Source organism: Capnocytophaga stomatis, assembly GCF_002302635.1.
Lineage (GTDB): Bacteria > Bacteroidota > Bacteroidia > Flavobacteriales > Flavobacteriaceae > Capnocytophaga > Capnocytophaga stomatis.
The window spans coordinates 1,153,429-1,207,292 of the sequence record NZ_CP022387.1 but is presented as its reverse complement, the minus strand read 5'-3'; the positions used below and the strand labels follow the sequence as shown (position 1 = coordinate 1,207,292).

78 protein-coding genes (2 of these 78 only partly in view) are annotated in these 53,864 nt (G+C 33.4%); 4 read left to right on the top strand and 74 right to left on the bottom strand.

Annotation, left to right across the window (positions count from 1 at the left end):
* A protein-coding gene (locus tag CGC58_RS05445; RefSeq protein WP_095895656.1) for a phospholipase A crosses the window boundary here: on the top strand, positions 1-748 show its 3' portion. Its footprint begins 179 nt before the window's first position; 748 of the gene's 927 nt are visible here — the last part of the coding sequence; its start codon lies off the left edge, out of view; its stop codon occupies positions 746-748.
* Between the two features lie 365 nt (positions 749-1,113).
* Positions 1,114-2,607 (top strand): YfcC family protein, encoded by a 1,494-nt coding sequence (locus CGC58_RS05440; RefSeq protein WP_095895655.1) that lies wholly within the window; start codon positions 1,114-1,116, stop codon positions 2,605-2,607.
* A gap of 586 nt (positions 2,608-3,193) precedes the next feature.
* On the opposite strand, the gene CGC58_RS05435 is transcribed toward CGC58_RS05440, so the two are convergent.
* A complete protein-coding gene (locus tag CGC58_RS05435) occupies positions 3,194-3,664 on the bottom strand; it encodes a DUF302 domain-containing protein (protein ID WP_198540762.1) in 471 nt (156 codons plus the stop codon).
* 632 nt (positions 3,665-4,296) lie between these two features.
* Between CGC58_RS05435 and CGC58_RS05430 the strand changes: the two genes are divergently transcribed.
* Positions 4,297-5,040: a DUF6261 family protein gene (locus tag CGC58_RS05430; RefSeq protein WP_095895654.1), complete on the top strand. Its 744-nt coding sequence runs from the start codon at positions 4,297-4,299 to the stop codon at positions 5,038-5,040.
* A 48-nt stretch (positions 5,041-5,088) separates the two neighbouring features.
* On the opposite strand, the gene CGC58_RS05425 is transcribed toward CGC58_RS05430, so the two are convergent.
* The 5 genes from CGC58_RS05425 to CGC58_RS05400 all read right to left on the bottom strand — a co-directional run bounded on the left by CGC58_RS05425 (position 5,089) and on the right by CGC58_RS05400 (position 10,303).
* Positions 5,089-6,258 (bottom strand): hypothetical protein, encoded by a 1,170-nt coding sequence (locus CGC58_RS05425; RefSeq protein WP_157909202.1) that lies wholly within the window; start codon positions 6,256-6,258, stop codon positions 5,089-5,091.
* 269 nt (positions 6,259-6,527) lie between these two features.
* Positions 6,528-7,655 carry a DUF6620 family protein gene (locus CGC58_RS12810; RefSeq protein WP_198540761.1) on the bottom strand — a complete coding sequence of 376 codons (1,128 nt, stop codon included), beginning with the start codon at positions 7,653-7,655 and terminating at the stop codon, positions 6,528-6,530.
* Positions 7,656-7,700: 45 nt separating this feature from the next.
* The gene (locus CGC58_RS05410; protein ID WP_095895652.1) at positions 7,701-8,432 is read right to left on the bottom strand and encodes an SMI1/KNR4 family protein; all 732 of its coding nucleotides are present in this window, start codon (positions 8,430-8,432) and stop codon (positions 7,701-7,703) included.
* A gap of 12 nt (positions 8,433-8,444) precedes the next feature.
* Positions 8,445-8,870, bottom strand: coding sequence for a hypothetical protein (locus CGC58_RS05405; RefSeq protein ID WP_095895651.1), 426 nt, complete (start codon positions 8,868-8,870; stop codon positions 8,445-8,447).
* Between the two features lie 83 nt (positions 8,871-8,953).
* Positions 8,954-10,303 (bottom strand): SMI1/KNR4 family protein, encoded by a 1,350-nt coding sequence (locus CGC58_RS05400; RefSeq protein WP_095895650.1) that lies wholly within the window; start codon positions 10,301-10,303, stop codon positions 8,954-8,956.
* Positions 10,304-10,434: 131 nt separating this feature from the next.
* Between CGC58_RS05400 and CGC58_RS12675 the strand changes: the two genes are divergently transcribed.
* Entirely contained in the window at positions 10,435-10,638 is a 204-nt protein-coding gene (locus CGC58_RS12675; protein WP_157909201.1) for a hypothetical protein, read from the top strand.
* A 219-nt stretch (positions 10,639-10,857) separates the two neighbouring features.
* Here CGC58_RS12675 and CGC58_RS05395 read toward each other — a convergent pair whose 3' ends face one another.
* The 68 genes from CGC58_RS05395 to CGC58_RS05065 all read right to left on the bottom strand — a co-directional run.
* A complete protein-coding gene (locus CGC58_RS05395; protein ID WP_095895649.1) occupies positions 10,858-11,406 on the bottom strand; it encodes an LIC11966 family surface protein in 549 nt (182 codons plus the stop codon).
* Positions 11,407-11,540: 134 nt separating this feature from the next.
* Positions 11,541-12,488 carry a hypothetical protein gene (locus CGC58_RS05390; RefSeq protein WP_095895648.1) on the bottom strand — a complete coding sequence of 316 codons (948 nt, stop codon included), beginning with the start codon at positions 12,486-12,488 and terminating at the stop codon, positions 11,541-11,543.
* A 44-nt stretch (positions 12,489-12,532) separates the two neighbouring features.
* Entirely contained in the window at positions 12,533-12,778 is a 246-nt protein-coding gene (locus CGC58_RS05385; protein WP_095895647.1) for a hypothetical protein, read from the bottom strand.
* Between the two features lie 66 nt (positions 12,779-12,844).
* Complete coding sequence (locus tag CGC58_RS05380; RefSeq protein ID WP_095895646.1) at positions 12,845-13,216, bottom strand: hypothetical protein; 372 nt, start codon at positions 13,214-13,216, stop codon at positions 12,845-12,847.
* Between the two features lie 42 nt (positions 13,217-13,258).
* Complete coding sequence (locus tag CGC58_RS05375) at positions 13,259-14,140, bottom strand: hypothetical protein (protein ID WP_095895645.1); 882 nt, start codon at positions 14,138-14,140, stop codon at positions 13,259-13,261.
* 2 nt (positions 14,141-14,142) lie between these two features.
* The gene (locus CGC58_RS05370; RefSeq protein ID WP_095895644.1) at positions 14,143-14,847 is read right to left on the bottom strand and encodes a hypothetical protein; all 705 of its coding nucleotides are present in this window, start codon (positions 14,845-14,847) and stop codon (positions 14,143-14,145) included.
* 14 nt (positions 14,848-14,861) lie between these two features.
* Positions 14,862-15,647: a hypothetical protein gene (locus CGC58_RS05365; RefSeq protein WP_095895643.1), complete on the bottom strand. Its 786-nt coding sequence runs from the start codon at positions 15,645-15,647 to the stop codon at positions 14,862-14,864.
* A 96-nt stretch (positions 15,648-15,743) separates the two neighbouring features.
* Positions 15,744-16,487 (bottom strand): hypothetical protein, encoded by a 744-nt coding sequence (locus tag CGC58_RS05360; RefSeq protein ID WP_095895642.1) that lies wholly within the window; start codon positions 16,485-16,487, stop codon positions 15,744-15,746.
* A gap of 10 nt (positions 16,488-16,497) precedes the next feature.
* A complete protein-coding gene (locus CGC58_RS05355; RefSeq protein ID WP_095895641.1) occupies positions 16,498-17,082 on the bottom strand; it encodes a DUF4303 domain-containing protein in 585 nt (194 codons plus the stop codon).
* A 68-nt stretch (positions 17,083-17,150) separates the two neighbouring features.
* Positions 17,151-17,693, bottom strand: coding sequence for an imm11 family protein (locus tag CGC58_RS05350; protein ID WP_095895640.1), 543 nt, complete (start codon positions 17,691-17,693; stop codon positions 17,151-17,153).
* Between the two features lie 4 nt (positions 17,694-17,697).
* Positions 17,698-18,819: a hypothetical protein gene (locus CGC58_RS05345; protein WP_095895639.1), complete on the bottom strand. Its 1,122-nt coding sequence runs from the start codon at positions 18,817-18,819 to the stop codon at positions 17,698-17,700.
* A gap of 5 nt (positions 18,820-18,824) precedes the next feature.
* A complete protein-coding gene (locus CGC58_RS05340) occupies positions 18,825-19,469 on the bottom strand; it encodes a hypothetical protein (protein WP_095895638.1) in 645 nt (214 codons plus the stop codon).
* A 15-nt stretch (positions 19,470-19,484) separates the two neighbouring features.
* The gene (locus tag CGC58_RS05335; protein WP_157909200.1) at positions 19,485-19,736 is read right to left on the bottom strand and encodes a hypothetical protein; all 252 of its coding nucleotides are present in this window, start codon (positions 19,734-19,736) and stop codon (positions 19,485-19,487) included.
* Positions 19,736-19,930, bottom strand: coding sequence for a hypothetical protein (locus tag CGC58_RS12670; RefSeq protein WP_157909199.1), 195 nt, complete (start codon positions 19,928-19,930; stop codon positions 19,736-19,738). Before CGC58_RS12670 ends, CGC58_RS05335 begins: the two co-directional genes overlap by 1 nt.
* Before the next feature lie 75 nt (positions 19,931-20,005).
* Complete coding sequence (locus tag CGC58_RS05330; RefSeq protein ID WP_095895636.1) at positions 20,006-20,380, bottom strand: hypothetical protein; 375 nt, start codon at positions 20,378-20,380, stop codon at positions 20,006-20,008.
* A gap of 2 nt (positions 20,381-20,382) precedes the next feature.
* Positions 20,383-21,285: a hypothetical protein gene (locus CGC58_RS05325; RefSeq protein ID WP_095895635.1), complete on the bottom strand. Its 903-nt coding sequence runs from the start codon at positions 21,283-21,285 to the stop codon at positions 20,383-20,385.
* Positions 21,286-21,529: 244 nt separating this feature from the next.
* Positions 21,530-21,967 (bottom strand): hypothetical protein, encoded by a 438-nt coding sequence (locus CGC58_RS05320; RefSeq protein WP_157909198.1) that lies wholly within the window; start codon positions 21,965-21,967, stop codon positions 21,530-21,532.
* Positions 21,968-21,989: 22 nt separating this feature from the next.
* Entirely contained in the window at positions 21,990-22,361 is a 372-nt protein-coding gene (locus CGC58_RS05315; RefSeq protein ID WP_095895633.1) for an NTF2 fold immunity protein, read from the bottom strand.
* 23 nt (positions 22,362-22,384) lie between these two features.
* Complete coding sequence (locus tag CGC58_RS05310) at positions 22,385-23,035, bottom strand: SMI1/KNR4 family protein (RefSeq protein WP_157909197.1); 651 nt, start codon at positions 23,033-23,035, stop codon at positions 22,385-22,387.
* Positions 23,036-23,103: 68 nt separating this feature from the next.
* Positions 23,104-23,754, bottom strand: a complete 651-nt coding sequence (locus tag CGC58_RS05305) for a hypothetical protein (protein ID WP_095895631.1) — start codon at positions 23,752-23,754, stop codon at positions 23,104-23,106.
* Between the two features lie 29 nt (positions 23,755-23,783).
* Positions 23,784-24,863, bottom strand: coding sequence for a leucine-rich repeat domain-containing protein (locus CGC58_RS05300; protein ID WP_095895630.1), 1,080 nt, complete (start codon positions 24,861-24,863; stop codon positions 23,784-23,786).
* 18 nt (positions 24,864-24,881) lie between these two features.
* Positions 24,882-25,697: an SMI1/KNR4 family protein gene (locus tag CGC58_RS05295; protein ID WP_095895629.1), complete on the bottom strand. Its 816-nt coding sequence runs from the start codon at positions 25,695-25,697 to the stop codon at positions 24,882-24,884.
* 13 nt (positions 25,698-25,710) lie between these two features.
* The gene (locus CGC58_RS05290; RefSeq protein ID WP_095895628.1) at positions 25,711-26,409 is read right to left on the bottom strand and encodes a hypothetical protein; all 699 of its coding nucleotides are present in this window, start codon (positions 26,407-26,409) and stop codon (positions 25,711-25,713) included.
* Between the two features lie 12 nt (positions 26,410-26,421).
* Positions 26,422-26,817, bottom strand: a complete 396-nt coding sequence (locus CGC58_RS05285; RefSeq protein WP_095895627.1) for a hypothetical protein — start codon at positions 26,815-26,817, stop codon at positions 26,422-26,424.
* Positions 26,818-26,835: 18 nt separating this feature from the next.
* Complete coding sequence (locus tag CGC58_RS05280; RefSeq protein WP_095895626.1) at positions 26,836-27,264, bottom strand: NTF2 fold immunity protein; 429 nt, start codon at positions 27,262-27,264, stop codon at positions 26,836-26,838.
* Between the two features lie 22 nt (positions 27,265-27,286).
* The gene (locus tag CGC58_RS05275) at positions 27,287-28,210 is read right to left on the bottom strand and encodes a hypothetical protein (protein ID WP_095895625.1); all 924 of its coding nucleotides are present in this window, start codon (positions 28,208-28,210) and stop codon (positions 27,287-27,289) included.
* Between the two features lie 31 nt (positions 28,211-28,241).
* Entirely contained in the window at positions 28,242-28,721 is a 480-nt protein-coding gene (locus CGC58_RS05270; RefSeq protein ID WP_157909196.1) for a hypothetical protein, read from the bottom strand.
* Positions 28,722-28,740: 19 nt separating this feature from the next.
* Positions 28,741-29,184 carry an SMI1/KNR4 family protein gene (locus tag CGC58_RS05265; RefSeq protein WP_095895623.1) on the bottom strand — a complete coding sequence of 148 codons (444 nt, stop codon included), beginning with the start codon at positions 29,182-29,184 and terminating at the stop codon, positions 28,741-28,743.
* Between the two features lie 12 nt (positions 29,185-29,196).
* On the bottom strand, positions 29,197-29,655 hold the full coding sequence (locus CGC58_RS05260; RefSeq protein ID WP_095895622.1) for a hypothetical protein: 459 nt from the start codon (positions 29,653-29,655) through the stop codon (positions 29,197-29,199).
* Between the two features lie 26 nt (positions 29,656-29,681).
* Positions 29,682-30,020, bottom strand: a complete 339-nt coding sequence (locus tag CGC58_RS05255) for a hypothetical protein (protein ID WP_095895621.1) — start codon at positions 30,018-30,020, stop codon at positions 29,682-29,684.
* A 17-nt stretch (positions 30,021-30,037) separates the two neighbouring features.
* Positions 30,038-30,457: a hypothetical protein gene (locus tag CGC58_RS05250; RefSeq protein WP_095897123.1), complete on the bottom strand. Its 420-nt coding sequence runs from the start codon at positions 30,455-30,457 to the stop codon at positions 30,038-30,040.
* 14 nt (positions 30,458-30,471) lie between these two features.
* On the bottom strand, positions 30,472-30,996 hold the full coding sequence (locus tag CGC58_RS05245; RefSeq protein WP_095895620.1) for a hypothetical protein: 525 nt from the start codon (positions 30,994-30,996) through the stop codon (positions 30,472-30,474).
* A 10-nt stretch (positions 30,997-31,006) separates the two neighbouring features.
* The gene (locus tag CGC58_RS05240) at positions 31,007-31,462 is read right to left on the bottom strand and encodes an SUKH-3 domain-containing protein (RefSeq protein WP_095895619.1); all 456 of its coding nucleotides are present in this window, start codon (positions 31,460-31,462) and stop codon (positions 31,007-31,009) included.
* Between the two features lie 17 nt (positions 31,463-31,479).
* Complete coding sequence (locus CGC58_RS05235) at positions 31,480-32,187, bottom strand: SMI1/KNR4 family protein (protein ID WP_095895618.1); 708 nt, start codon at positions 32,185-32,187, stop codon at positions 31,480-31,482.
* Positions 32,188-32,203: 16 nt separating this feature from the next.
* Complete coding sequence (locus CGC58_RS05230; protein WP_095895617.1) at positions 32,204-32,683, bottom strand: SMI1/KNR4 family protein; 480 nt, start codon at positions 32,681-32,683, stop codon at positions 32,204-32,206.
* Positions 32,684-32,708: 25 nt separating this feature from the next.
* On the bottom strand, positions 32,709-33,188 hold the full coding sequence (locus CGC58_RS05225; protein ID WP_095895615.1) for an SMI1/KNR4 family protein: 480 nt from the start codon (positions 33,186-33,188) through the stop codon (positions 32,709-32,711).
* A gap of 106 nt (positions 33,189-33,294) precedes the next feature.
* Positions 33,295-34,179, bottom strand: a complete 885-nt coding sequence (locus CGC58_RS05220; RefSeq protein ID WP_095895613.1) for an NTF2 fold immunity protein — start codon at positions 34,177-34,179, stop codon at positions 33,295-33,297.
* 19 nt (positions 34,180-34,198) lie between these two features.
* The gene (locus CGC58_RS05215) at positions 34,199-34,672 is read right to left on the bottom strand and encodes a hypothetical protein (protein WP_095895611.1); all 474 of its coding nucleotides are present in this window, start codon (positions 34,670-34,672) and stop codon (positions 34,199-34,201) included.
* Between the two features lie 117 nt (positions 34,673-34,789).
* Entirely contained in the window at positions 34,790-35,599 is an 810-nt protein-coding gene (locus CGC58_RS05210) for a hypothetical protein (RefSeq protein ID WP_095895604.1), read from the bottom strand.
* 66 nt (positions 35,600-35,665) lie between these two features.
* Complete coding sequence (locus CGC58_RS05205) at positions 35,666-36,061, bottom strand: hypothetical protein (RefSeq protein WP_095895602.1); 396 nt, start codon at positions 36,059-36,061, stop codon at positions 35,666-35,668.
* 28 nt (positions 36,062-36,089) lie between these two features.
* Positions 36,090-36,758, bottom strand: a complete 669-nt coding sequence (locus CGC58_RS05200; RefSeq protein WP_095895600.1) for a leucine-rich repeat domain-containing protein — start codon at positions 36,756-36,758, stop codon at positions 36,090-36,092.
* A gap of 9 nt (positions 36,759-36,767) precedes the next feature.
* Entirely contained in the window at positions 36,768-37,097 is a 330-nt protein-coding gene (locus CGC58_RS05195; protein WP_095895598.1) for a hypothetical protein, read from the bottom strand.
* A gap of 21 nt (positions 37,098-37,118) precedes the next feature.
* Positions 37,119-37,571 carry a hypothetical protein gene (locus tag CGC58_RS05190; RefSeq protein ID WP_095895596.1) on the bottom strand — a complete coding sequence of 151 codons (453 nt, stop codon included), beginning with the start codon at positions 37,569-37,571 and terminating at the stop codon, positions 37,119-37,121.
* Positions 37,572-37,652: 81 nt separating this feature from the next.
* The gene (locus tag CGC58_RS05185; RefSeq protein ID WP_095895594.1) at positions 37,653-38,066 is read right to left on the bottom strand and encodes a hypothetical protein; all 414 of its coding nucleotides are present in this window, start codon (positions 38,064-38,066) and stop codon (positions 37,653-37,655) included.
* 20 nt (positions 38,067-38,086) lie between these two features.
* Complete coding sequence (locus tag CGC58_RS12805) at positions 38,087-38,752, bottom strand: hypothetical protein (protein ID WP_198540760.1); 666 nt, start codon at positions 38,750-38,752, stop codon at positions 38,087-38,089.
* 29 nt (positions 38,753-38,781) lie between these two features.
* Complete coding sequence (locus tag CGC58_RS05175; RefSeq protein ID WP_095895592.1) at positions 38,782-39,186, bottom strand: hypothetical protein; 405 nt, start codon at positions 39,184-39,186, stop codon at positions 38,782-38,784.
* A 78-nt stretch (positions 39,187-39,264) separates the two neighbouring features.
* Positions 39,265-40,197 (bottom strand): hypothetical protein, encoded by a 933-nt coding sequence (locus tag CGC58_RS05170; protein WP_095895590.1) that lies wholly within the window; start codon positions 40,195-40,197, stop codon positions 39,265-39,267.
* A gap of 30 nt (positions 40,198-40,227) precedes the next feature.
* Positions 40,228-40,701, bottom strand: a complete 474-nt coding sequence (locus CGC58_RS05165; protein WP_095895588.1) for a hypothetical protein — start codon at positions 40,699-40,701, stop codon at positions 40,228-40,230.
* 45 nt (positions 40,702-40,746) lie between these two features.
* Positions 40,747-41,562: a DUF1963 domain-containing protein gene (locus tag CGC58_RS05160; RefSeq protein WP_095895586.1), complete on the bottom strand. Its 816-nt coding sequence runs from the start codon at positions 41,560-41,562 to the stop codon at positions 40,747-40,749.
* Between the two features lie 21 nt (positions 41,563-41,583).
* Positions 41,584-42,024 (bottom strand): DUF4304 domain-containing protein, encoded by a 441-nt coding sequence (locus CGC58_RS05155; RefSeq protein ID WP_095895584.1) that lies wholly within the window; start codon positions 42,022-42,024, stop codon positions 41,584-41,586.
* A gap of 393 nt (positions 42,025-42,417) precedes the next feature.
* Positions 42,418-43,053: a hypothetical protein gene (locus CGC58_RS05150; RefSeq protein WP_095895582.1), complete on the bottom strand. Its 636-nt coding sequence runs from the start codon at positions 43,051-43,053 to the stop codon at positions 42,418-42,420.
* A 17-nt stretch (positions 43,054-43,070) separates the two neighbouring features.
* A complete protein-coding gene (locus tag CGC58_RS05145; RefSeq protein ID WP_157909195.1) occupies positions 43,071-43,502 on the bottom strand; it encodes a CTP synthase in 432 nt (143 codons plus the stop codon).
* Positions 43,503-43,524: 22 nt separating this feature from the next.
* Positions 43,525-44,541, bottom strand: coding sequence for a DUF7638 domain-containing protein (locus CGC58_RS05140; RefSeq protein WP_095895577.1), 1,017 nt, complete (start codon positions 44,539-44,541; stop codon positions 43,525-43,527).
* A 63-nt stretch (positions 44,542-44,604) separates the two neighbouring features.
* Complete coding sequence (locus CGC58_RS05135) at positions 44,605-44,919, bottom strand: hypothetical protein (RefSeq protein ID WP_095895575.1); 315 nt, start codon at positions 44,917-44,919, stop codon at positions 44,605-44,607.
* A gap of 3 nt (positions 44,920-44,922) precedes the next feature.
* On the bottom strand, positions 44,923-45,144 hold the full coding sequence (locus CGC58_RS05130; protein ID WP_095895573.1) for a hypothetical protein: 222 nt from the start codon (positions 45,142-45,144) through the stop codon (positions 44,923-44,925).
* 96 nt (positions 45,145-45,240) lie between these two features.
* Positions 45,241-45,912, bottom strand: coding sequence for a hypothetical protein (locus tag CGC58_RS05125; RefSeq protein WP_095895571.1), 672 nt, complete (start codon positions 45,910-45,912; stop codon positions 45,241-45,243).
* A 37-nt stretch (positions 45,913-45,949) separates the two neighbouring features.
* Entirely contained in the window at positions 45,950-46,282 is a 333-nt protein-coding gene (locus CGC58_RS05120; RefSeq protein WP_095895569.1) for a hypothetical protein, read from the bottom strand.
* A gap of 45 nt (positions 46,283-46,327) precedes the next feature.
* Positions 46,328-46,771 carry a hypothetical protein gene (locus CGC58_RS05115; protein ID WP_095895567.1) on the bottom strand — a complete coding sequence of 148 codons (444 nt, stop codon included), beginning with the start codon at positions 46,769-46,771 and terminating at the stop codon, positions 46,328-46,330.
* Between the two features lie 37 nt (positions 46,772-46,808).
* Entirely contained in the window at positions 46,809-47,453 is a 645-nt protein-coding gene (locus CGC58_RS05110) for a hypothetical protein (protein WP_095895565.1), read from the bottom strand.
* Between the two features lie 127 nt (positions 47,454-47,580).
* Positions 47,581-48,159, bottom strand: a complete 579-nt coding sequence (locus tag CGC58_RS05105) for a DUF6707 family protein (RefSeq protein WP_095895563.1) — start codon at positions 48,157-48,159, stop codon at positions 47,581-47,583.
* A 132-nt stretch (positions 48,160-48,291) separates the two neighbouring features.
* Positions 48,292-48,879: an SUKH-4 family immunity protein gene (locus CGC58_RS05100; RefSeq protein WP_095895561.1), complete on the bottom strand. Its 588-nt coding sequence runs from the start codon at positions 48,877-48,879 to the stop codon at positions 48,292-48,294.
* 78 nt (positions 48,880-48,957) lie between these two features.
* Positions 48,958-49,710, bottom strand: coding sequence for a hypothetical protein (locus tag CGC58_RS05095; RefSeq protein ID WP_095895559.1), 753 nt, complete (start codon positions 49,708-49,710; stop codon positions 48,958-48,960).
* 18 nt (positions 49,711-49,728) lie between these two features.
* Positions 49,729-50,061, bottom strand: a complete 333-nt coding sequence (locus CGC58_RS05090) for an immunity protein Imm33 domain-containing protein (RefSeq protein WP_095895558.1) — start codon at positions 50,059-50,061, stop codon at positions 49,729-49,731.
* 13 nt (positions 50,062-50,074) lie between these two features.
* Positions 50,075-50,602 carry a hypothetical protein gene (locus CGC58_RS05085; protein ID WP_095895556.1) on the bottom strand — a complete coding sequence of 176 codons (528 nt, stop codon included), beginning with the start codon at positions 50,600-50,602 and terminating at the stop codon, positions 50,075-50,077.
* A gap of 3 nt (positions 50,603-50,605) precedes the next feature.
* A complete protein-coding gene (locus CGC58_RS05080) occupies positions 50,606-51,301 on the bottom strand; it encodes a hypothetical protein (RefSeq protein WP_095895554.1) in 696 nt (231 codons plus the stop codon).
* A 16-nt stretch (positions 51,302-51,317) separates the two neighbouring features.
* Complete coding sequence (locus CGC58_RS05075; protein ID WP_095895553.1) at positions 51,318-52,163, bottom strand: hypothetical protein; 846 nt, start codon at positions 52,161-52,163, stop codon at positions 51,318-51,320.
* A 23-nt stretch (positions 52,164-52,186) separates the two neighbouring features.
* A complete protein-coding gene (locus CGC58_RS05070; protein ID WP_157909194.1) occupies positions 52,187-52,840 on the bottom strand; it encodes a DUF6707 family protein in 654 nt (217 codons plus the stop codon).
* A 69-nt stretch (positions 52,841-52,909) separates the two neighbouring features.
* On the bottom strand, positions 52,910-53,864 hold the end of the coding sequence (locus tag CGC58_RS05065; RefSeq protein WP_095895549.1) for a suppressor of fused domain protein. 1,187 nt of this gene lie beyond the right edge of the window; 955 of the gene's 2,142 nt are visible here — the last part of the coding sequence; its start codon lies off the right edge, out of view; its stop codon occupies positions 52,910-52,912.

Below are 53,864 nucleotides of genomic sequence, written 5' to 3'. Positions count from 1 at the left end.
ACCGACTTCCTACAAACCGATGTACGTAATTCCGTTTCGGTGGACGGACAAATTCAATCGTCAGCCGGTGAATTTCAACTCAAACAGAGGAAACCCACCATATCAGGACTATCAAAATGTAGAAGCAAAGTTCCAAGTAAGTATAAAAACCAAAATTTGGCAAGACGTTCTTTGGGGCAAAGGTGATCTTTGGGTTGGTTTCACGCAACAAGCTTACTGGCAAGTGTTTAATTCCGAACTTTCACGCCCTTTCCGTGAAATCAATTATGAACCCGAAATAATGTACATAATGCCTTTGAACCTTTCTGCCGGGGATTTCAAATGGCGAATGTTAGGTCTGTCGGTTAATCATCAGTCTAACGGAAAGGAACAATTATATTCTCGCAGTTGGAATAGGGTGATATTGATGACAGCCTTTGAATGGGACGAATTCATTTTCTTGGCTAATTTCTGGAGAAGATTTTCCGAGAAAAATGATGAAGACGATAATCCGGAAATAGAAAATTATATCGGACGTTCTGAATTTAACGTGTATTACAGTACATCACGTAATATATTTCATCTTACATATCGTAACAACCTTAATTTTAAGAAAAACAGAGGGTTTGCAGAGTTCACTTACACACATCGCTTTAATTCAGGATTGAGGCTATTCGCGCAGGTTTCTCACGGATATGGCGATTCACTTATCGAATATAATCACAAACAAACAACCATCGGGGTAGGAGTGTCGCTGTTTGAATTTTAATAAAAACGCTGAGAACTCAAGTAAAGGAAGAGAAATTTCGCTTCATTTCTTGTTCCAAACCTTGTAAACATACCGAAATACAAATACTTATAGAAAGCCACATTGTGTTTTTTAAACCAAAGGCTTTCTATTTTTTTATTTTAATAACGGAAGTAACTTTATTAAAGATAATTTTCTGCCAAAAACGGAATTAAATAAACAATTACAATTTCATTTATTAGTAAAATCAATTTGGAGAATATATCTACTAATTGGTTGAAGTACAAAATCATATAAAAAGAAGTTTCTGTTAAAATTATTTTAAAAAAAGATATGACAAAACATTAAAAAATTGTTTATTTTTGCTCTTTTAAATGATTAGTTATATGAAACGGTTTTTAAAATTTCCTACACCTTACACGGTGCTGATGATTGTTATTGTAATTGCGGCAGGATTAACTTTTTTGTTGCCTTCGGGGAAGTATGATACGCTTTCTTACGATAGTGTTCAGAATGTATTTGTTGTAAGTTCAAAGGGAGAAACACAAACTCTGCCAGCTACACAAGAAACCCTGACCGAAAAAAACATTTCCATCAGTGTTGAAAAGTTTAAAGAAGGAAAAATCAAAAAACCGGTTTCTATCCCAAATACATACAAGCAAGATGAAGCCAAACCTCAAGGATTTTTAGAAATTCTTTATGCACCCATCAAAGGGATTTATGATACTATTGATATCATTTTGTTCGTGCTGGTTTTAGGGGGCTTTATCGGTATTTTTAACAGTTCCGGAACGCTTAATGAAGGCGTTGGTTATTTGGCTTATAGGCTTAAAGGCAAGGAAGGAATCCTTATTATTTTAGTTTTTACGCTCATCGCTTTGGGAGGAACTTTTTTCGGTTTGGCGGAAGAAACACTTGCCTTTTATCCGATGCTTATTCCTGTGTTTTTAGCTGCGGGATACGATTTGATGGTGCCTTTAGCTGTGATTTATCTGGGTTCGTGTGTGGGGACGATGGCTTCTACAGTGAATCCGTTCTCGGTCATTATTGCTTCGGATGCGGTGGGAGTAGATTGGACAACCGGAATGGTAACTCGGCTTGTAATGCTTGTACTTTCAACGGTAATTAGTTTGGTTTACATTATTCGTTATGCGGAAAAGGTAAAACGCAATCCGCAAGCCTCGGTAGCATATGGTGCTTCACTTCCCGAATCGTTGCACAATGAAAAAGCAGTTCCTGTTGAGCAGCTGAAACTGTCAAGCAAGTTATTATTGATTGTTTTTGGCTTGTCTTTCTTGGTGATGATTCTTGGAGTATCGCAATGGGGCTGGTGGTTTCAGGAAATGACGGCTTTGTTTTTAGTCGCTTCGGTAATCATTGCGGTTTTGCAGCGTGCAGGCGAAGAACAGTCCATCGCACACTTTTTGACGGGAGCGAAAGATTTACTCGGCGTGGCTTTCATCATCGGGATTGCTCGAGGGGTTACTTTTATACTCAATGACGGGCAAATTTCGGATACTATATTATATTATTCGTCGAACTTGGTAAGCGGAATGTCGCCGGTGTTGTTCTTGCCAGTATTGATGTTTATCTTTGTGATACTTACTTTATTTATTTCTTCTTCATCAGGAATGGCGGTAGTGACGATGCCTATTATGGGCGGATTAGCGTCGGTTGTGGGAGTAGAAGGACAAAGTGTGGTAAATGCATATTTGTTCGGAATGGGATTGATGAGTTTTATTACTCCAACCGGATTGATTTTGCCTTCGTTGGCTATGGTAAACCTCAATTACAAGCAATGGCTGCGATTTGTGATGCCATTAATGCTTATTTTAATTGTTTTAGCCATTGGAGTACTACTGGCAGAGTATTATCTGTAAAGAATTATCAAAAAAGGAAAAGATTTTTCTGTTTTTTCAGATAGAAGACATTAATTTCTAAACGAAAAAGAATTGTTTTAAGACTTGAAATACGTTTGTTACTTCGAGTGATTTGTGAAATGCAATGAAGCAAATCGTATCGAGAAGTGATTTTCGGTTCTCGATACATTTTTCTTTCACTTTGTTACAGAAAAATACTCGAACTGATGTGTTTTCTTGTGGAAATTAAAATTAATATTTTTAATTCAGTTTGAGAGAAATAAAAATGTTACAGAAAAATACTTGAACTGATGTGTTTTCTTGTGAAAATTAAATCTAATACTTTTAATTCAGTTTGAGAGAAATAAAAATGTTACAGAAAAACACTCGAACTGACGTATTTCTATATAAAAATTAAAGCTAATATTTTTAATTCAGCTCGAAAAAGATAGCAATTAAACCAAAAATGCTTCATACTTTACTACTTTAAAAAGAAAATGCAACAAAAAATCCCGATACAATATGTTTTCGGGATTTTTTTATTAAATGTGTGTTTGAAAAAATTATTTTCTGAGCTTTATTATTTAGTTTTTATGCTTTTCTGTTATTATTGACAGATTTTCTCTCTTCCGGAAGCCTCAATGATGATAGTTTCCATCAGTTTTTGCATCTTTTCTAAAATAGCAGTATTTTTTAAAGAATATTTATTAGCTAAAAGTTTTACATTAGTGAAAATTAGAGATGTTTTTTGATTGGTATCTTCTACTACGGCAATTTTTAGAGGCAATTCTAAAGCAATATCAGGATTATCAAGCATTAAAAAAGTGCCTACTTTCGGATTTCCGAATACAATCACATTGCTTTTAGGCATTTCCATTGCTGATTCCTTTGCATTTTGTTGATGGTCAAAATTTGCAAAAACAGTTAGTTGTTTTTCTTCCAAAGATTTCAATAAACGATTTAGTGTCGTATCAAAATCATATTTACTTACTACCGACTGAATTTCTTTTTGCTCATTTTGTCCGTGCATAATCATAAAAGAAAATAAAAATATAAAAATAAAGTAGATTTTTTTCATAGTTTAAAATGAAATGAATAATAACGCTACAAAAGTAAACAAAATAAAACCAATAATCAATAACTCAAAAAATGATTCTTAAAAGAAAATTTAGTTTTTTGTCAAATCAATACAGATTCTCATTTTAACTAAATAGTTAAAACATAAAAACAAATGAATTTTATATTTGACTAAATAGTCAAAACTGAAAAATAAATAAAATTATATTTTAATTAAATAGTCAAAAGTAAGATTATTCAGAAGTACGTTTCAACTAAATGGTTAAAAGTAAAAAACAAAGTGAAGCAAGTTTTGACTAATTGAAAAATGCTAAACTAAAAGCTAAACTAAGAAAGAAAATAATCTTCTTGCTGAAATTTTGAAAGTAATTATAAATTTAGTTTTAGTAATAAGCCAAATCAGAAAAATAGAAGAATGTAACTGAATGATTTCGATTTATTTTTCTTCTTAAATGAAATTCATAGCAATTCGTTAAGGTTACAAGCAATCTATAGAAAATTTTAACGAAAAGATAATCATAAAAGTTAAAGAAAAGAGAATTAACATTAAAGCGTATTGCATTTAAAAAGGATTTTTATTAAGTTTGTAATGAACTAATTAGTAATTATTTAACTTTAAAATTTGTATAACCGATGAAAAAACTATTTACAACATCTAAAACTACTGAAATAGGAGATGTTTCTGAGCGATTGGTAGTGCTTTTTAAGAAAGAAACATCTTTTGCTGATGATGCTTTTTTAGTTTCACTCTTTGAGGAAATTGAAACACTTTCGGAACAAATTATAGAGGCTATAAAACGTGATGTAATTGTTTCAAAACTTGAAGAGGTTGATAATGCACGTGGTAAAATGATTCGTTCATTAAACAATATATTAAAAGGTTATCAGTCGATGCCTATTCCGAAACTGAAGGAAGCAGGAGAGAAATTATATAAGGTATTTTCAAAATATGGCGTATCAATTACGCGTGAAAGTTATGCTAATCAATCATCGCTTACTGAATCACTTTTACAAGATTTCTCTGCTACGGAATTGGAAAGCGATATTTCAACACTTGTAGGGGTTTCGGAATGTATTTCGGAGCTTCGCAATGCCCAAAAAAACTTCAACGAAATGCGTTTGGAGTACGAGAAAACGTTAGTAGCTCAATCACAAAAGCCCACAGCTTCGGAGCTTAAAAAAGTGCTGATTACTGTTATCAACACCAAATTAGTGCCTTATCTTATAGCAGTGCAATTAGTAAATGCCGATAAATACGGTAGTTTTTCGGCCACTGTGGCACAAATCATTGAAGATAACAATGCCGCTGTAAAACGCAGAAGCGGGGCAAGGGATAAGAGAAAGAATTCAAAGGATTCAAATTCAAAAGAACAGTAAACAGAAACACTTAAAAAGAAATGCGACCTGATTCAGGTCGCATTTTTATTATTCATAAATAATTTTGTATGTAGTTTCAGCTTTTTGAACATTGGTAGTGCTTGTCGTGTGAATTTTTGTCAGAGAAGTGAATGTTTTTTCGTCTTCGTTTTGTGTGTACGAGAAATCGTATTTTTCTATTTCATCATACGGAACGTAGTCACTTCCGTTTATGTTTCCTCTTTCGTGCCTGCGGATAACAACCACAAATTGATGAACATTTCCTAAGCTGGAATTTGTAAGGATTTGATATCTGCGTCCTCTTTCTGTGAAATCATCAATTTGTTGCATAGTTTCCTGAACTTCTTCCCACAATTCGCTGATTTTTTCACTATCCTTGTCAGTAAATTTGCTTTCTTTTATCTGTTTTGAGTAATAATGCAAAAATCTTTTTTCTTTTATTTCTGTGATATAGTCATTATCGTAAACATATTCAAAATCCCGTTCCGATTTGCTATATTTTACAGCATTGTTTTCTTCTTTTACGATTGATTTTACCAAATTTTTAGATGGTTTTCCCCAATTAAACGGATATAAATCTTTAAAATAGTTTAAGTATCCTAAAGCCCAATCATCATTTATAAAGAAAGTTAATAAAAATTGATTTTTATTTTCCGTATCGTAGTAAGTATAATTGATAGTTTCCTTTCCATTGGTTACTTTAACCATATTTTCATTGTCCCAATGGTATTTGTAAGGCGAATTGCTTATCAACTGTTCTTTATCATTGTAACCAAACTCGGAAACGTACAATGAATCTTCCTCTTTGTATTCTCTTTTAGTGACGTTCGCTTTTTCGTTTAATGAAAGGGTGATATTTCTTTCTTGTTCATCTTCGGTTATTTTAGCAAAGATGTTTTCACCTTGATAGCTAATTTCAGAAGAATAGAATTGCTCGTTATTTTTAGTGACTGCTACGTTTGTTATTTGGTTATTGGTGTAAGTAAAGTATGTTTCATAATTTTCTTTTACTGAAATCTCCGATTGGGTTTCGTCATCATAAAAGTACTTTGTAGAAACGGCTTGTATTTCTTTTATTTTTCTTTCACCTTTTCGGTTTAAGGTAGGATTTTCTGTTTGTTGTTGTTTTTTTGGTTCAGGATTGTCTTTTTCCTTTTCGCAAGAAGTTAAAAATAAACCACTAATTAAAATTCCGCATAAAAATCTCTTTCTCATCATTCAATATTTTTTTAAAACGCTCGCAAATGTACGTTTGTTTTTTAAGAAATAAAAGAGTAAATCAACGGAAATACTGAATATTAACAAATTTTTGTGAAAAAACAAAATGAGGTAATCATCGTCATAATTTTAATGATTGAAGGTGAGATTAAAAGGATAGAGTTGTTATTTTTAAGGATTTCTTTTGCTTGTTTTTGAGTGAAAACTTTTTAAAATAAACTAAAAACAGAACACTTTTACCTCCAAAAGCGTTCTGTTTTTATGTTTGCTTAAAATTCGATGTCATCGGCGATATTGCCTCCGCTTTCTTCAGCGAATTTTTTGGCGTATTCTTTTTGCTTTTGCTGCTGATACGGAAGCATATTAATCATATTGCTCATCCATTTCATTGCCACACTTTGAAAATCACCAAGTGAAATTCCGTAATTGTCCTCAATCCATTGTGCTCCATCTAATCCTGCTTCGTATGCGGCTTGCCTTGCTCCGCAAAGCTCGTAATAGAACTTTTCATCGGTGGAAATTCGTGTGAGATAATCATCTTTTGGTTGATTGTTGGCTTGTTTACCAAATTTCGGGTGAGAATGAGCTTGACCAAAGTATTGCCCATAAAGCGACATCACAGTAAAAGAGGTGTCTTGCTGCATTCGTTTTATCCAAAGCTGATTGGCTTCGTCCCATAACGGAAGTTCAATGCCTAACCTTTTACAAACTTGCTCATCGGTCATTCCGTTTGCCATATTGGCAGCGGCAGCAGCATAATCCTGAAGCGAAACTCCGTGGATGGGTTGCAATAACGGATTATTGGCATCGTGTGTTATATTCATAAACGGATTAACAAATCCGCTGTAATTTACCGGATTTTGTTCATCGTAATCATCATCTTCATCGTCGTCATCTTCGTAGCCGTGTCGTTCAAGGAATTCATCGCTGAAACGATTCAGTTTGTCCATATTCTTTTGAATACGTTTGTTGTTTTCTTTCAGCTGGGCTTGTTCTTCAGGTGTGCCTCGTTTGCCTTCAGCTCGTAGTTGTATAAGAATTTTATAACCGTTATCCATCAGTTCGTCATAAAACCGGAAGAATTTAATGGCGGCTTCAATAAAAGAATTATCTCCCTTGTACGCTCCAAGATGTTTTACTTCGTTTATGTAATGCTGTAAATCTTTTTTCCATTGTAGCCTGACTTTTTCGGCACGAACGTAATCTTTATCATCCATCGCTTCATTCATATCTTCCATATTGTAATCACATTTATTGATGATACAAATGATTTCATTATTGTATTCTACCTCATTATCGTAGGAGCCTTTGGCATAGTACACACCTTCTTCCTCATTCCATCCTCCTTGGAAGGGTTTTTCTTCTTTTTTTGATTTATTGAAAAATTTTCCGAACATAATTGTTTGTTTTTTGATTATAAAAATACTCGCTTTGATAAAAATTTATTCTTCGTCTTCCCAATTATCATCATCTTCGTAGGAAATATATGACCATTGCAAGCCTAAATCCTCCAAAGTGTCCAGCAAATCATCAAATTCCTCTTGGTTTGAGCTTCCTAAGAACAAAGCCGTTGCTTGCTCTTGCCGATTATCTTCAACTTTGAAACTGATACTAATAACCGCTGAATGATTTTGAAAAATTTCTTGCTCAACAAAGCTGATTTCCTCAATTTTTTTGAAATTTTCTCGGACATATGTTACAACTTCAGGGCTGAGATATGATTCTTCTGAAAAAATACTTCCCAACGCATTGGCATTATAGGTAAGTCCGCCCAAAACGCCATTGTAGATTGCCATATAAAGCCAGAAATCAGAAGTTTTTTCGGTTTGTAACACCCAATTAGGCTGTATTTCAGAACCGTAATTTCCCCAAACAGGCGGATTATCCAAATGCAAATCGTTTTTGTGAATTCCCCAATAAGCAACACCTTGATTTTCCTCATAAAAGCAGAGAAAATCTCCGTCAAAGTCTATTTTTTCAGGAGAAAATAAATAGTTATGCGACTGGTTAATGCTTTCAGTCTTGCCCATTTGCAGATAATATTCCCGAAAAGCCTTCGGAAATGTGATGTTCAAGCGTTTTTCTGCCGAAAGTAGCTCTTTTTCTGAAAATCCTGTGTATTCGCTTTCCGGAAGTTGATATATTTTCTTGATTTCTGTTAGTGTTTCCAGCATTTGTTTGTTGTTTTACTTCTGTTCTTTATAATTTAAAATGATTCCGGTGGAGCAACTCTTCGGGTCATAAAAAGCGTGTACTCTTCCCCAAGGAAATTCCGTATCTCCAAGTGTTTTGGCAATCCACTTTTCGTATGATTTCTTCTTTTTTAATTCTTTCTTTTCATCGAAATCTTCCCAAGAGTAATCTTTTTCATAAATGCCTTTAAATTCAAATATAATTCTGTTCAATTGCTCTCCTTTAAAGCAAATATCTACATAAAATTTCTGCTGTTCTACAATAATGTCATAAAAATAAATCCAAAAATAGCCCGTCCCTACTTCCCAATATTTGTTATCAGGAAATTGTTCTCTCAGTTGTGTGTAAGTCGTTGCCTGATTTATAACAACATCTTTCAGCAGAAGGAAATCCCCATTAGCAGTATCTATAATTTTCATCGGCGTTCTTTAATCAGTTGATAGATATTATAAAAATGTATGCTTTTTATGGCTTTTGTCCACAAATATACGCTAAAATTCATTCAAAAATTCATTTTCAGAATTTCATTAACAGTTAGCCCAAATTCTTTCAGTCGGTGATTGAGGTTGCAATAAACATAATCTTCGTCTTCTTTCGGGAAACGATTGGCGACTTGCCTGTAATGCGGAAGCAACGCCTCGTTTTTGATGCCGTTTAATGCTCGTAGTGCCTCGGTTACCACAGACGGTTCTTCATCATACAAATCTTTTATGAAAGTATCCAAGTACTTTTCTTTGTTTTTCAACTGCCCCAACATATACAAGGTAGATGACCGAATTTTATAATCTTTGTTTTCGGTAAATGAGATAATCCACTCGCCATAATCCAAGTCCGTTTCTCTCAACACATAGCCACAGAAACGGAAAATCTCTTCATCGGTGATATTGGGTAATTTTTCGAGAATGATTGGCAATAAATCTCGGCTGTCTTGCTTCTTATCTTTGGAATACCAATAAATATTCTGAAAAAATCGTAATAAATTACGCTCGGCAAGCTGTGGAAAGTACTTTTTGGCTCGCTCAAAATCAGAAATACATAAAATAGTAACAAAATACTCAAAGTACGTATCTTCCTTTTGTATGTAATCTTCAACTTTATTTAAAACAGCTGCAGAAAGAGGCGGTTTTTTACAATAAAGTCCTAATAAGGCATCGGTTTTTTCTTCTTTTTCAGAAGCATTTTCAAAAATGGAAAGCAATTCTTCGGCACTTCCGCCCATTTGATAGCTAAATCCATTCGTTTGATACAAAATTTCGCCCGAAATTATCTCATCGAGCCACCGTTCGTACCAATCCAAGAAATTTTCCTCAAAAGCGAAGTGCGGTTTTTGAAAGTCGAGGTCAATATTTACAATCCGTCCGCGATACTTACCTTCCAGCACGATGGCAGTGTCATAGGTACAGCCTTGCGTGCCAAAAGTGAGCAGCGAACCAAAGGCTTTGTCCATTTCACGGTCGTACTCTTCATCAGAAATGTCTTCGTCATCAATAAGTTTCGTGATTATGTTATCCCAATGTTCGTAGCTTATCTTTGGATATACAACGCACGGAAATTTGAAACGGTCTTCACTCTCCTCAATGCATTGTTCAATAGGATACAGCCCGTAGAAGGGAGCAGCACCGCTTTCTTTTTTCTTTTTTCCACCATTTCCGACGTGCAGAAGGAAATTTCGGAAGCATTCAGGCAATGAAATTTGATGTTTTTGTTCTAATTCCTTCAGTTTTTCTTTAGAAAGAGGCGAACCTATTTCATATTTATGACTTCTTGCTCCAAAAACTTCAAGTTTTTTATCAACTTCTTTGGCTTGTTGTAGTTTTTCTTTGATTCTGGCTATTTGATTGCTGTAATCCATTATTTTTTATTTTTAAAGAAATCGTTTTTTGATAAGATTTTATATTTTCTGTATAGATTTACAACTGACTTTATAAAGTAAGAATTTAACCACCATAGATTTGATGTAAAAATAACACAAAAAATAGATTTATGGACTCATTTCTTGCTATTTTTCTTGAGCAACACCTCTACCGACCGCAGGTTGAAGCTGTTGTTTGCAATCAACACGATATTCCTCTGCCGGTTGAAGCTGAAATTTGCGAACAACAGCCTCATCGGGTATCGGTTTGGACTGTTGTTCGCGAGCAACACCTTCACCGACCATCGGTTGAAGCTGTTGTTTTGAAAAAATGAGCTTTTTGTCTCTGTTTTTGGTCTGTTTTCTGTGATTTTTTGTCTCTTCCGATGAAAGAATAAGATTTTTTGTTGAATTTTCTGTGAAAATGAGCTAAGTTTAGTGCTGAAATTTCTGCGAAAATGCTTTTTATGGGCTAAATTCTTCGGTAAGAATAAAGAATTTCATAGAAAATGAGCTTCTCTACGAAATTCATTGTCAGAGCATCGTTTGTACTTTTAGTCGTCTTCGTGTTTTTCAAGGAAGTCATCGCTAACTTCGTTGAATTTATCGGCGAACTTTTGCATCAAGTTGTTGTTTTCTTTCAGTTGAGCTTGTTCCTCAGGAGTGCCTCTTTTGCCTGCCAAACGCATAGCGATGAGCTTTTGGTAGCCGTTTTTCATCAGGAAATCGAATGACTCAAAGTACTTGATGGCAGCCTTTTGTAGCATATCGTCACCGTTGTACGCTCCTAATTCGTTCACCTGAGCGATGTAGTTTGGAATGTTTTTAATCCATTCCAGACGAACCTGCTCGGCACGGGCATAATCTTTGTCGTCCATTGCCTCGTTCATCTCTTCCATATTGTCAAGCGTTACGTTGGTAATACAAACGATTTCGTTGTTGTACTCCACTTCGTCATCAAAAGAACCTTTGGCATAGTAAACACCTTCTTCTTCGTTCCATCCGCCTTCTTGGTTCAAGCCCTCGGGGATGTTCATTTGGAAGTTATCACCCATTGCCTTTTTCATTTCTTCTTGCATTTTTTTCATTAAATCTCCGAACATAATTTTACGTTTTATTTGTTAAACAATTTTTTAAACTCTGAGGCAAAGGTATTTTTGAGTGATAAAAATTCCTAAAAACGGGCGACTACAAAGTGTCTACAACCGAAAAATATTTTGTATGGGCGGGGTTCTTTTTAGTTGTTTGATAGGCTTTTAGCCTCGGATATTACTGTATTGAATTCTTCCTGCGGGATACCTCTTGCTCCGAGAGTTTCAAGAAGTTCAGTGGCAATTTTTCGTTCTTCCGCTTCGGTTTTAGTCAGAAGTTTTATAATTTTTCGATATAAGTCAGGGTTTTCATAAAAGTTGTACTCATCATAGGTTGTTAAGTCGTGCATTTCACGAAAAAGAACCTTTTTATTGGCTTGCTCAAGTATGGGAACAATGCTTTTTACTACGCTCCACATTGCAAAACGCCAGCGGAAATAGGCGATGAACGTTTCTTCCGCAGTGGAACTGTTGCTGTTTGATGTTTTTTCGTAGAATTTTTCTTCCTTTTGGGTGCGTTCTTCTGCCAAATCTTTAGCAATGAACTCCAGCTCTCGCATTTTAATGCTGGGAACAAAAGTGTTCTGTGTTTGGCAATACGGACAAGGTATGTAAGTGGAGATGAAGTATATTTCGTTGATTTCCAATTTTCCTCCGCATTGTGTACAATGGAAACTGTCTTTGATTCGGTTGTATTCCTCTACAATTTCTTGAAGAGTAGCTTCGGGAGATTTCTCTTTTACGCCTTCAAAAACATTTTCGGATACGTCGCGGATTAGGTCTTTCCAATTTTCGAATTCATCGTGAATTTTCCGAAACCATTTTTCTTTAATTTCACCTTCAGGCGTGCGTCTTTCCCTGATTGTAGGTTCGTGAACTTGAATTTGATTGTCAAAAACCTCCTGAGCTTTGTTGATTATGCTTGTAAATTGCCCCTGAATGCCCATTTTAAAGTTAAAAAAACTTCGTTTGTGGCTGTCAATATCATCATCGTAGAAACTTTGTGCTGAAGCTTTTGTTTCTTGGGCGAGTTCGTTGGCTCTTTCGGTTAGTTTTTTTAAAAAATTACTGAATCGGATGTGTAATTCTTCCATTTTATATGTGTTTGATGTTCTATTTTTATGAGAAAGTTAAAAACTCAGTGGCTATTATCTTCTTTTTTGATATAAATTCCGTCATCAAGTTTATTGCTGATAAATTCATAACCGCAATAAGCACAATGTGTTACTCCTTCACGTTTTGCTCTCCCTGCTCCACAATTTGGGCAATCCTGAGTGTCAAGTTTTGCTTGCTCACTTTGGAATTTGTCGTCGCCGTATTTTTTTTGCTGTTGTGCTTTTAGTTTCATCTTTTCTACGAAAGATAATTTTTTGTTTTCTTCCATTTTGTTCTGTTTGTAAGGCTTTTGTTTTGATGTATCTGTGAAGTTTTGGCGTTCGGAAAACAGTTGTTAAACGCTGAAATATTTAAAGTTTAGTTTCGGAAAATGGTTGTCGGAGCGGTAATCGGCAATAATGTAGCCAAGATGTTCCTTTCCTTCAAAGAAAACACATTCGATGCCATATTCGTGTGAGTTTTTGCTGCTTTCATCATAGTTGAAAACATCTAAATAATCTTGTCCGCTGACTTGCTTTTGCATTTCCTCGATGGGGAAAATTCTTAGATTACTCGGGTCTTCCACAAAATCAAGCATTTCGTAAATTTCTTCCAAAAATTCTCCGCAGATGTCAAATTTTTCTGCTAAAGTTTTGAAATCCTTTGCTTTGTATGCTTCTAAAAATTCGGAAATAGCCAGATAAATTTCTTTTTTAAGTTCTTGCATATTGTTTGGTTTTTAAATTCGGTTTTCTCTTTTTTTAAAGATTTATAAATTTATGGTTGCTTGTCCCCACCATTTTTCTTCCTTTATGTTAGGATATTTTCCAGTGATTTGGAAATGACAGAAGATGAGCTTTCCGTCGTGATATTCCATTGAAGCAATATCGGAAAGAATTTCTCCGTCTTCGTTTTCCTTTGGTTCGTAACCTTCAATGATGATTTCTTCGCCAAATTCCATCGTTTCGGGATTAAACAGAAAATGACGCGCACTATATTCATTGGAAACAATCCAACATTTATCGGTTATTTTGCAGATTCCTCCATAAGAGAAATCCTCTGGAAATGTGAATGTTTTGAGTGTTTTTAGGTTGGGATAGGAAACTATGAAAATAGTGTCTTCATAGAAGTTAAGCAGTAAAGCCTTCGTGTTGTTGTCGAAAGCAAATAGAAAGCATACATCTCTTTTCATTTCGTACAGAATTTCTATTTTGCTGGCTTTTACAGACAAGAAATATTCTTGCGAACCGTCTTGCCCTCCGCAAAAATCAATGGCAACTGCTGTTTTTTCGGGAAGTAAAGTAATGATGAAGGCGGAATCGTATATTACATCTTCCATTTCGGTAGAAGCGAGCCGTTTCCCAGTGTAATCATAAACCAAAACGGTTACCAATTCTTCATTTTCACGACGAACGAGCCAAATCCATTCATTACGCGGGTCGAATTTTGCATAGCAGATGGCTTCTTTCAATTCCCAAAGCATTTCTTGCTCGAAGTTCCACACTGAAAAGTTTTCTGTTTGCTCGTCCCACTTCAGAAGCAGTCTTTTCTGTTGGTCGATGTCGAAATTCCTCAAGTCTGATATAAAATCGCTGAGGTTTTTGCTGTACATCGGGTGGTAATCGGTTTTTGTAAAATTGCGTATAATCATATTTATTTTTTCATTTTTGGTCGGAAAGAAGTTTTCTTGTCAAATCCTTTGTTTGTAATCTTTTGTTCGTTAGGAACTTCGGGTGATTTTTCTGCGGAAGACTTTATATCAGACAAAAATTGCACGATGTTTTGCCACACAAAATCAGGGTCAATATAAATTCCAGCCTGAGCTAAAAACGGATTGGCGTCCAGTAGTACAGGCGAGTCGTGCCAGAGTCTTCTAAGTAATAAAAGCGGTTTTTGTGAAAAATCTTCCCACTGTAATTGTTTGCCTGAACCTGTAGTAATATTTTCTACGCCATAGATATTTTTTGCTCTGTTTTGACGGAATTGCTCGTATAGCGAATAATTATTTTTGGTATATAAATACGAAGTAATGGTAATGCTTTTGCCGTTTTTGAGCTTGAAATCATCACTCCCTAAAAAATAATCAGAATAGGCATCCAAGTCCGTCACATTTTCTAAATCAAAATGGGTATAAATATGGCTTTTAGTTGAAAAAATATGCACCAATTCATTGCCTACATACAATACGGAATGCAGAGCATCAGTATCAGTTGGCTCTTTGAAAATGCTTTGATTTACAAGTAGTCCGTTTTTAATGAGCAAGACAGGGTCGCGACGGTCGAAGATAAGTGTTTCATCCATACCGTATTCGGCAACTTTCCAATCGTAAAAATCTTTAAATTGACTGATGATTTTCATCGCTTTTTAAAGTTTTAAGAATAATCAAAAGTGAAAAGCACAATTCGGCTGATAGGCTCGTATAGCATAATTATCGCATCGGCACCGTGCGAGTAACTGTAGCCCGATACGGAAGCAATCTGATAAAAAGGATTCCCGTTATGTGTGATGGAAACGTTCCAATCTTCATCTTCTGTCAGAACAAAAGCCGAGGGAATGGATTCGCTATCCACCCAATTACCTCCCTGAATTTCACCGCCTAAGCTATCCAGATATCTGCCACCATAATACGGAATAAAATTTTCTTCCTCGCCCCAATAGCCCTTTTCCTGAAAGTCTTTTTTGTTTCGATTATAGTCATTTACGGCTTCATCAAAGTTTTTGAGGGCTTCTTCGTAAACCTCTTGTTTTCGTTGCTCAAATAAAGCGGAGTCGTTTTTGAAATAGCTCATTTCCCAATCTTGAGACATTATTTCCTTAAGTTGGTCGCGGTACATTGGGCTTCGCAGAAAATATCCTTCTTCTCCTAAAAATTCGTATTTATTGTCTTTCGTTAGACGGAAGGCAAGCCAATTAGCTCCAATGAATTCATTATGAAAGTCTTTGGTGTATTCGCCGATATAACCTTCGTAGGGTTCTATGGGGTTAATCATATGAAGTTGAATGCCTTTCCATTCTGGGTTTATTTCTTGTAAATTAATGGAAATTAGCGGTAAAAAATGTTCTTTTAGCCAGGGTTGTTTTTCTGAAAATATGCTTTCTGCTTCCGGAAAAGGCTTTAAATTTTCGTTCAGTTCGTTGATGTTTTCTATTAAATTCATATTGTTTATAATTTTAATTCATTTATAAAAAGAAAGCTTCTTGTTAATGTGATTTTTGATTATAAATAATTGATATTGTGTGAGATGAACTGAGTGTTATGAATAATCAAAAGTGAAAAGTACAATACGATTCACGGGTTCGTACATTAGTATAATGGCATCAGCACCGCTTCCGCAGTAGTTGTATCCTGCCACATTGCCAATATAATAAAACGGGTTGCCCTGATAAGTAATTTCGATACCATCATTGAGTTGTTCTTCGTCGCTTTCTTTTAACTCCATTTCAAAAGCGGAAGGTATTCCTTCTTCCTCGGCTGAACTTGTCCAGTTACCATACCAAAAACCGCCGCCAAGGTCGTCTAAAAAATTCATAATATTGAGCTTTCCTTTGTATTCTGGATATCTCAAATTAACCAAATGTCCAAATTTAGCCACATTTTCTTTACTTTTTTCAAGGTTTTCTTTCATTTTTTGAAAATCTTTTTCCTCTTCGCTGTTAAAATCCCAATTGTTGATAGCTGTTCGTAGGAAAAATCCTTCTTTTCCCAGAAATTCGTATTTATTATCTTCCGTTAGACGAAAAGCCAACCAGTTGGGAGTCGTAAATTCATTGTGGTGTTCCTCTGTTCCGTCACCGATATAGCTATCATAGGGCTCGAAAGGAGAAATCATATGCAGAATTGTATTTTTCCATTCGGGGTTTATTTCTGCTAAATTGATAGATATCAGCGGTAAAAAATGTTCTTTGAGCCAGGGTTGTTTTTCTGAAAATATGCTTTCTGCTTCCGGAAAGGGCTTTAAATTTTCGTTCAGTTCGTTGATGTTTTCTATTAAATTCATTATTAAAGTGTTATTTTATGATGTTTTCAAATCCTTTTTTGTCGTTCAAGGCTTCTGCAGAACGATACAATAGAGCCCCTTCGCCATTTTCGTCATAATCATCGCTATAAAAAGCAAAAAGCAGCAACCCGTTTTCCTTTCTGTTGCCAAAAACACCCTCTTCATCGCATTTTTTGAGAGCGTCGATGATACATTGTTCAAAATCTGCTCGGATTTTGTTGTATTTGTCATAATCATCTAATCCTTCTACGAGTAAATACGCCTCTTTGTACAATGCAGGTTGACTATCAAGCCAATTTTCGGAAGTTTCGCTAACCGGAATAAAATCTCCCTCGTAAAGTTCGCACACGCCTGACCAAATGGCATTTAACAATCCGTCATATTCAGGGTCGTAATCATCTGTTTTTTTCCACGCTTCTATATCTTGGCGGGTAACTCCTGCGTTGTTGGCTGCGAAAAAATCATCAACCAAAAAGAAATAATATGCCACAAGGTCTTTACCTTCCTTATCGGTTTGATTTTTAATAAATTGGAAGGAATGGCGGATTTCTGCCTCTGCTAAACTCTGAATTTTTTGTTTTTGTTCTTGAGTCATAATGCTGATATTTAATTGTTTAAAAATATTTATTTTCCTAAAATTTGATGCTGTTATTTATTCTTGACTTACTTAATGTTGACATATAATTTATATTTTTCGATTAAGTTTTTCATTTTTTCAGAAATAAACCAATCGGTATAGCTATGTTTATCACGAGCGATATAAAACTCGGGCAGATTTTCGTTATATACGATATTTCCAAAATAGTCCGGTGCCAATTCTCCGTCTATTTCTTCGGTGTCTGATTTTTCATAATCAATGAGCTCCAAATATCGATTGATTTTTGCTACAAAAAATGGTTTTTTGACGGTTTTTGCTTCAATTTCTATCCGAAAAAAAGTGATTTCATCGCCAACTTCTTTTGAAAGAACTTCCACAAATCGCTCGGAAAAAATGGGCAAACTCACAAAACCTATCAGAAAATCAACTTTTTCCAAGTCCGAGTCTTTTACGCCTACATCGGCTTTGCCCGTCAATTGCATATATTGCAGGAATTTTCCGTTTCCGTCGGGGGCGACGAAATAATCAAACATTCTGTCCGTTGAGGCTTTAACCGTTACATAAGTGCATTCGGCTCGCAATTTGGGTTGTAATTTGTACACTTTCATATTTTTATTGTTGATTTTTAGGGTTTGAACTTTTATTTGAAGCTGTAATTTCTTTTAAAAAATTGAGCATAAACGGAAAAGTTTTTATTTCATAAGTAAAAACCTTTGTATCGCTATTTTCTACTTCTAATTTTCTGTCTTCGTTGTATTTATAGCAATTGTTTTTGGTTGTAACGGTAAATAAATCTCCTTTAAAAGCGATGGAATCTACCTCAAAACCACACCAATCAGGCACGGCATACACCAAGAACAGTTTATCATTGATTGATTTTACTTCGTCGTAATCATTTTCAATTTGCAGATTACCGTTTTTATCTACTTCGGCAATGAAAAGCAAAATTCCGGACCCTTCTGTAAACATCGAAATGACATTTCCGTCGCTGTCTCTGTTGGTTGTATCTATCCTGCAAATATTCCCTTGCCAAGTTTGGATTTCAATATCGCAAAAATCAGGAGGCGGATTCTGGTTAAAAACCTCATTTTGATGCAGAAAAGCTAAATTTTTAAGCCAAATTTTATCTTCCGGATGTTGTGAAACCAATTTTATGTGCTTGTAACGCCCTTGCGAAAGTACTTCAAAAGAAATTTCACTGAAATTCTCATTTGCTTGGAAATTGAAAACGGGTAGGAGATAGCTGTCACCATACGGATTTTCATCGTATTCAAAGCATTGGTTTTTAATATTGTACAATAAGCAAACGCCATTTTGATTGTCTTTTCCGATGTACACAGAAAAGTATTCATAAAAGAGATTAGTTGAATGTTGGAGCGAAAAAATTTCTGTCGGAATTATTTCAGGAGCCGGAAGCTGAAATCCGTTGGCAAAAGCCGTTTCTCGGATGAAATTTGTAAGTTCTTCTGTATAAACATTGTACAAAAATCCGTGCAGATACTCAGGTTCTTCGTCCTCTCGGTTGAAAGTGGCCAGATTTTCACAAATTTCATAAATAGCTTTTGCATATTCCTCCTGTGAGGCGTTGGTTTGCCGATAGTTTTCCATTTTTTTGCAGAAAATATCCAAATCATCGCTGCATTTTTGAATGTTTTCTTCGGTAAAATATCGTTCTTCCTCAGGAGTTTGTTTCCAATCGGTATGAATGAGTTGTATAATTTCTTTTTTCGTCATTTTTCTTAAATAAACTTTAAGTTGTTCTTTGTTAGATATATATTGCTGTTAATCAAATTTTTTGCATTTTCTGAAATCCAAAGGTTGGGCTTGTATTCTGTTTTTCCGTCTGATATTTTTGCCTTTTTACAGATGTTTTTGATGGATTTCACCATACCTTTATAAATAGGTGCGGTGGGTTCGTTTTCGGTAGAAACTCCGTCAATACTTTTGGGGTAAACCAGACTAAGCCCAATCTTTCCTTCGTTATTGAAATAAGCCATTGATATTTTATTGTTAAAGAAACTCAATTCCGCCGGAGAAAGCCCAATGAAAGCTTTTTTGCTTCGCACTCGTTTAAAATCAATGTTTCCGTCTGACTTTGAATCGAATTTTTCAAATCTTACTTTGCGATAATCATCAACCATAGAGATGTACATTGGTAGGTAAGTGTCTGTAAATTCGGGATTAGCGAGTTTTATTTTGCCCAAAATTATCTTTTCCCAAAAGTTTTGATATGCTGAGAAAATGCTTTCTTTTGAATCGTATTGATAATCCAATGGTACACGACAATTAGTTTTCATAAAATAGAAATCTTTCGTGCTGAAAATCAATTGAAATTCATCAGGAGTGATGACGAAATAGAATTTATCCCAAGTTATTCCATTCATAACGATTGCAGAATTTTATTTCAGTTCCCAAGTTCGTTGTACTTTTGCTTGTTTTATGAATTGTTCAAAGCTTTTGGCGGTTTGGCAGATGTATAAATCGTAATAAATTTCCCAAACGCTGTGGTCTTCAGGATGAAAAAACAACATTCCGCCATCTACTGAACCAAAACAGAATGCTTTACGAACTTGTTCCAAACTGATGCCTTCAGTTTCGCCTTCTAAAGGTTTGTAATCAAGTTCTGCTTCGCTGAGGTATTGATATTTCATCAAGCTTTTTGCGTTTTCGGGGTCGTTTTTGCGAGTGAGCATATCACAGGCATAAATGGTGTAATCCTGACGAGAGTACTATTTTGTTTTGCTGTTTTGCGTCTTCCATAACGAACGCTTGTCATCTGGTTTTGAGGCGTGTTTGCCATAAAATCCCTATATGATTGTGGGACGTTTTGATTTTCTAAATTCATTGTTTTATTTTTTTTGAGGGATTATTTGGTATGAAAAAAAAACGGTTAAATAATAATTAAACTCAAAATATTTTTTTACAATTTGAAAGGAGACTCAGCTTTTGCCATAAAGGAAACCAATTCTTTGGGCATAGCCAACCACGAAATGCCATCTTCCTGCTGTTTGGTATGCCAAACGACCTCTCCCTGAGGATATTCCCACATTGTTACATCGGTTTCGAGGCAAAAAGGCGGAATCCATAAAAGTTTTATCTCGCCATCTCCTGCCCAGCCTGCTTTCAGAAACAATTCTTTCACTAACGAAATATAACTTTCTGCATCTTCCAAAAACTCGGATGGAGAAACCAAAAAATGCAGATAGTCAATGTATTCATACGATGCGATATGAAAATCTTTCAAAATTTCAGGCAGATAATTAATTACCTTATTTTTAGGAATTGTATAAGCCATTATTATTTTTCTAAATATTTTTGAATATCCAATTTATCTGTTTTATTTGTGTTTAATTCGTACATCTTGCCCGTGTTGTAAATTACCCAATGGTCAAAAAATGGTGTGGATTTACCCCAACTTTGCGTGTTTGCGTGAATCAATTCGCCCGTTGATATATCAAAACGATTTCCGAGAGAATCATTGAAAATAATCTGATTATCAAGGATGAAAAACTGTGGAGCGTAATAGAATTTTTCCCAATCCAATTTTTTAGTTTTCCACAGAATTTCGCCTTTTGCATTGAATTTTGTCCCGAAAAAATCGCCATCAATGGCAAAATATTCATCATTGCCCAATGCTTCCACTCTGTGAATGAGTTTTTTTGAGCCCAAATGAATGACTTTTTCCTCAAAAGTAGTCAAGTCCAGTAGAATAACTTCATCTTTTTTACGACTATTAGGATAGGCAAAAATATGATTGTAAAAGTTTTTCGAACAATAAGTTAAACAGTTGTTTCCTTGCATAAAATGCACAATTTCATTTTTCTGCGTATCAAAAAGAAATAATTTGTCATTACTTTTTCCTTTTACATTGGCACGAACCACCAACAAATGTGGCACAGTTGTGAACCAAGCCTCATAACCGAAAAACACATTGGTTTCGAAAAGTAATTCTTTGCTTTTTAGGTTGAAAATCTTGGTCTTGCGTTTTCGTTTTTCGTAAGTTCTGTCGATGGTTAAGACTTTTGTTCCGCAAGGCGAAATGTCAAAAATCTCACTTTCGTCAGGGAAGTTTGCATAAACGAATTTTTCATCAATATTAAAATCAATCAGAAAAGTTCCGATTTGCCTGCCCTCTTCATTTGTGCAATTAAAAAAAGCCAGTTTTTCAGCTTTGTGAGTGCCACAATCAAAGTAAATCATAAGTATCTTATTTATAGCGAGTTGTTATTTTAAAAAAGTAATTTGTTTGAAATTAATTAACTATCACATTTGAAGCACAAAAGTATTTCATTCTGACCAAAGATGATAAAAATAATCGTCTACAAAGTGTCTACAAATTTTATTTTTTGTTCTTTTGACGAAAATTTCTTCTGTTTTCGGGGAAACTTTTAAGTTTTTGCTCAACTCTTTAATGTTAAATGTATTTTTAAATGTCTTTTATATTTTAGAAATAATTAAAATACGCGTTTTCAAACAATGCAAAATGGGTTTCATCTATTTTATTTACATTTACTTCTATTTTTTGCTGAGCGATAGGCTCTTCTCCATTCCAGTAGAGAAAGCTATCTACTTTAAATCCTTCATTTGTAAGGTTTTTTATAATTTTGAAAAGGAGTTGCGTATTGAGAATATTTTCGTCATTATCTTCTTCCTCTAGCCAGTCTTGTAACTCACAAAATCCGATGTCTTGTGCCAAACTTTGCTCAAAAATTCGTAGATGACAACTGCAACTATTCAGTGCCATTGTAGCTACTTCATAACAATACAAGTATTTCAAATTTACTTTTGTGGGATTTTGCATTTTCTCAAAAAATAAATTTTCGCTATTGTACAAAGCCAAATCTTTAGGAGTATCTGTACTGATTATTAATATATAACACACATTTTTATAGGTTAAATGATATTTATCTACTATGTGACAGCTTTAAGATTTGTGCGTCTTTTTTGCAAATAATGATTTCAAAAGTGCCTCCTCGCATTCCTATAGGAAGTGTTCCCAATACGACAAAATATTGTTCCAAATCGTGTATTTCATAAGGCTTTTGGTCTTCAATTACCGATTGTGGGTAATGCTTGAAAAGTATTGGCTCGATAACTTCCAGCAGTATTTTTTCATCGGAAATGATTTGAAATTCATCTTTGGGAAGCAAATTATGTGCTTCGTTTTCTGTTAAAACTTCTTCCAAAATGCTTTCAGCGTATTCTTTTCCAAAAAACAAGCGTTTGTCAGCTGTTTTTGCAAGTTCTTTCTTTTGTTTGTTTGCAGTTTTTTTCATTTTATTTTGTGGATTGAAAGCAATTAATCAATTTTTTCTAATTTATATTTTGGATTGTTGCCAAATTCTAAAATTGGATAGTAGGCTTGTAAATATTTCATTTTATCTTGAGGATAGGATTTTAAATGAATTTGCCTGTCAAGCCAATTCTCATAGAACGTTATAACATCCACATTTAAAGAGTAATATCCTGTGAGATTGATGCAACCACAATCTGCCCAAATTTCTCCTTTCTTTTCTCCATTTACAACCAAGCGAAAGAAATCGCCACAACCATATTCACAGATAGGGATAGTTCCGTTGAGGTTACTTGTGTCGCTGTACTTGTTTATTAGGTTAGCAAAATCAATATCTGTTTCCATTCGCTTTTCGATGTTATCCGAAGAAGTATCTTCTTGAAAATCAATAATATCATCAAACTCAAAATCATTTGTGTAGCGAAATGGTTCGTGGAGTGTGATTTGCCATTCTTCATTCATTTCCAAAGCTTTTTCTAAGGAATAAAAACCATAGTAAGGAGCTTTTTCGTGTAATTGATATGATTGGCTATCATTTTGAATTTCAGTTAGAAAAGTCACATAACTCTCCGGAAGTTTTATTTGTGATTTTGCTTCAATTTCACGAATTTCAGTTAATGAAAGTGTATCTCCGGAGGTTATTCCTAATACTGACATTTTTTGTAAAACTCTCTCTATTTGGTTGTTGTGATTCATATTTGCTTCTTGATTTTTATGAAATATGGTTATTTTTCGCCTTTAAAAATGCTATAAGTGGCAAGCATCAATCCCAGCTGATGGGTGTAATCGTCAATATATTTCATTGTAATGGCATCGCCATAAGGTTCGTAGCATTTTTTTGTTAGTTCAGTTTCAATTGTTAAGATGATTTTTTTCTTTATCCAAGCTTCCTTGCTTTGCTTACAAAGATTTTCAAAATCTGGTTGTTCCTTTAGTTTGTTAAAAGCCTGCAAATTGATTTTCTCGCGTTTGGCAAGTTCAGAGGCGTTTCCCGAATCGGTAGCGATTTCACTACTAGAAGATATTTCGGCAATAACAGCATTTTTTAAATCATTTACATTCGGTAAAAGATTCCTCAATCGGTTGATGCACTTATCAAAAAATCCTGTTCTTGCTTCCCAATTTACGCCCACGCAAATTCCGAAAGCCAACGGATTTCCTACCCAACTATCGTCATTAAAGCGTGGAGGAGAAACGATTAGATAACACCTCTGCATATCCTTTTTTTGATAAGCATAGATGTATAAATACACCGAACACTCATTATCCAAAGGCTTAACCCACGAGCAGTACGATTTGTCATTATCCGTAAGTGCGATAAAATTTTCTTCTTTTATGAATTGGATTAGGTTTTTTATTTCAGTAGTGAAACTCATTTTATGTCTTTTGTTTAAATTTCTGAATTTTATTGGAATTTAAATTCTTCAAAATCAGGGTACATATACGCCTGAATTTCTTCGCGTCCGCATTGTTGGGCAAGAGCTAAGACTTCTTTTTGTGTAGCAACTTTTTGATAACCAATACCAATCCTTTGAATGTTTTTGTTTTTCAAAATAGGGATAAAAATATTCAAATCGGTTTGCACAGCATTTTGAATGATGAAATCAATAATGGAGGAACTGTGTTCTACATTGCTGAAATCAGTAATATTTTTACACGAAGTGATTTTAACTCTTCGGAGTTTCTGTAAATCAGCTACTTTAGGGAATTGGGTAACTCCGTTTAATGTTTCGATAAATAAAAATTGTAAATCTTTCATTTGTGAAACAAATTCTAAATCAGTAAGTTTTGGCAATCGCCAAAGTTGTAAATATTGTAATGATTTTAAATGAATAGCCGCATCAATATTTTCAAAACCACATAGTTGCAAAGTCAAATGTTTTAGTTTAGTAAATTTTGAGATGCAATCCAATGTTTTGGGTTTGGAAGTACTTCGGAGCGTTAAGTTTTCTAATTCAGATAATTGCGAAAGAGTTTTTTCCAAATTCTTTTCTAGATTTTCAATGTGTAGCGTTTTCAAATTTCGAAAATGAGCTGCCGAATTCAGATCGATTTTTCCGGCTTTTGACCCAGAAACGATGTATAATTCTTCCAAGTTTGGATTGATATTTTCCAAAAAACTCAAATCTTTTACTGTGTTATAATCAAATTTGAGTGCTAAAACCTTCAGATTTTTGAAAAGAGAAAGCTTCTCCAGATTTTTTATATTGCTAATTGCTTCAATGGAAATACTTTCAAGTTCGGGGTAATTCGCAATCCAATTCACATCAAAACTTTGGTAAAGAAAAAAACGTAAATGAAGCGACTTGTGATGTTTGAAAATCTCTTCCCAAAGCACGGGTAAAATCTTCTCCATATTTACACTTCCCGAAATTTGTATGCGGTCTAACTCTTTGATTTTCTTTTTGTATTCGGATAATTCTTTTTGGAAATCATCGAACTTGTTAATGCCCCAGAATTTTGAATGATAGTAAATTGCTCCCATATTTCTGATGTCTTTGCTCTAATTTTTGGTAATATCCGATAGCTTTACAATGTCTAGAATTCCATTGAGTTTTTCTTTTAATGAAGAAAATAATTCTTCTTTGTAAAATATTAGTAATGAATAATTTGTGTTGATTTCAGGAAAACGATAGGTAGTTTTGTCTTTGTAATTTTCCAGCAAATTGAAATTATTTTCACCTTCTCGGGCAAAGGCGAGAGGTACTTTATTCGGACTTAAAAATAGCCAATCTCCACCGAATTTAGCTTGATAATTTTCATAACCATAGTCAAAGAAATCGGGTTCGTCAAATTTTATTTTCAGCACATTTTCAAATAATTGCACAACTTCCGATAAAGGTAATTCTGACTTAATTACATACAAATCATCGGTTTTTAGTGTCAACATATTCAGAAATTCATCAAAATTATCAGCGATAATTTCTTCTTCATCGCATTCAATATCAATGTAACTTACTTGCGGATTGTCTTTGTTTTCCCGATAATCCAAACAAAGATAGTAATGTCTGTCGCCATCAAAAGCAATTAAACCCTCAAGCGAAAAACTAAACTCGCCATATTCTTCTTCGTCAAGTTCATTGGCTAAAACGGTTAAACTCGGATATTTTTTACCAATTCCCCAAAGTTGCATAGGTGGAGTTTCAGGCAGACTATAACGCACGTAACCACCATTTTGGATTTTTAATAATTCAATCAAACTTGCAGGAAGTTTGTAACCTATTTTTTGTTCAAAATCTTTAATCATTTTATCGGTTAAAGATTCGTGAAGATAAGGTAAATATATTGGGGTTTCCCAAAAGTTTTTTAAAGATTGCATATTCTATCTGTTTTTAAATATCTGTTAATGTAATACTTTTTCCAAAATCAACCTTCCATTTTTTGATTTGTGTATTACTGATTTTCAAGGTCAATATATCTCCTTTGAATGAAAAATCTGTAACCATTGACGGCACTAATATCCCTGCCGAAACACTTCCTTTGAGCGACACAGGCACGAGAATCGCCTTTTGTTTTGGTGGTTTGATTTTCATCAAAAACCGCATATAATCAGCAGGATTGGTAATGATTTTATTGCCGTCGTACTGCATAACGAACTGAAATTTAGTCTCTTTGTGAGTGATGTTTTTAGTTACCGCCCACTGCCCTTGCAGGTTGATTTCCAGTACTTTTCCAAAATTCAGTTCGATGTTTTCTTTTGTCCAATCGTGCATTGGGGCAATGTCAATAAGGCTTTGCCTAACTGCTAAAATAGCTTCTTTGGGGAAAAGTTTGTCAGGCGTATTTTTGAGTTTTTCTACATCTACCCAAAGTTTTACGCCCCATTCAAAACGCTGTCCGTTTTCATCTTTATTATTGGTCAAAAATAAATTCAACGGACGAATCACTTTTGAAATACCATTTTTACAGAAAAAATCCGCAAAATATATCACCGAATACATTTTACTGCAAAAATCTTTTTCTTGTTGGCTAAATGCGTCTGTATCATATATATACACATTTCCAATGCGGAGAGAAGTCATTGATTTCATAGTCTATTTTATTTATGTTAATATGTCAAATTCATCAAAATTCTCGCCATCAGACGAAGAAGTCATCCAAGTAAAATCCGCCAAAATCCCCTTGTAAAAAAATAACATCAGCTCATCACCAACAAAAGAAATTTCATCTAAAACCAATTGATTTTCAAATGAAAGCAGGTCTAATGTAGGCTCGTCTCCCTTGCGAATTTCATCGTTATAAGTATCCAAGCATTCTTTGGCAAGGTAGTTCTTGGCTTTGGCGTCCATTTCTTTTAGTTTAGGAATCAACGAATTAACCAGTTTCAAAGTACTTTCTATGGGTTCGCCATCGGGTTCTAAAACCAGTGTTAAAGGTTTTTCATTAAATAAGACAGTTGCTTGATTGTCTTTTAAATCGTTGATTGTTAATGATTTCATATTTTTTCTGTTTTAAAGTTAAAAAATCACGCTGTACCACTTGCCGTCATAATTATCCAATTCTTTGGCGGTATCTATTTTCCATACATCATCTACTTTTTTGAGTTTGTAAATACGCTCTTTTTTTAGCCCAGCATAGATTCTTTTAGTAGTCATTGTAGCGGACTTGCCTTTTACTTCCACTGAGGTGATTTCTTCTTGTTTGGGATCGTATTCGGGTGGAAATCTTACCGAAATTCCAGCACTGAGCATTCCGTATTTGCGTTCTTTTTGGGTGAGATGAGCCTCATAAATCTCTCGCACGATTTGTGTTTGTTTTTCTTGCCAATCAGGATTGCTAAAAATTTCATCATCTTGTTCCGTTTCATTATTGGCAACTACCTCCCACGCATTCATTTTTTGCATAAAAGCGATAAATTGCTGTTTAATTTGTTCTGTATCGTTCATATCTTCATAATTTTTATTTATTTTATTGATGATTTATCCAACCTGTTTCGGCATAAATTTGTTGTATTTTATTTACTTCATCTTTTGATTTTTTGCCCCAAGCGGTGTAAACGGTTTTTAGCTTTGATAGATTTTTGAGCTTGGAAAAATCATCACTATTCATTTGTAGAGGCTTATCATAACTGGTTAGTACCAATCTTTCCAAGTTCTCGTAACGTAACAAACTTTCTACATCGTTGAAATTCGGGCAGGTATACATTTCAATACTTTTTATCAATTTTGGATTGTTGAGCTTTGGAAAGCTAACCAAATGACTATTATAACTGATATTTATGCTTTCTAATTTTTCTAAACTTTCTATAAATGAGTGATTATTCAATCTGGAAAGCCCGTGTAAATGCAACTTTTGTAAATTAGGAAACTTTTCAGGAAGCCAATTTTCCGATTTCAAATTGCTGTGAACGTATAAATCGGTTAGGTTTTCATTTTTTTCAACCAAAACCAAATCTAAACTTTTTAGATGTAATTTTCTTAACCTTTTTTGTTTGTTGATGAACTCGTACTGCGATTTATTACCCAATCCTTCCAGAAATTCTAATTTTTCCAAATTTGTACAGTTCATTGGTTTGAAAGAGATAGATTTTTTAGTGAACGAACCTAAAATTAATGATTTTAGGTTGAAATTGGAAAGTTCGTTTAGATTTTCAAGTGGATTTTCATAATTTGGCAATAATGAAATATGTGAAACATTCGAAATTTTCTCCAATACAGATATTGTTACAGTTTTTGAAAGGAAAATCAAAACAAAAACTTCATTTCCTTTCATCGCTTTTTGATTAATGATGTTTAACTTTTCGTCATCAACACTGTTTTTAATGGAAATATGAAGTTCCTTTTGTTGTTTAAGTGTTTTAATACTAATTTCTTTTAAGTCAATGTATCTCATAGTGTGTAAAATCTAAGTTTACAATTATTTATCACTCAAAATCTTCACTCTCAAACTTATTTCCAATTGGTTTTAAGCTAATCTTTTGTAAAAAATCAGCAAAACTATTAGCGTATTTCTCACAATGATAAAGGTCAATATCATTCACCCAATCCGAATCATCACTAAAGTGCCAAATTGAACCATCGTGCAAGTTGATAAAAACATTACCTTCATAAGTATCAGCTATCGCAAAGCAGGTTTTTACCTCATCAATAGAAATCGGCTCCTCTGTGTGTAAGGCTTTTACTTTTTCAAACGTATAATCACCTTTGCTAATCCATTCATACCAATATGATTTTTTATCATAACTATTTGATAATAACCCATTTTTGGTGTATAGCTTTATTTTTTTGTTATTGTGTTTTTCATTATTGAAATACATCATTTCCATATTTTCTTCTGATGTTTTGCTTTCAATAAAATCCAAATATGCTTGCGGAATTTTCCTTCCTAAGTATTCTGTTATCATATTATTTTTTCTAAATTGCCTATATGTTATGATACGGATACGATTCATCTTTGAATAAAGCGAAAAATTTTTCAATATCATCAGCAATCACTCGCCAACGCAGGTCTCTATCGTCCCAAAAAATGATTCTCGGCTCGTTTTCGTTCTGACTGAAATCCATACAAAATTGACAACCAGCACCATCCATCCCGAAAGTCAAAATCTTGGAAAAATCCGTAATGTAGCCCAAATCGTAGTTGTTTACTTTTTCGTAATCTTCATATTCTTCGGCTTCTTCTGGCGGAAAATACTCGGGCAATTCTTGGCTTTCTTCAAGAATTTCTTCTTTGGTTTCGTAAAAAATATTCAACTCGGTGTCCAGTTCAAAACCGTATTGGTCTTTTTGTGCCGAATGCGTATTATCTTGATTTTTAGAGATTAACTCAAAATAATTTTTCGGAATTTTTAATTTTTTCTGACTCATTTCATTGCTTTTTTATGTTTCTCGCTGTTCTTCATCTTCAAAATCGTCATCAATAGGTTCTGAGGTAAGTAATTTTTGAAATTCAGTGAAGCTATCAGCTTGTTTTTCACAAAACATATCGTCATACCACAACCAAACTGAACCATCGTGCAGATTCAGAAAAATAAATCCTGCGTTGAGGCTTCCAATTACAAAACCACTTTCTACTTCTTCCGGGGTGATACGGCACACATCTTCGCGAAAGTCAATCAGTGAAAAATCCAATTCTGAAGCACTTAACCACTGATAGTCAGCGTTATTTTTGTCGTAAGTTCGCGAGAATAACTGGCTTTCTGTCCAAATTTCTACCTCTTCGCTGAATTGATTTTCAGTGTTAGGATACATCGTGAGCCAAAAATCTTGTTTTTTGTAGTTGGCGATAAAATCTAAATATTCTTTTGGAAGATTTCTTCCTAAATGAATGGTTACCATATTTTTACTTTTTAAAAATTAAAATTTTATTTTAATAAATGTAATACACGCAGACTAAAAGTATCTTGTATTGTAAGTCGCTTTTTATCCACAGGAATAATTGTTAAGATGTCATTTTCAGAACTATATCTGTACATTTGTTGGTTCGACATCGTATAGAAATAACCCACAAACTCCTCGCTTGATTCCTCATCGTCAGCGTTTTCAACAAAGTCCGTAAAGCGGATATATTCGGCTTTTACGCCAGTTTGTTGTTCAATTTGTTTGAGCCAAGTCGGAAATTCTTTAGGAATGTTTTCTGTCAAATCATAAATATCTTCAAGAAATATTTCATCTGGAATTTCGTCAAGTTTCATTGGTTCCATATATTTTCTTTTTTCCGTTAAAACAAGTGCGGATAAGCTAACTTTTTGCTCATCAGAGCATTTTTGTCCATTTCAAATTCACCAATGTAATACAAATCAGGATAAGAAAGTGAAACTTCCTTCGGTATTTTCAAACCCTGATGGTACAGAATAATATATGAATTGGGTAAAATGTTTTTCGCTTTGCAAAATTCCTCCACAATTGGCAGATTTTCTCTTTTTAAAAGAGAAAATTTTAACAATTCCGACAGTGGAAAATCATACTGAAATTCAGGTTGTAACACTTCTATTCCGTAAGTATCAAAGCTGTAATCATATATCTCTAATTCTTTGAAAAATAAAGGATTACTATGGTCTTTAATGTAAGTGTTGTATTCTTTTGTTTTTCCTTCTGCCACGCGAGCCAGAAACAAATGAAAATAATAAGTTTTTTGCATTTTTATTAACTGATTTATTTCCAGATTTTTGCTGTTATTTCTTCTGCTGATAGCTCGTACCAATTCCCGTTTTTGTCCTTTTTTCTTTGGAAAAATTCCGGTTTGTATTTCTTAAAGTTCAATTCCAAAAACTGACGAAAATATTGATGAGCATAAAACATATAAGGCATAAATTCTTGCTGAAATTCACTTTCACATTCAAACTCGTTATTGCGAATGATGGTAACAAACGCCTGCAAGTCTTCTTTGGTCAGGTTGTCGTGTTTTTTAGGGAAGGGCATTGCCAAATCAAAGGCAAATACTTCAATTCCATTGCTTTCCCACCATTCCCATAACCATACATCGGACAAATCCTTGCCTGTAAGCTCACTCAAATAATTTTCCATTGCTTTGTATTCTTTGTCGAAAACCTCTTCGGGAGTGTCTTCGGGTTGAGCATCCCAAAAGTTTTCATATTCTTGCAATCGCTTCAAAATGAGTGGATACAATTTTTCGGCAGTTGCCCAATCAGGTTGTAATTCTTTTCTTAATGTGTGCATATTATTTTTTTTAAACTTGTTTTCTTTCCAAAGGTGTATTTTGTAAAATATTTTGGAGTGCCACAAACGGATTTTCACCGTACAGAATAAGCTCATCTCCTTCAATATGAAAAGCATAAACAGCTCCGTTTTCATCGGAAAATAAATCGTACCAACCTGATTTCGTCGTTCCTATCGGAAAAATTTGTTTTTCAAGTAGCTTTTCTGCGTATTGCGTTTGGCTCTTCGGAAAATATTTCATCAAATGCTCCAAATTAAATTCGGTGGAGTGCCCTCTGTGTGAAATTTCTAAACCATTGAAATAACAGAAAAACAACACAACCTCTCTGGGAACAAACTCATATCCAGTATTTTGGTAAAGCTCAATAATATACTTTTCTCGCTTGGAAAAGATTTCTTTTGGAATTTTTCGGTCTATGTTGATTCCGATTTCGGATAATAAATTTTGTAGCGATTTTGAAAACATAAATTATTGTTTTTCAGTTATTTCATTATGGCATATTGCTCTAAAAATCCGATAATTTCGTTTGCTTTTGAGGTGAAAAGTTTCTGAAATTTCATTCGGATTTCGCCTGTATCCAAATTAAAATATATCCAGCCACCAATATTTTGCAAAACACATTTGGGTTGATAGTTTTCTTCTCCAAAAATAACATCGATTGCATAATTCTTTTTGAATTTTTTATAAAGAATGGCTATTTTTTCGAGTTTTAAGTCCGAAAATTCTCCTTCAATGTGGAAAAATCGCCAATCGCTCTGATAATACGAATCGAAATAGAGTTCTTTGAGATGATATTCATTTTTGTACCAATTAATGATTTCCCAAAAGCCAACAAATGATTTAGGATATTCGGAATGCCGAGGCAGAAGCAAGTAAGGCGAATTTTCATCGTTAAGAGCGAGAATTATATCACCATCAATGGTTTTGGCAATCATCACACTATGGAGAGCCCTCTGTTGCAATGTTTCGTCCCATTCCCAAAGGTCTAAATATTCCGTAAAATTGTTCTTTATAAAATCTTCATCAGGTATTTCAAATAACAGTAATTCATTGAGATTTCCATAGCCGTAATTCGATATGAATTCTTTGTAATCTTCTGGTAAAGAGTATCTAACCAAATTTTCTATGTTAGAAATTTCAGCTTCACTCACTAAGTGTGCTTCTCCAATATAATAGATGTTGTTTTTCATAATTTAATGAATGGAATTATTTTAAATTTTCTAATAAATCCGTGAAATTTTCAGCTAAAACACCTGATTTTTCATCAATTTCACCGGAATTATGGTCGAAATAATATATTTTTCCGTCATTTCTCATCAAAAAGTAGTTTCCTGAAGGGTCTGTTGCTACAGGTAAGCCTTTTGAAGCAAACTCCTCCAACAAATCCATAATGGAATTATATTTATAATCCGATTTTAGAGATAAAAAATGGTCAATAACTTTGCTTTTTATTCGTGATTTGGAAGGAATTCCGCCGTTCTGCTTCAAAAGAAAATCAAAATAATCTTTTGGAAGATTAAAATTTATTTTTTCTTCTAATTTACATATCATTTCGGTAGAAATTTCTGCGGTTTGATAGGCATTTATGAGGTTTCGCGTTGTTCTTTTGTCCAATTTCAGATTGAAACGCTTCATATATTCCAACTTTTCAGGACTCAATCCGTATTTTTCAAATTTTATTTTCATTTTTATCTAAAAGAAGTTTTCAGGATTATGCTAACTCTTGCATCAAATCGTTTAACCAATCGTTAAAGTTCATTAAATCGGTGTCTTCTTCCCAATATTCAGGTGGAATGTCAGCATAAAAAATTCCAAAATTATTTTCTTGTTTTTGTGTCAAAAATCCCATTGGATGTCCGTCTGCCGAACCAATGATAAGGAATGAAGGAAATAAATCTACTCCTGTTCCTTCAAATACTTGCCTTGACCAATCAAAAATTTCATCGGGTGGCAGAAAATTAAGCCCCAAGCCATACTTTGTTTCAAAAAGCGTACACGCTCCCACAGAAAGCAGAAATTCTTTATAATCATTTGGAAATGTGATGTTATGCTGCTCTTCAAACCGAATTATTTCTTCTTCGCTAACAAGTCGTTTTAATTCAAAACGATATTTATCACTCCCGTACCGAATCATTTCTCCCTTGCTTTTTGAAATTAATTGGTTAATATTTTCGAACAATTTTGAATTCATAAAATGATTTTTTAATTTTTTACAATATTACACTTTACCCTACAAAAAATCTAAAAATGAGCGTCTACAATGTGTCTACAAATAGGACTTATTTTAGATGTTTTTCTTATAAACTTTGTTTTTCCCAGTTGCCACGTTTACGCTGACAACCATCTATTTGCCAAGAGTTATCCTTTTGTTTTATCATCAAAAATCGGTCTTGGAAAATATTGGCATTGGTGTGAATATAGATTCGATTTTTAGAAATGATTTCAATATCAACGATTTGGTGTTCTCCGTAAGACCCTCCTTTCGTTGCCGTCCAATGATATCGGTCATTATTGTGGTGTTTTTTGGTTGCGTATTTTTGGTAAAGTTCTTTGATTTTAGCGGTTATTTCGTCTTCGAGTCCTTTGTCAAAATTAAGGTTAGCGAATTGCTCCCATTCTGCCATTGCTTTGAAAAATGCTAACAGATGATTTTTAGCACTTTCTATTTCTGTTTTGCTCAGCGTTACTGAAGTTTTCTTTTTGGCAAAATTTCTTTGCGTTTGTTTGAAAATTTCCATTTGATCGGCAGTAAATTTGGTGTGAGATACGGGCTTGAGTTTTTGATTGTCCGCCACTGCCAAAAGTCCGTTAAAAGTTATCTTTGTACCGTCAATTCTCAAGGTAGTAAGTTTGGGAATTTTTGCAATGATTTTCAGGTTGTTATCGTTAACTTTGGTTTTTTCAATACCAATACAATCAAGTTTCGGGTGATTTTCAAAATGAATGAAACCCTCGCCTGTGATTTTCGTTTCACCCAGCCAAAGCAGCCCAAGTTTTGGCAATGTTGCCAGATATTCAAGGGCTTTGTCTGTAATATTTGTGCCTTCTAAGCCTACATTTACGAGTGATTTGCATTTGCAAATTTCCTGTACATCGTCATCTGTTATTGGTTTGTATTTCAATGAAATACCTTTTTCTTTGCTTTTGCCAATTGCGATGGCTTCTGGGTGTAAATTGCTCATATTCTGTATGTTGATTCTTTTAATTCAATATTTTTTCTAAAACTTCCCATTCATACTCGGCATCGTGCAAAGCCAAAGCGTATTGACTTGGGATAAAAACTTCAAAATCAGGATATTCTTCAAACCAAGTATCTAAATATTTGCAAAGTATAGATAATGAAATCTTTACAAAAAAATAAATATCATTTTCTGAAAGAGTAATCCAAACAAAATCATTTGATAATGCTTTTATTTTTTCAACGAAAAGGGCTTGTGCTTTTTTGTGTTGCGAATGATACAAATCCTTATCTATCAATCCATTGTTGTGAAATGGAAATGACGCTATTGCCTTATTTTCATAATTCCAAATACCTGAATTTCTGAACTCAGCAAAGAATTTTTCTCCTTTTTCGTCATTTGAATTTATGATTTCTTCGATATTCAAAAAACAAAATCTTTCTAAAAGTCGTTTTTGAGCGTTTTTTATTTTCAATTTTTCTAATTTTTCGGACATTTTGTTCAATTTTAGTTGAAGTTGCAACAAATCAATTTGTTATATCAGAATTTTCTTAAACTCGTAAATATTTTTCAGAATTACTGTGTTTTTTTCAAGTTTTTGATTTTCAGTTATTTATTCTGATGGAAAAATATCAATAATCATATCGTAGATGTATTCTGTTTTTCCGCCGTAATGTCTTGGTTCTTCTGTGATTTTATCATACATATCTTCCAAGTTGTGGGCAGGGGACAAAACCCAAAGCTCATACGATGAGAACTTTACGTGTCTGATTTTTTTCAAATGAGGTAAAATCTCGCCCAAATCCTTATGGTTAAACCAACAATCCGTTTTCAGTGCGAATGTTTTGCCGTTTTTTCCGCAAGCAATTTTGCTATTTAAAAAATCATCAATCTTTGGAAATGAATCACTTAAATGTTGCGTGCACGCCAAATGATATTCGAGTTTTCTGGGTGTTTGATAAACTTGTGATACAAAGCAAATTCCGTATCCTTGTGGCATTTCAATTGCTAAAACGTCACCTTCTTGAAAATAAGGCTCTTTTTTCTTGGTAGGTTTGGGTTGTTTGATGGGTTTTGGATTGTCACTTTGGAGTTGCTCAGCCAATTTTTCTAAGTTTTTTTGCCTTTGTTTGTGGGCTTTAGCATCAATTTTGTGCCACTCTTCACTCGCTCCGTTTTTGATAATTGCCAAAGTTTTTTGCAGAATATCTTCAGGCAAATGTCCGATTTTCCAAAGGGAATACGCTAAAGCTGTCCAATAAATTTCAGTGTGAAGTGCATCGATGCAAAAATTTTGCTCTTCACCCAGCCAATCTTGAATGATTTTTGTTACCTCTTCGCGGTCCTTGTAACGCTCGGTAATGTCGTTGTAAATATCGTACGCACTGTCGCTGTCAATGATTTTAATTCCGTCTATTGCCATAATTTTTGTATGTTGTTTTTAGAGTAAAAGTCTTATACTGTTTTTTATAAAACTTTTGATTTAAAACTATTTACAGATTTTATTACCACAAATTGAACTCACATCATAGCCCAATTCAGATAAATAATCCATTCCATTTTGTATGGGAATGACATTATTTCCTTTCCAGCCGTATTTTTTTCCTAATAAAATAAATTTTTGTATGTATTTAGGCTGATGAATATTCACGCATTCGGTGATATTGTTCAATAAATTTGGTAAATCTACGCCATTTTTGAGGGGAAATCCTGCATATAAATCATATTTTGAAGGAAACTCAATGAGCAAAGGCGTGGTTTTGCATCCTTCCGAAAATATTTTGATTCGGATAAAGGAAGGGAAGGTTTCCATTTGGAAATTATCAGTGATTCGATAGTAATAGACCTCTTCTTCCACAACAATTTTTCGTAATTTGCTTTTCATTAATGTGTTTGTTTTAAAAAAGGTTTATTTACTTAGGAATGTAATCTTTTCGTTCCATAAATTTTGGCGAATTTTTATCATTTATCAAAATATATTCTTCTGATTTTCCGTGTTTTTTGCACAAATCATCAAATTCTTTCTTTTGTTTCTGAGTGTTAAACCAACACGAAATTATTTTTAAATGAGGTATTTGTGCAATAAACTCCAAATCCGATGGTTGGTGTTTTGTGTACACTAAAAAATTGATTCCTATTAAGTTAGGAATAGTTTTGATGTTACGAAAATCGTTTAAGTTTTTGCACCTGCGAATTTCTAACATTTGTAAGTTTTTACAAGTCGATAAATCGGGGAAAACTTCAAATTTAGGGCAGTATGCAAATTCAAGCCATTCTAAATTCTCAAATCCTTCACTAAGGAAATTAAAATTATTATTATCTTTTCTTACAGTATTGAAGCACAGATTTTTAAGTTTTGGAATTTTTCGTAAAGCTGAATAATCATTGATGGTACAACCACGAAATTCTACATATTCCAGATTAGGCAGAAGCAACAAAAAATCTAAATTTTCAGCTTTTAAATGACTGATACAGATAGATTTTAATCGTTTGTGCTTTTGCATTTCCTCAATATCTGCTTGCGTCAGTTGATGTTCGATAAAACCTTTTGAATTGTGCTTTGTAAAACCTTTATCTATCATAATTAAATCCTATTTTATAAATATAATATCCTCTGAATTAAGAAGTAATGGGCTGTTTTCGATATTTACTTCTGTCCAAAATAATTTATCATCTGATTCATTGTCATCTACTACGTGAAAAGAAGAAAATTGTGAATTAGAATCAGGTAATTTGACGATTTTTTTGATGCTTTTTCGACTAATATTGTACTCTTTGGCAATTTTCAGTAAAAATAACGCTTCTTCAAGCTCATTTATTTTATAAATTTCACTTTTCCGAACTGATTCCTCAATCGTTGTTCGTAAAAATTCTTTGCTTTTATGGATTTCACGCTGTATTATTTCTTCTACGAAGCTCATTTTGTCAGTTTTATTTATTTTTTACTGCGGAAAAATGTATTCTCCACAAAGTTCGCATACATTTACTAATTTTCCGTCTTCAAAACGCATTTCCAATTCCATAAAAAACTTGGAATTAGCCAAAAGCCAATTTGTATCAGCCAATACAAACACAATGTTTTTCGGATTTTCTGCTTGGCTGGGCAAAACTACAGCCTGAAAATCAAGTTCAAAACTGTCATTCTTTTGTTGCTTAATGCGTTTTTGTGCAAGCGAAAGGTCATAAAATGCTTTAGTCTTTTCCTTAATTTGCTGCAAAGCATTTTCTGTGTTGAGAAATTCCTCAAAAGCAACTTTTTGTTTTGGTGAAAAATCTTTAAAATCCTCACTTTCTGTGTAAATCCAAATAAAAGTGCTTTGACTTAAGTTTTTGAAATATATTTCTTTAACTGAAGTTGCAATTCCGTCTTCTTCAGTGAATTGATAGTTGCTCATATTTGTTTCTGTTAACTATTTCCTTTGGTGAATCTTGCTTTTGTCTGATAAATGCAATTAATTAGGTGAAATCTCTTATTTTTATTCAAAATAATTGATAATGTGTGTGTCTTCTGTTACGATATGGTCGGTAATATGAAAAACATCGGAAATGTGAGGGTGTTTTAGGCTATCTTCTCGGTTTAGGATTTCCACATCGGTCAAATTCTTCCACGGACAATCGGTTTTGTCTTGAAGTGAGATGTTAAAATTATCATTTTTCTCCCAAATGGTCAGCGGAAAGCCTATTTTTTTAATTACTTTTCTGCCTGCCTCGTCCCATTCACACAGCACGACCATACATTGAACCACCTTGCGATGATGTGGCTCAATTACTGCATAATAATAACCAAGACAACCCTCATCGTCATATACAAAACGAGTTAAATTGGTGATAAGACTATCACAACACTCACAATGATTATAATTGGGAGCTTCAAATTCTATTTTTAGCATTTTTAAATGTTTGAAGTTAATTAAAACAAAATCAATTTGTTATCATTGATGACGAACCTAAAGCCTCTTTGCCATAATTCAAAATAAGGTTTTAGAAAATCACCGTTTGGTTTGTCGTTGTAATTAGGATATTGCAAATATGCAGCTAAAAAGTAATCACAATTTATGGAATAATATGCCTCACGAAGTATCGAAATTAAACTTTCGTAATCCGTGTTGTCAATTGTCCAATCCAATAAAGTTTCCCACAGATGTACGTGTTTTTCATCATCAAAATTTTGTTCTTTATTATCCGAAATTTCAATTTCTGTTATTTCTGACAGATAGTTTTGCAGGGTTTCTTCTTCAACGAACGAAGCAAATTCTAATAATCCAGCCAAAAGCTCTTTACCGATGGCTTTTAGTTCTTCTTCTGTGCTTTTTTTGTTGGGTACGAAATATCCCGGAGCGATATTTTGCTCAAAAGCTCGCGTAGTTTCTTCTTTTGTTGCCTCAAAAATGGGTTTTATGCGTTGGTAAAGCAGTTGTCCGTTTTCAATGGGTTCAAAAACTTTTTCAACATTCTTTCCATCAGGCATAAACGATTGAAAATAACCATAAAAAAGCTCTTCTAATTCATCACAATCAGTATCCATTTCCTCTCCGATAAGTTCTGCGAGGTATTGAGCATATTCTTTCTGTGTCATAAATTGATGTTTTGTTAAAAAATTATTGATTAATATTCATAAAGTACAGCTTTACAAAGATTTAAAAGCGTTTTCTTTCCTTCTGAATCTATAAATATATTATTTCTGATTTCCCCAAACAAAAATCCCTTTTCTTTCCAATCTTTTTGAATGGTTTGCGTGATTTTTTCCTTTCCTGATGTTCCTTTGAAAGAAACACCGCAGAATTTTTTCCCACTGGGCAAGGTTATTTCACAATTGGAAGATAAAATACAGTAATCCAATGGTTCTAAATCCTTTATGTCAAATAATTCGTCAAAAGAATCTTCAAAATCAGAGATGCTTTTTTCTATATACAGGAAACCTCGTTCCGGATTTTGGTTCGGGTGGTTTCCCGGGATTTCCTTGATGTCAATGATTTCTTTTGAAATCGAAAAATTGATTGGTTTTTTCATTGTTTTTATTTTAAAACATTACTTTTTATTAAATTTCTGTACAATGGCAAAGTATTTTAATCATTTGAAGAAGATTTTCTATCGAATTGTTACGCCTATCATCTTTTTATTGTCCGATTGATGAGCGATTGCTAATAGAAATTGTTTTTCTTCAAAAAATTCAATGATAGAACTGCCTTTCGGAGCTATGATTTCTGAAATAATTGTTTCTTTTTCTAAAGAAAATTGCCAAATTTTGTTGTCTCCTATTAAAAATAACGATTTTTTATCACTTGAAAGTCTTATTTCTCTAAAAATAAATTCAAAATCATACGTTTTCTGTTGTTTTTCAGCAGAAATAATTAAAATTTGGCTCAAAGGATTGAGCGAATCGGTACACATACCCCCTTTTTTAAATTCTCCTGATTGGAAATAAAAATTACCTTTTTGGTCTTTCGTTCCGTGAGCAAAAACTTGAGTTTTTAGTATGGTTTCCAGTTTATTTTCTGCAATTGAATATCGTTGCACGGTGCCTGTCTTCGGACTAAAAATCAAATAGTTATTATTGTCCTCTTTGAGAATATTGCAACACCAATCGTTTTTAGTAACTTTCTTTTGTACTAATTTGTTTTCCAAACAATTGAAGACAAAAACACTTTTTCCGACGTGATTCATCATCACGAGATTACCCGCTTTATCACTTTGAAAATAATCCATATACTTGGGTATGTTTTTATCGAATTTCTCTTCAATTTTTAGATTTTCCCGATTGATTTTTAATATTTTGCTATTAGTTACGGCAAAAATAAAGTTACCATCAACAGAAAAATGTATGTACTTCACCATATTTCGTACCAGAACATTAGCAGTTTCCTTGCCGGAAATAAAAGAAATCTTCCTTAACCGCATCGAATTATACATTGAACACCAACCATCAGCAATGTAAAATTCATCTGTTGAAAAAGGGTCGATTGTTGGTGAAACACCGCCATCGATACTATTTTTTAATTCTATTTCCCAAAGTTTTTTCATTTCTTTTCGTTTGTAATATATTGTTGAAAATTAGTTTTTTAAGGCATTTTCTTTTAAAAAAGAAGACCAATCATCATCCTCATCTTGAAAGTGAAGAATATGCGTTCGATATTTATCTCCGAAAGCGTAATCTTCTACAAATTCTTTAAAACTTACATCAATTTTTAACATATCTCTGTATTTTTCGGCATTAAAATGTACATTTCCCGTAGTTTTATCCATAAAAACAGGCTCATAAAGTATTTGTCCGATTTCATACATTGTATTTTTAGCATTTTCAGGAACTCTGTATTGGCTTTCTAAGATATCCGAAGTTCCCCAAAGAACAATATCTCCGAAAAATCCTCCATTGCAAATTTTCAAGAAGTTTTTATGCTCATCGGTTATTAAATTTTCGATTTCTGGATTAAATTTTGTTGCTCCTTCGGGAATTTCTCCAATTAAAATGGCATCCTCCAAAGCATTTAGCTTATTTCTGTAATGTGAAATTAAATCTTGTATCATTTATCTTTTCTTTTTTGTCGATTATGAATTTCATTTACGTTTTTTCTAATAGAAATCATAGTATAATCCCCATTCTCCCGTTTTACTGTTTCTGGCAAACATAAGGCTTCCGGAATCTATCACATTAAATTGTGCTTTTTCATCGCTACTAATTTGAAATACAAATTCAAAATCATCACCAAAATATATTCCTGATTGGCAAAACGATGGATATCCGCCAAATTTGTGCGAATAACTATGTTCACCGCTCATAATATCATCATAATAATTTAGCAGATTTTCATTTTCTTTGTCATTATAATTATCTAATTCGCTAATTTCATCTGCTATGCCATCAGGAATGCCTCCGCCGTCCCAAAAAGGAAAATCTCGCTCCTTATAGATAGGTTTTAGCGGAAAAGGTTTAGGATATTCTTGTGTCGGGAATTCATATTCAACCAACTCATCTTCAGTAGTATATTCTCGGATAAGCCAACCGTCACCATTTTTGCCAAGTTCGGTAGATAGTTCCCAATATTCTTCTCCATTTTCATCAGTTTTTGGAGTAGCTGTTTCAGCTTCAATGTGCGGGAATTCTTTTCCCATAAATACTGTAAGCCAAGTAACGTGCTTTAATTGTTCGGGGACAAAAGGCAAATCAGGAAGATAAAACTGAGCAAGAGCATACAATTCCTTGCCATTTTTGTCGATAACAGGTTGTTTTTCGTTGGGTTTACAAAGAAAAACGCGACCAATCCAGTTTTCATTTTTTTCTCCACTTGAGCGAAATCCTCCCGTTTCAAATTCCGTGATAGGTTTTTGCAGTTTAGCTTTAAATTCAGCTATCTTTTGCTGAATGTACGCTGATTTTTCTTTACTCATATCTTTTCGTTTTTTTGGTTTTTATTTATAAAAATGTTCTACATCGTTTTGGTTTGTGAATTTATCTAAGAAAGGCAAAGCATATTTTTCAATATCTTCCAAAACTAATTGTCTTTCCGATTGATATTTTTGTTTTCTGGTAAAAATATCCTGAATTTCATCAAAGGCATACCAAAAATCTTCGTTTTCTTTGATATTCCCGATGCGTTCTCGTATATGAAAATGCGTCATTGGAGGGAAATCATTGTCAGTTTTAGCTATATCTACACCAATATTTATTGTAAAAGTAATAGATTCATTGCTGTTATAAAGGCTTTTTTGAATATTTATAAGCTGACAAACATCGTTTTTTATTCGATAAAAGTTAAGTGCTTTTTTCTTGAATCCCGCAGGCTTTAACAAATCATAAACGGCTTTAATGGTTTCATCAAAAGCGACTTGTGCATTGGTTTTTTCTTTCATATTCTGCTGTTTTTGAGATGTTTTTTGATGCTAAGTAAAATGAATTTTTTGTTTTATAATTGTTTTTTTAGTTTTCTTATCAAGAAATTTTATTTTTATAATTCACTTTTCTATTTTTTATACTTACTTTTTGATATTTTATCAAGGAATTTTATTTTTATAAGTCACTATTCTATTTTTCGTACTGACTTTTTGATTTTCTTTTAAAAAAATATCTCATTCTGTACTGACTTTTCTATTTTTTGTACTTTCTCTTTGATTTTTTACACTAACTTTCCTATTTTCTTTATTTACGTTTCTGTATTTTATACTTACTTTTTGATATTTTATCAAGGAATTTCATTTTTGAAAGTTACTTTTCTGTTTTATATATTTACTTTCCTATTTTTGAATTTATTTTTCACCTAAATTTCTGATGAGTTTGTCAATTTCTTCAAAATTTTCCTTATTTGAAGCTGCATAACATACATCATAATAAGGTTTGTTGTTAAAAATAGCAATAATATCACCTATAGAGTTACCATAGAAATCAATACCTATCCATTTTTTGAAAGCAAAGGGCTTTTTTTGGAAATTTTGTTTTATAAATTTTAATTCTTCTTCATTTATAAATAAAAAATCTTCTGACGAATATTCAAAACTGAAAACTGCTTGTAAATTTGTCATTGCATTTAAGAAATCAGTAAGCGTTTCGGATTCTTCTTCCCAAGTTTCTTGATTTTTGCTCATATAAACAGGCGGATTTTCCTCTGTAAGGTCTTCTTTTTGAATAGCCCATACACAAGCCCACTGATTTTCTGCATAAAAAATTAAATAATCTTTATTTTTTGACCATTGAACTTGCTCAGGAATGAGTAAATTATCTTGTGTTTGGTTCAGCTTTGTTATTTTTCCTAATTGAATATAATAATCATATAGCACTTGGGGGATATTAGGGCTTACTTTTATAATATTCTGTAGCTCTTCATCGGTAAATCCGTTGTTTTCTTGAATATTGAAAAGTGTTTTGATGTAATTAAAATCTGTCATTGTCTTATTTTTTCACTTTACACGATTGTAAAATCTTCATAGAAAGCTAATTTTTCTCTGCTGAAGGCTATTAAAAGGCGTTTTTCAGGAATTTTTTTCTTCCCAAAGCCTCCTAAACAAATTCCCAGTGTTCTGAAGGTGGTGTATTGCTTTCCTTCTACAAAATCATTATCAATTTCCTTAAGTTTTTCCAATCCTAAACTGAAAATATCCCTATTTTCAATCATTGGCGTAGTGTCTTTTAGACAAATTACTTGATTTAGAATATAATCATTGCCTTTTTTATCATAAATAAGTTCTTGTGCATTACGAAATTCAGTAATTCGTTGCATTATATTATCTATTTCTACTTTGGAAGCCTCTCCAAATTGAGTAATGATTTCTTTTTGAGTTTTCCCGAAGTGAAAATTGCCAACACTTTTGTAGGGTTTGATATTAATTTCGTTCATAAGTTTATTTTTTGATATTTTTTTAATTGTTGTTTTCATCTTTTATTTCCGGAATTTGGATATTTGGCAGTGGGTCTCCCATTTTTTTTGCAATTTGATAATGCGACCAGCCTTCAATTTCCTGTTTTCCGTAAATAATCATCCGAATTTCAGTGTCTTTAGTGTCCATATCACCCAGATACATACGCTGATGTTCAGGAACTTTTTCGTATGCTTTTTTCAGTTTGCTTTGGTTTTGTTTCGTTGGATTGTTTTTGAATTCTTTGAATGTATTTAAGCAAATTTCAAACAGAGTGGGGACATTATTGAGCTTTCTGAATATTTCTTCAATTTCCTTTTGTATGTTCTTGATGCTATTGCACCAACTTTTTTGCTCAATGGAGAAACTTCCTAATCCATAGATATTTATAACTGAATTTTTTGGCGGATTCGTTACTATTTTTTTCTCTTTAACGAGTTTTTTAAATTCCTCAAAACTGATTTCAAACGGATTTTCAAGCCTTGTAATCTGTAAAGTGTGGTCGGCAAAGGCGATAACTTTTACCAAATGATAGATTTCATTTTCTTTATAGTACAGATTTAAGCTATTGGCTTCGATTTTTTTAGAATTAAATCCGTATTCATTTTTAATTTCTTTAAAAATAGTTCCTTGACCGTTTTCGCCAATGATAATTTTGCCGAGTTTTTTCTCAACATAGGTGTAAATATTCTTCCATTGCGGGTTCATTTCACGAATAAGGCTTTCAACATAGGCAATAAAACTCTTTTTGTTGAAAATCCATTGTGAATTTTTGATTTTCCAACATCCTAAATTAAAAATTGAAATGTCCTCGCCATCAGGAATGCTTAAAACTACCCATTCGTTATTAACTTCTTGCTTAAAAATCTCAAAATCGTGAAAATTCCAGCAATAAACACGTCCGTTTTCGTAAATATCTAAATCTGTGAAATGATAACCTCCGTTTTCAATAATCGCAGGAACGGAAACGCCTTGTATTTCTTGTGTTTTGTAAACTTTATTTGAAGGTTTGAAATTCATATGTTTTTTATTTAATGATGGTAAAAAGATTTTTAATTTGTTCGTGTTTTCATTTATTATTTGCTAATCGCTTAAACATTGCAAATTTTCTTTGTGATACACTGCATAAGAGATAATTGTAATGATTTTATATACAAAATTTATTTCAGATGATGCGGTTGCTTTTTGTGTCATTTCAAGGGAAAGAGAAAATAGTTCTTCATAAGCAATTTCTAATTCTTCAAGGTAGAAAACGGGATTATTATAATAGTTTTCCCATAGTTTTTTGATGAATTTTATTTCGGTTTTGTCATAAAGTTTGGCTAAAATGACTTCCTCTTCGTAAGTGATATAGCCAATTCCTTTATTTTGAGCATTTTTTAGGTGAATTGAGAGCATAATTTATTCGTTTTTTAGTTCGATTTGCTTTTCGGAAAGAATTTCTCCACGATACCTTTTTTCGTATTTTGTTAGAATTCCATTTTGAAAGTATCCGATGTAATAAGCTCGTTCATTTTCGTGTTTGGTGGCTTCTTCTTCCGAGATTTCTTCGTAAAGATAAGTCGGTTTGCCGGATTTTTGTTTATGCAAATCGGAACAACTTAAAAAGAATCGTTTTTCCATAGCTTTTTTAGGCTTTTTGATAGCGAATTTGATGATTTTGTATTTATTTTTTCATTTTTTAGTTCTGATGAAGCTAATTAGGCTTTGAAATACTTTCTATATAAGCAAACCAATTTCAATTTCATCATTAAGTGGAATACGTTTCAGGTTTTCGTGTGATGTTTTCTCGCTTTGGGCTTTATTAAAAACATTAAAGGCGTATATTTTTTTGATTTTTCCATTTAAGATTTCACCAATTTGTCCTTGCCAAATCTCCTCTTCCTTAGGAATATAGGAGGTGGAACTCCAAAAACTTTCTTTTGTTATCCATTCATCCCAAGTTAGGTTTTTATCAGCAAGATAGCCGTAAGCGTAATCAATTCGGACAATAGGTAGATAAGTTTTGATGATTTTTTGAGCCTTTTCGTAGTCGAAATTATCATTAGCTTGCCAGAAAAACTCGATATCTAATCGGAAGAAGTTGTGCGATTGCATCCATAAATTGAATTGTGACCTGTAATTGTAATAATCTTTGTGTGAAGTGCTGATTCCGAACAGATTTTTGTAGCCTTTTTTATCAATTTTCTTCCAAAAGGTTTGTTGTTTTACCAGTGGGTCGCCTTTTGAAATGCCATATCCCGAACCATTGATGTCCATTCGTAAATCGGTCTGTGTAAATATCTCTTCGCCAATGGCAATGAGTGTTTTTACTAATGTTTCTTTCTCGTTTTCGCTGTAATTTTCCTTGTCAATGTTAGCATAAATGCGAAGGTAATTTTGTTTTTTCATTAGAATTTAATTTTTTTAAGATTAAGTTATTCAAACACTAATATTTCATCAATAAAGATGATTTTTTAATGAAAATATCTTCGTGAAAATGAATAGATGTTCCGTATTTGAATTCATATTTTAAATGTGATGATAACATTTTAAACACAAATGGAGTTGCTTTTATTTCTCCTTCAAACCAAATATCCCAAATCATTTGTATTGTTTCGTTTTCTTTTTCAAATTGGTATAAATCAAAGTCGATAGCTTTATCAAAGATTTCGGGGCTGTATTCTGCAATGAGTTTCCAACTATTTTCTTTCAGATAATCAACAATTTTATAAAATATTTCGGTTGGAATATCAGTTGCGATTTGTGTTTTGTTGTTCATTATCAGTGTTTTGTGTTATTAATTAGTTGGGTTTAAGCGAATGAATTATTTTTCTTTCTGAAGGTTGGGATAAGGATTCTCTTTTGATGATTTTCGCCAAATGCTTTTCTCTGCTAAATGCAATCTTTCTTCCAAATTAAAGTTTCCCATTTTTGAAAACATATTATCTTTATTAATTATTTGATTTTCATCGTTTAAAATTGTTCCATTTGTTTCTTTTGCGAGAAAATAAGCAATTTGGTACACATTTTCTTCTGTGTCGGAAGTGATTTCGAAAATCAAATTATCTTTTTCAATGCATTGTATGTCAAACCATTGTTTGTTTTCTCGGGAACGCATATAAAGCTCTGTCCAATTTCTACTATAAACAGGAGAAGCATCGCCATCACTGTCACAATTATGAAAATCATCACCAAAAAAGAAAGCTTTAAATACGCGAAAATCAGGTCTTTGTTCGTTTATTTGCACTTTTAAAGAAAATTGTTGCATTGAATTTTATTTTGATTTGTATTACTAAATTTACTGCCTATCTGAATGCACTATATGTGGCTAAAATTGTACTTAATTTAGATGTGTAATCCTCAATGTATTTCATTGTAATGTCATCACCATAAGGTTCAAAACATTTTTTACCCAATTCAATATCAAGTAGATAAATATCTTTTTTCTTAAACCAAATTTCTTTGCTTATTTGGCATAACTCAGTAAAATTTGCTTCTTCTTGTAATTTACGAAAGGCTTTTAATTCTATCAGTTCTCTTTCGCCAAGTGTTTTTGCCCCTGATGTCTGAGTAGAAATATTACTTACGCTGTACAGTTCCTTAATAACTGCATCTTTAAGATAAGCTGCACTCGGCAATAAATTAGTAAGTCTATTTATGTAATCATCAAAGAAGCCCGTTCCCAATTCCCAATTTTCTGCCAGTGGAATACCAATAGCCAAAGGATTCCCTATCCAACTATCATCATTATAGCGTGGCGGAGAGATAATTAGGTGTCCTCTTTGGCTTTTTTGTGAATGCTGACTGATGTAAACATACATATATACTAAGTTTTCGCTATCCAATTCTTTAACCCAAGAACGCGTATTACGAATCTCCATTGGAACAGCTAAAAAACCTTGTTCTTTTAGAAACTGACTTAATTTCTTAATCTCTTTTGCAAAACTCATAATAATGTTTCATTTAGTTTGTTTAGAATTTAAAAAAATACTTTCTGATATTATTCATAATTATTTATTGGTAAAATTTTCTTTTTTTCGAAGAAAAATGCATATTTCGAGCATTTTATCAGCAAATTTACTTGCTAAACTTTGCATTTAATGCTTTTTGTCGCTCGATATTGGAATTAATTTCGTTTAAAACGTTTTTTTCATCCAATTTTCCTGTTGCTCCTATTGCCAAAACCTCTAAATAGCGTATTAAAACAGTAGTTCGCCAAGTAAATTCTTCTTTTTCAGATGTGTTGTAACGTTCCAATTGCTCCAAACTGCTTTCCACCAGCATTCCGTCACGTTTTTTTTGCAGATGCTCAGCGTGTTCCTCATCGTCATCCCATTCGGAGCGTACCTCATTTATCAAATAATGCTTAATTTTCTCCTTTTCGGTGTTGTCATTGCTCAAAAAATAACGCAAGGTGTAACTTGGTTCCACAAAAGTCCATTGGTTAAAATTGCCGTTAAACGGAATTTGCGTCATCAAATCAAGGAGCGTTTGAACGGCAGGTAAATTGTTGGTGTACAATAAACTGAAAAGCAGGTCATTGGCTTTTTTTAAATTGCCTGCATTGGTTGCCGAAAATTTTTTGTCCAACAACTCAATGTGTTTTATTTGTTGGGCAGTAAGCCCTTCGTGTTTTAATAATTCTTTGAAATTCATTGTTACTATTTGTTTAAATTATTCTGTTTTTGATAGAAAATTCTAAAAAAACAGGCGAAAATTCCTGCCAAAGCACTGATTGTCTCTTTGATTTTTTAAAGTAGTCCTTTTTTTATAAAAAGATTAAATTCTTTACTTATTCTTCTTTTTTTGCTGATAATTATGCTTTGGCATTCCTAACGTTCTGTCTACGACGTTATGCATCAGGTAAGCAAAGCCATCTTCAAGTATAAATAGCTGGTCAGACCAGTAAGTTTGTTCGTTTTCAACAGCAGCAGGGTCAAAACTTTTGATAAATTCCGTAATTCGTTCTACTTCGGCTTCCATTGGGAAGTCCTCATCACTTTGATGAGCCTTATACATAAAAATTCCAGCCATATATCGGCAATAACTCCTGTAAAATGCCGTGAGGGAACTATTCACAAACACTAAGTTGCTTTCATCTTCATAACAGAAATCATATTTAAAGATTTTTCCTTCTTTGTCAATCACAAAATATTGTTTCTCAAAGCCAATTTTTCCGAAACATAAAAAATCACCAAAAGGAATGCGTATTTCGGGCATTTCATCGGCAAATTTTACAAAATAAATCCTTTCGTGTTCGTTGTCGAGAAGCAAAGGTATTTCGCTTTCGTATATTTTGTTAATGTCTTTCTCTTCTTCTTGGCGTTCTTTCAGAATAGTTATGCCGTCTGTTTGTAAACATTTTAGTAAATTCATTGTTAGCTAATTAATCTGGTTATCTCGCAAAAATATTTTTAATTTCTAAAAATAATTGGATTTGATTTTCTTCGCTTTTTACCATTTCTTCCACCAAAGGAACTTTCTTTGAGGTTGTATTCCCATTTCTTTTAATTGTTTGCGAAATTGTGGTTTTTCTTTTCCTAATTTGTATAGTAATTCGTGGTCTGTTTGATGATTATAGAAAGCAAATGCTTCCAAAATTTGGCGTGTATGCCAATAATCTTCTGAAAATAGAAATTCTGTGAGTTCACTAATTCTGTTAGGGGGAGAAATGGTAATGAGTGCTTCTATAAACAGATTTTTATCGTGCTTGTTTTCAGTATGATGTATTTTTTGTAAAAGGTCATCGAATACTTTATTATCAGTAGCGAGTTCTGATGCGGTTCGATGCTTATTTTGAAAATCCGGAGATTTAATACCAAAGGCAGAAACATCGGTAATTTCTTCAGATTTTACCTTTTCATAAAAAGTTTTGAGTGTCCGAAAGACTGGTTTTGTCCAAAAATCTTCTGAGAAAAAGAAAATCCAACCTCGCATTATTCCTTTTGTCATAATTCCTGCACAATTGCTGTCTTCATCTGCTGAAAATAACAAAATGTCATCACAAAACGAAAGATTTTCATATTCTTCTTTCAGAAATTTTACGTGTTCAGTGTAAATTTCAACTTCTTCTGCATCAAAAAGATGTATATTTCTGTCGAATTTGGTGTAATTGGCATACCAATCATTGATAATATCAATTTCCTCCTGTAAAAGTCCTTTAGGATTGATGTTAAAATCTTTAAAATAATCTTTATTATGAGCCATTTTTAGTTGTTTTTTGGGTTAATTTTCATCTTTCCAAACATCTTCATAGCCTTCATTGTCAATGATAAAACGAAATCCTTGCTCTAATCCCAAATAAGGTAATACTTCGGGCAAAATTTCAATTAGATGATACCAGTGTATCGGTTTGTAGAAATCATCTGCATCAGAATACTCTCCGCAGTAAATAAACCACGAAACGTTTTTATCTTCCTCTAACACGATTCGCTCTCCAACGATAGGCATTTGCCCTAATGTGTCCAAAGCTACCGCTACCATTTCATTAGGTTTTAGTTGCTCGAACTCGGATTGGTATTTTGCACAAATTTTCAGTTGTGATTCCTTTATGTTCATAGTTTTGTTCTTTTTATATTTTCCCCATTTTGTTTCCTATAAATTGCTTCCACTCAGGCTTTAGCTTTGGACTGATATGTTCAGTTAGTTGTAATAGTTCTTTTTTGTATTGAGAACCAGAAAGTTTATAAACTGCCCATAACAGTTTTTTATGAAACGAATAATAATTGTTGTACTGCATATATTTCAGTTTCACTCGGAAAGCTTTAAGCAAATACGGAACGGTTTCTTTGTTTCTGTTGTCTTCCAAAACAGAAATAATATCTTCGTGACGTTCGTGCCAATCTTTGAGTAATAATTCCTGACAAAGTGCTACAACTTCCTTATTATGAATATTAAAAATGAATACAATCAACAACGCATTTTCTAAAATTTCTCCATCTTTGTTTGCTGTACAATCTTTCAGAAACAGAACTGAAAGCGTTTCAACCGAAATATTTTCTTTTTCAGCACATTGTGTGATGTAATATTTCAGGTCGTATTCAGAAAGTTTTTCCTCATAAAAAAGGTCGATATAGTGATTTATTTCTGCAAAATCCATTGTTTATTCTTTGATGTTGAGTTTAATTCCGTGAGCTACTGCAAATTTTAAGATGTCCTCGCCGACAAAACTGCCATAAGTAAAATTAATTTGTTTGACGGTTTGTAATTTTTCATATGATTTGATGAATTTTCCTTTGTAACTGCAATTTTGCACGAAATTATTGAGGAAAATTTCTGCTTTTTCTTTTCCGCCGTGCCAAAATACAAAGTAGAAAGGTAAAAGTTCATCGTGTTTTACATTTTTGTTGAAAATTGCTCCATTTTCTAATAAAAAATCTACTGCTTTGTCTTTATTTTCAAAAAGTTCAAAAATAGGTAAGGCATATTCTTTTAAATACTTTACAATTTCATCGATGGTTGGCTGAAAACTAAGCCCTGCCAAGTTCCATTCGTGCCAATATTGGCGTGGCGTGAGGTAACCGAGTTGTTTTGTAAAGATTGACTCCCACATTTCTTGTCCGTTACTTTGTGTGTTGAGCCATTTTTCCATTTTTTTGGAAGAAATGTTAATGTGCGGAAGTATGGCAACGCTGCCGTTATGGTTTCTCATACTGGTCTGAAAATAAATTTCAAACTCTATGCTTTTATCTTGGCTCACTTTCTTTAGTTTTCTTCCTTTTTGTATGGATTTAAAGTCAGGAAATTGCTGAGCGATTTCGCCACAGGCTTTTTCAAAAATTTCTTTTGGGCTTGCCATAGTAATTATATTTTCTTTACTGATTATCAAAAGCTAAATGCAATAGTGCTTTTTGTAATTGTATCAAGTTTTCTAAGTTTTGACTTCTCACTGAAAAAAGAGAACTTTCACAATCAAAAAACAACTTTTCAAGTAAAGGTTTGTTGGTTTCTTTTAAGTATTCTTTAAGTTGTTTTTCAATATCATACGCATTGATTTCGGTATCTTCAGAATGTTGTTTTTCAGTCAAAAAAATATCAAAGTCATCTAATAAAAAGGTGTATTCATTATCAGATGAAGCAAAGATGTGAGGACAAAAACTGCGTGTCTTTTTTCTTGAAATTGTTTGCTCTTCTGATGCTTCCTCTTTTTCTTCTAATTTTTGTAAACATTCGAGCAGATAATTTTGTAAAGCACCTCCTAATTTACTGTATTTCAATTCAGCCAGAGCAATGTATTTGTCTTTCAATGCTTGATTTTTTACCTTTACAACTATTTCACGTTTTTGGGCGTCACTTTTCCATAAAAAGTCAGGAATATCAATGCTGTTATTAATGATTGTGTCCAAATCGTTTGTTAAGTTTTGTAAAAAATCATCTCGTAATGCTTTTGGAATCTTGCGTTTATTACGTTCACAATAATCAAGCAGAATTACTTTCCATTGCTGAGCTTCTTCGGTCATTATGGGATTATCTCCTCCATCAAAATGTTCACAAAGGAGGCTCAATGCTTTAATGTTTCCGAAAATACTTGTGCGTATTTTGTCCAAAGTTTTGTAATGTTCAATATCTTCACGAATATTTTTAACATTATAATTGGCTGCACCAAAAAAAGCCAATGAGGATAAGTCATTTCGTTGTAGTTCACTATCTGTTATTTTCATTGCTGTATGTTATTTTGGGTTACTTAAAGATATTTAGCTAATCGTTTTTCTTTCAGTGATTTTAATTCTTGATTGATGATTTTATCCATATGATTCTGCAACATTTCCCGATTTTCAAAATAAGGAGCTTCCAACCACTGCGGAAATTGCAAAGTTTTGAAATCAACAAACTCGCTGATAAGTTTTACTTGGTTTGCTTCTTTCAAAAGCCCTAAACGCATCGCATATTCATAGCTAAAATCTTCTTCCTCAATAGCTTCCACAACTGCTTTTTGGTAATCCCTAACCTTATTGAGCGACAAAATCCGATGAAAATAGTAATTCAAACCTTCTTGTGCTTTTTTGGTACTTTGGTATTCAGTAACGCTTTTGTAATGTTCAAAAATAGCTTTCCGTTGGTCGGAAGTAATGTTCGGAATTGTAGCAATGACGGCTAAATACGATTCTACATCGCCCCAAATGAGGAAATCTTCTTCAAAAGGTACGCTCAAAACTTCGGGAAGTAAAGCCAAAAGCGGTTCGTATTTTTCACAAATGAAAAGGCTGTCTATCAAATCGGATAGTGTTTCCCTGTTTATTGCATTTTTTATGGAAAACTTCTTCTTGAGTTTTTCTAAATTCTTTTGTTGCTTTTTAGTGCTACAGAAAGGTTCTATTTTTTCAAAAGGAATATTCATTTTTTGTGTTATTGGAAAAAGAGTTAAAAAAGCCAATCCCACTTTTTTGAGGGATTGGCAAGAAAAAAATTAACTTCCTAAATTCAAGTAGATTACAGGTGTTCCATCTTCCTGATAGGATTCCAAATCGAAGCCTTCAAAGAAAATATGGTCTCCTAAATCCTTGTTGCGTAATGTGTTGTGAATATGACGAAGCAAATTCAAAGCTCCGAAATAATCGCGGTCTTCACTCTCAATTTCTGCCAATATGCGAGCGTAATACATTCCGTCTTCGTCCGGGTCATCGAAGGTTTCCGGATTAAGCAAGCGTTCATTTTCCAAAATATCCTTCTCACTTTTGATGTAAGCCTCGTACATCATCATCACTTTGGAACTGTTGAAAATCGTAGCAAAAGGAGTGAAATCTTCCAAATCATTTTCAATATCAGCGTTATATTCTTGCACAGCTTCCCAGAAATGCATCAATGAACCATAAAAACGGTCGTTAAATGCCCACGCAATATCGTCCAACAAATTCGGAATTTCCATAGCCTCGTAACCTTCGCAAACATTGATACGATTGATATCTACCACAGGCGGATAAGCAACATCGGCGACTTCAAATTTATCCAGCAAATCATCTGCCGATTGGTCAAGTTTGAACTGCGTTTCTTCTGGATAAAGTGGTACCAAATAGAAGAATCCGACGGCCTTTCCTGAAGGTAGTTCAGCCATTGCCCATTGTGTTTCCTCACCATCTTCACTTTGCGTAACTGCTCCGATAAGCATTAAACAATCAAAATTTGTGCCTTCCAAAGCCTCGCCTGTTGGGATAGTATGCCCATATCCTAAGTAGGTTTGGTGGTGAATAGGCAAACGAGCCAAATTTTTTAGCCAACGGATAGGCCAATAATCTTTTTCATCCTGACTTTGAACATTCCAAGTAGGAGGAAGGTTGATAACCAATTCAGCAAACGGTGACGATGAATAACCTTCCGGAGTGTACATCTGGAAAGCTCCCATACCGCCCGTTACCAAAGTGTAG

Excerpts from the sequence above, each read along its gene's own strand:
- CGC58_RS05340 (WP_095895638.1), bottom strand. The coding sequence starts at position 19,469 with ATGAATGGAATAACTTGGGATAAATTCTATTTCGTCATCACTCCTGAT.
- CGC58_RS05175 (WP_095895592.1), bottom strand. The coding sequence starts at position 39,186 with ATGAAAAAACCAATCAATTTTTCGATTTCAAAAGAAATCATTGACATC.
- CGC58_RS05375 (WP_095895645.1), bottom strand. The coding sequence starts at position 14,140 with ATGATTATACGCAATTTTACAAAAACCGATTACCACCCGATGTACAGC.
- CGC58_RS05280 (WP_095895626.1), bottom strand. The coding sequence starts at position 27,264 with ATGAACGATACAGAACAAATTAAACAGCAATTTATCGCTTTTATGCAA.
- CGC58_RS05240 (WP_095895619.1), bottom strand. The coding sequence starts at position 31,462 with ATGTTTTCAAAATCGCTACAAAATTTATTATCCGAAATCGGAATCAAC.
- CGC58_RS05190 (WP_095895596.1), bottom strand. The coding sequence starts at position 37,571 with ATGAGCAACTATCAATTCACTGAAGAAGACGGAATTGCAACTTCAGTT.
- CGC58_RS05405 (WP_095895651.1), bottom strand. The coding sequence starts at position 8,870 with ATGAAAATTATAGATACTGCTAATGGGGATTTCCTTCTGCTGAAAGAT.
- CGC58_RS05080 (WP_095895554.1), bottom strand. The coding sequence starts at position 51,301 with ATGGCAAGCCCAAAAGAAATTTTTGAAAAAGCCTGTGGCGAAATCGCT.
- CGC58_RS05250 (WP_095897123.1), bottom strand. The coding sequence starts at position 30,457 with ATGCAAAAAACTTATTATTTTCATTTGTTTCTGGCTCGCGTGGCAGAA.
- CGC58_RS05075 (WP_095895553.1), bottom strand. The coding sequence starts at position 52,163 with ATGAAAATAACAGATAGTGAACTACAACGAAATGACTTATCCTCATTG.
- CGC58_RS05300 (WP_095895630.1), bottom strand. The coding sequence starts at position 24,863 with ATGGGAGCAATTTACTATCATTCAAAATTCTGGGGCATTAACAAGTTC.
- CGC58_RS05210 (WP_095895604.1), bottom strand. The coding sequence starts at position 35,599 with ATGGCAATAGACGGAATTAAAATCATTGACAGCGACAGTGCGTACGAT.
- CGC58_RS05305 (WP_095895631.1), bottom strand. The coding sequence starts at position 23,754 with ATGAGTTTCACTACTGAAATAAAAAACCTAATCCAATTCATAAAAGAA.
- CGC58_RS05265 (WP_095895623.1), bottom strand. The coding sequence starts at position 29,184 with ATGAGTCAGAAAAAATTAAAAATTCCGAAAAATTATTTTGAGTTAATC.
- CGC58_RS05090 (WP_095895558.1), bottom strand. The coding sequence starts at position 50,061 with ATGAACATAAAGGAATCACAACTGAAAATTTGTGCAAAATACCAATCC.
- CGC58_RS05335 (WP_157909200.1), bottom strand. The coding sequence starts at position 19,736 with ATGAAATATCAATACCTCAGCGAAGCAGAACTTGATTACAAACCTTTA.
- CGC58_RS05395 (WP_095895649.1), bottom strand. The coding sequence starts at position 11,406 with ATGTTCGGAGATTTAATGAAAAAAATGCAAGAAGAAATGAAAAAGGCA.
- CGC58_RS05170 (WP_095895590.1), bottom strand. The coding sequence starts at position 40,197 with ATGAAAAAACTTTGGGAAATAGAATTAAAAAATAGTATCGATGGCGGT.
- CGC58_RS05315 (WP_095895633.1), bottom strand. The coding sequence starts at position 22,361 with ATGAAAAAAACTGCAAACAAACAAAAGAAAGAACTTGCAAAAACAGCT.
- CGC58_RS05145 (WP_157909195.1), bottom strand. The coding sequence starts at position 43,502 with ATGAACGAAATTAATATCAAACCCTACAAAAGTGTTGGCAATTTTCAC.
- CGC58_RS05160 (WP_095895586.1), bottom strand. The coding sequence starts at position 41,562 with ATGAGTAAAGAAAAATCAGCGTACATTCAGCAAAAGATAGCTGAATTT.
- CGC58_RS05110 (WP_095895565.1), bottom strand. The coding sequence starts at position 47,453 with ATGAGTTTTGCAAAAGAGATTAAGAAATTAAGTCAGTTTCTAAAAGAA.
- CGC58_RS05345 (WP_095895639.1), bottom strand. The coding sequence starts at position 18,819 with ATGACGAAAAAAGAAATTATACAACTCATTCATACCGATTGGAAACAA.
- CGC58_RS05425 (WP_157909202.1), bottom strand. The coding sequence starts at position 6,258 with ATGATGAGAAAGAGATTTTTATGCGGAATTTTAATTAGTGGTTTATTT.
- CGC58_RS05275 (WP_095895625.1), bottom strand. The coding sequence starts at position 28,210 with ATGAGATACATTGACTTAAAAGAAATTAGTATTAAAACACTTAAACAA.
- CGC58_RS05400 (WP_095895650.1), bottom strand. The coding sequence starts at position 10,303 with ATGGATTACAGCAATCAAATAGCCAGAATCAAAGAAAAACTACAACAA.
- CGC58_RS12810 (WP_198540761.1), bottom strand. The coding sequence starts at position 7,655 with ATGTTCGGAAAATTTTTCAATAAATCAAAAAAAGAAGAAAAACCCTTC.
- CGC58_RS05200 (WP_095895600.1), bottom strand. The coding sequence starts at position 36,758 with ATGATAGATAAAGGTTTTACAAAGCACAATTCAAAAGGTTTTATCGAA.
- CGC58_RS05155 (WP_095895584.1), bottom strand. The coding sequence starts at position 42,024 with ATGAAAGAAAAAACCAATGCACAAGTCGCTTTTGATGAAACCATTAAA.
- CGC58_RS05140 (WP_095895577.1), bottom strand. The coding sequence starts at position 44,541 with ATGAATTTCAAACCTTCAAATAAAGTTTACAAAACACAAGAAATACAA.
- CGC58_RS12670 (WP_157909199.1), bottom strand. The coding sequence starts at position 19,930 with ATGAATTTAGAAAATCAAAACGTCCCACAATCATATAGGGATTTTATG.
- CGC58_RS05230 (WP_095895617.1), bottom strand. The coding sequence starts at position 32,683 with ATGAAAATAAAATTTGAAAAATACGGATTGAGTCCTGAAAAGTTGGAA.
- CGC58_RS05105 (WP_095895563.1), bottom strand. The coding sequence starts at position 48,159 with ATGAATTTCAAAGAATTATTAAAACACGAAGGGCTTACTGCCCAACAA.
- CGC58_RS05150 (WP_095895582.1), bottom strand. The coding sequence starts at position 43,053 with ATGACAGATTTTAATTACATCAAAACACTTTTCAATATTCAAGAAAAC.
- CGC58_RS05370 (WP_095895644.1), bottom strand. The coding sequence starts at position 14,847 with ATGAAAATCATCAGTCAATTTAAAGATTTTTACGATTGGAAAGTTGCC.
- CGC58_RS05355 (WP_095895641.1), bottom strand. The coding sequence starts at position 17,082 with ATGACTCAAGAACAAAAACAAAAAATTCAGAGTTTAGCAGAGGCAGAA.
- CGC58_RS12805 (WP_198540760.1), bottom strand. The coding sequence starts at position 38,752 with ATGACACAGAAAGAATATGCTCAATACCTCGCAGAACTTATCGGAGAG.
- CGC58_RS05380 (WP_095895646.1), bottom strand. The coding sequence starts at position 13,216 with ATGCAAGAACTTAAAAAAGAAATTTATCTGGCTATTTCCGAATTTTTA.
- CGC58_RS05085 (WP_095895556.1), bottom strand. The coding sequence starts at position 50,602 with ATGGATTTTGCAGAAATAAATCACTATATCGACCTTTTTTATGAGGAA.
- CGC58_RS05350 (WP_095895640.1), bottom strand. The coding sequence starts at position 17,693 with ATGAAAGTGTACAAATTACAACCCAAATTGCGAGCCGAATGCACTTAT.
- CGC58_RS05135 (WP_095895575.1), bottom strand. The coding sequence starts at position 44,919 with ATGCTCTCAATTCACCTAAAAAATGCTCAAAATAAAGGAATTGGCTAT.
- CGC58_RS05195 (WP_095895598.1), bottom strand. The coding sequence starts at position 37,097 with ATGAGCTTCGTAGAAGAAATAATACAGCGTGAAATCCATAAAAGCAAA.
- CGC58_RS05295 (WP_095895629.1), bottom strand. The coding sequence starts at position 25,697 with ATGCAATCTTTAAAAAACTTTTGGGAAACCCCAATATATTTACCTTAT.
- CGC58_RS05285 (WP_095895627.1), bottom strand. The coding sequence starts at position 26,817 with ATGAAATCATTAACAATCAACGATTTAAAAGACAATCAAGCAACTGTC.
- CGC58_RS05225 (WP_095895615.1), bottom strand. The coding sequence starts at position 33,188 with ATGAATTCAAAATTGTTCGAAAATATTAACCAATTAATTTCAAAAAGC.
- CGC58_RS05360 (WP_095895642.1), bottom strand. The coding sequence starts at position 16,487 with ATGAATTTAATAGAAAACATCAACGAACTGAACGAAAATTTAAAGCCC.
- CGC58_RS05115 (WP_095895567.1), bottom strand. The coding sequence starts at position 46,771 with ATGCAACAATTTTCTTTAAAAGTGCAAATAAACGAACAAAGACCTGAT.
- CGC58_RS05390 (WP_095895648.1), bottom strand. The coding sequence starts at position 12,488 with ATGGAAGAATTACACATCCGATTCAGTAATTTTTTAAAAAAACTAACC.
- CGC58_RS05220 (WP_095895613.1), bottom strand. The coding sequence starts at position 34,179 with ATGAGCAATTTACACCCAGAAGCCATCGCAATTGGCAAAAGCAAAGAA.
- CGC58_RS05440 (WP_095895655.1), top strand. The coding sequence starts at position 1,114 with ATGAAACGGTTTTTAAAATTTCCTACACCTTACACGGTGCTGATGATT.
- CGC58_RS05255 (WP_095895621.1), bottom strand. The coding sequence starts at position 30,020 with ATGGAACCAATGAAACTTGACGAAATTCCAGATGAAATATTTCTTGAA.
- CGC58_RS05235 (WP_095895618.1), bottom strand. The coding sequence starts at position 32,187 with ATGAAAAACAACATCTATTATATTGGAGAAGCACACTTAGTGAGTGAA.
- CGC58_RS05310 (WP_157909197.1), bottom strand. The coding sequence starts at position 23,035 with ATGTCAGTATTAGGAATAACCTCCGGAGATACACTTTCATTAACTGAA.
- CGC58_RS05100 (WP_095895561.1), bottom strand. The coding sequence starts at position 48,879 with ATGAATTTACTAAAATGTTTACAAACAGACGGCATAACTATTCTGAAA.
- CGC58_RS05325 (WP_095895635.1), bottom strand. The coding sequence starts at position 21,285 with ATGATTTACTTTGATTGTGGCACTCACAAAGCTGAAAAACTGGCTTTT.
- CGC58_RS05095 (WP_095895559.1), bottom strand. The coding sequence starts at position 49,710 with ATGGCTCATAATAAAGATTATTTTAAAGATTTTAACATCAATCCTAAA.
- CGC58_RS05330 (WP_095895636.1), bottom strand. The coding sequence starts at position 20,380 with ATGGCTTATACAATTCCTAAAAATAAGGTAATTAATTATCTGCCTGAA.
- CGC58_RS05215 (WP_095895611.1), bottom strand. The coding sequence starts at position 34,672 with ATGTCCGAAAAATTAGAAAAATTGAAAATAAAAAACGCTCAAAAACGA.
- CGC58_RS05260 (WP_095895622.1), bottom strand. The coding sequence starts at position 29,655 with ATGGTAACCATTCATTTAGGAAGAAATCTTCCAAAAGAATATTTAGAT.
- CGC58_RS05365 (WP_095895643.1), bottom strand. The coding sequence starts at position 15,647 with ATGAATTTAATAGAAAACATCAACGAACTGAACGAAAATTTAAAGCCT.
- CGC58_RS05410 (WP_095895652.1), bottom strand. The coding sequence starts at position 8,432 with ATGCTGGAAACACTAACAGAAATCAAGAAAATATATCAACTTCCGGAA.
- CGC58_RS05185 (WP_095895594.1), bottom strand. The coding sequence starts at position 38,066 with ATGCTAAAAATAGAATTTGAAGCTCCCAATTATAATCATTGTGAGTGT.
- CGC58_RS05070 (WP_157909194.1), bottom strand. The coding sequence starts at position 52,840 with ATGAATATTCCTTTTGAAAAAATAGAACCTTTCTGTAGCACTAAAAAG.
- CGC58_RS05245 (WP_095895620.1), bottom strand. The coding sequence starts at position 30,996 with ATGCACACATTAAGAAAAGAATTACAACCTGATTGGGCAACTGCCGAA.
- CGC58_RS12675 (WP_157909201.1), top strand. The coding sequence starts at position 10,435 with ATGGACTCATTTCTTGCTATTTTTCTTGAGCAACACCTCTACCGACCG.
- CGC58_RS05120 (WP_095895569.1), bottom strand. The coding sequence starts at position 46,282 with ATGAACAACAAAACACAAATCGCAACTGATATTCCAACCGAAATATTT.
- CGC58_RS05205 (WP_095895602.1), bottom strand. The coding sequence starts at position 36,061 with ATGAAAAGCAAATTACGAAAAATTGTTGTGGAAGAAGAGGTCTATTAC.
- CGC58_RS05385 (WP_095895647.1), bottom strand. The coding sequence starts at position 12,778 with ATGGAAGAAAACAAAAAATTATCTTTCGTAGAAAAGATGAAACTAAAA.
- CGC58_RS05130 (WP_095895573.1), bottom strand. The coding sequence starts at position 45,144 with ATGGAAAAACGATTCTTTTTAAGTTGTTCCGATTTGCATAAACAAAAA.
- CGC58_RS05430 (WP_095895654.1), top strand. The coding sequence starts at position 4,297 with ATGAAAAAACTATTTACAACATCTAAAACTACTGAAATAGGAGATGTT.
- CGC58_RS05270 (WP_157909196.1), bottom strand. The coding sequence starts at position 28,721 with ATGATAACAGAATACTTAGGAAGGAAAATTCCGCAAGCATATTTGGAT.
- CGC58_RS05435 (WP_198540762.1), bottom strand. The coding sequence starts at position 3,664 with ATGAAAAAAATCTACTTTATTTTTATATTTTTATTTTCTTTTATGATT.
- CGC58_RS05165 (WP_095895588.1), bottom strand. The coding sequence starts at position 40,701 with ATGATACAAGATTTAATTTCACATTACAGAAATAAGCTAAATGCTTTG.
- CGC58_RS05290 (WP_095895628.1), bottom strand. The coding sequence starts at position 26,409 with ATGAAATCAATGACTTCTCTCCGCATTGGAAATGTGTATATATATGAT.
- CGC58_RS05125 (WP_095895571.1), bottom strand. The coding sequence starts at position 45,912 with ATGAAAAAACAAAATTACCTTCGCATTTATGCTAACATTGACAAGGAA.